Origin of the sequence: Butyricimonas sp. RTP31003st1_G1_RTP31003_210430, from assembly GCF_040920905.1 — a bacterium.
GTDB classification, from domain to species: domain Bacteria; phylum Bacteroidota; class Bacteroidia; order Bacteroidales; family Marinifilaceae; genus Butyricimonas; species Butyricimonas paravirosa.
Map to the genome: position 1 here is coordinate 1 of NZ_JBCOSQ010000045.1, position 43292 is coordinate 43292.

General features: G+C 45.5%; 34 protein-coding genes. 2 read left to right on the top strand and 32 right to left on the bottom strand.

All coding sequences use genetic code 11. The features are described from left to right. Nucleotides 1-216: 216 nt before the first annotated feature. The 12 genes from AB5542_RS13960 to AB5542_RS14015 form a co-directional block, all read right to left on the bottom strand. Nucleotides 217-2853 (bottom strand): zinc-dependent metalloprotease, encoded by a 2637-nt coding sequence (locus AB5542_RS13960; protein ID WP_270542712.1) that lies wholly within the window; start codon nucleotides 2851-2853, stop codon nucleotides 217-219. Nucleotides 2854-3022: 169 nt separating this feature from the next. Continuing rightward, nucleotides 3023-4303 (bottom strand): hypothetical protein, encoded by a 1281-nt coding sequence (locus AB5542_RS13965; RefSeq protein WP_118305055.1) that lies wholly within the window; start codon nucleotides 4301-4303, stop codon nucleotides 3023-3025. Nucleotides 4304-4322: 19 nt separating this feature from the next. Beyond that, nucleotides 4323-4526, bottom strand: coding sequence for a hypothetical protein (locus AB5542_RS13970; protein ID WP_087419863.1), 204 nt, complete (start codon nucleotides 4524-4526; stop codon nucleotides 4323-4325). 16 nt (nucleotides 4527-4542) lie between these two features. Continuing rightward, complete coding sequence (locus AB5542_RS13975) at nucleotides 4543-5916, bottom strand: RagB/SusD family nutrient uptake outer membrane protein (RefSeq protein WP_279038932.1); 1374 nt, start codon at nucleotides 5914-5916, stop codon at nucleotides 4543-4545. Nucleotides 5917-5947: 31 nt separating this feature from the next. Next, nucleotides 5948-9601 (bottom strand): SusC/RagA family TonB-linked outer membrane protein, encoded by a 3654-nt coding sequence (locus AB5542_RS13980; protein WP_279038930.1) that lies wholly within the window; start codon nucleotides 9599-9601, stop codon nucleotides 5948-5950. Nucleotides 9602-9797: 196 nt separating this feature from the next. Continuing rightward, on the bottom strand, nucleotides 9798-10988 hold the full coding sequence (locus tag AB5542_RS13985; protein ID WP_279038928.1) for a FecR family protein: 1191 nt from the start codon (nucleotides 10986-10988) through the stop codon (nucleotides 9798-9800). Nucleotides 10989-11055: 67 nt separating this feature from the next. Next, complete coding sequence (locus AB5542_RS13990; protein ID WP_279038927.1) at nucleotides 11056-11589, bottom strand: RNA polymerase sigma factor; 534 nt, start codon at nucleotides 11587-11589, stop codon at nucleotides 11056-11058. A 119-nt stretch (nucleotides 11590-11708) separates the two neighbouring features. Continuing rightward, the gene (locus AB5542_RS13995; protein ID WP_087419859.1) at nucleotides 11709-12371 is read right to left on the bottom strand and encodes an HD domain-containing protein; all 663 of its coding nucleotides are present in this window, start codon (nucleotides 12369-12371) and stop codon (nucleotides 11709-11711) included. Between the two features lie 13 nt (nucleotides 12372-12384). Further along, complete coding sequence (locus tag AB5542_RS14000; RefSeq protein ID WP_279038926.1) at nucleotides 12385-12747, bottom strand: arsenate reductase family protein; 363 nt, start codon at nucleotides 12745-12747, stop codon at nucleotides 12385-12387. Next, nucleotides 12747-13907 carry a nicotinate phosphoribosyltransferase gene (gene pncB / locus AB5542_RS14005; protein ID WP_279038923.1) on the bottom strand — a complete coding sequence of 387 codons (1161 nt, stop codon included), beginning with the start codon at nucleotides 13905-13907 and terminating at the stop codon, nucleotides 12747-12749. The genes AB5542_RS14000 and pncB overlap by 1 nt, the downstream gene beginning before the upstream one ends. Before the next feature lie 12 nt (nucleotides 13908-13919). Continuing rightward, entirely contained in the window at nucleotides 13920-14702 is a 783-nt protein-coding gene (locus AB5542_RS14010; protein ID WP_087419856.1) for an isochorismatase family protein, read from the bottom strand. A 4-nt stretch (nucleotides 14703-14706) separates the two neighbouring features. Beyond that, a complete protein-coding gene (locus AB5542_RS14015; RefSeq protein WP_279038921.1) occupies nucleotides 14707-15303 on the bottom strand; it encodes a uracil-DNA glycosylase family protein in 597 nt (198 codons plus the stop codon). A 225-nt stretch (nucleotides 15304-15528) separates the two neighbouring features. Between AB5542_RS14015 and AB5542_RS14020 the strand changes: the two genes are divergently transcribed. Further along, nucleotides 15529-16932, top strand: a complete 1404-nt coding sequence (locus AB5542_RS14020) for an ATP-binding protein (protein WP_368243133.1) — start codon at nucleotides 15529-15531, stop codon at nucleotides 16930-16932. 11 nt (nucleotides 16933-16943) lie between these two features. On the opposite strand, the gene AB5542_RS14025 is transcribed toward AB5542_RS14020, so the two are convergent. The 10 genes from AB5542_RS14025 to AB5542_RS14070 form a co-directional block, all read right to left on the bottom strand. After that, a complete protein-coding gene (locus AB5542_RS14025; RefSeq protein ID WP_368243134.1) occupies nucleotides 16944-17636 on the bottom strand; it encodes an SIMPL domain-containing protein in 693 nt (230 codons plus the stop codon). 20 nt (nucleotides 17637-17656) lie between these two features. Continuing rightward, nucleotides 17657-18232, bottom strand: coding sequence for a flavin reductase family protein (locus AB5542_RS14030; protein ID WP_279038917.1), 576 nt, complete (start codon nucleotides 18230-18232; stop codon nucleotides 17657-17659). A 120-nt stretch (nucleotides 18233-18352) separates the two neighbouring features. Next, complete coding sequence (locus tag AB5542_RS14035) at nucleotides 18353-19582, bottom strand: IPT/TIG domain-containing protein (RefSeq protein ID WP_279038915.1); 1230 nt, start codon at nucleotides 19580-19582, stop codon at nucleotides 18353-18355. Nucleotides 19583-19674: 92 nt separating this feature from the next. After that, nucleotides 19675-20949, bottom strand: a complete 1275-nt coding sequence (locus tag AB5542_RS14040; RefSeq protein ID WP_279038913.1) for a thioredoxin family protein — start codon at nucleotides 20947-20949, stop codon at nucleotides 19675-19677. A 14-nt stretch (nucleotides 20950-20963) separates the two neighbouring features. After that, on the bottom strand, nucleotides 20964-21389 hold the full coding sequence (locus AB5542_RS14045) for a hypothetical protein (protein WP_229128182.1): 426 nt from the start codon (nucleotides 21387-21389) through the stop codon (nucleotides 20964-20966). A gap of 4 nt (nucleotides 21390-21393) precedes the next feature. Continuing rightward, nucleotides 21394-22086 carry a hypothetical protein gene (locus tag AB5542_RS14050; protein ID WP_279038911.1) on the bottom strand — a complete coding sequence of 231 codons (693 nt, stop codon included), beginning with the start codon at nucleotides 22084-22086 and terminating at the stop codon, nucleotides 21394-21396. Between the two features lie 3 nt (nucleotides 22087-22089). Further along, nucleotides 22090-23607: a RagB/SusD family nutrient uptake outer membrane protein gene (locus AB5542_RS14055; RefSeq protein WP_270542724.1), complete on the bottom strand. Its 1518-nt coding sequence runs from the start codon at nucleotides 23605-23607 to the stop codon at nucleotides 22090-22092. 12 nt (nucleotides 23608-23619) lie between these two features. Then, on the bottom strand, nucleotides 23620-27099 hold the full coding sequence (locus AB5542_RS14060) for a SusC/RagA family TonB-linked outer membrane protein (RefSeq protein ID WP_270542725.1): 3480 nt from the start codon (nucleotides 27097-27099) through the stop codon (nucleotides 23620-23622). Between the two features lie 95 nt (nucleotides 27100-27194). Further along, nucleotides 27195-28364 carry a FecR family protein gene (locus tag AB5542_RS14065; RefSeq protein WP_288215292.1) on the bottom strand — a complete coding sequence of 390 codons (1170 nt, stop codon included), beginning with the start codon at nucleotides 28362-28364 and terminating at the stop codon, nucleotides 27195-27197. 68 nt (nucleotides 28365-28432) lie between these two features. Further along, nucleotides 28433-28987 (bottom strand): RNA polymerase sigma-70 factor, encoded by a 555-nt coding sequence (locus AB5542_RS14070; RefSeq protein WP_279038908.1) that lies wholly within the window; start codon nucleotides 28985-28987, stop codon nucleotides 28433-28435. 541 nt (nucleotides 28988-29528) lie between these two features. Here AB5542_RS14070 and AB5542_RS14075 point away from each other — a divergent pair. Then, on the top strand, nucleotides 29529-30455 hold the full coding sequence (locus AB5542_RS14075) for an Rpn family recombination-promoting nuclease/putative transposase (protein ID WP_279038907.1): 927 nt from the start codon (nucleotides 29529-29531) through the stop codon (nucleotides 30453-30455). A 94-nt stretch (nucleotides 30456-30549) separates the two neighbouring features. Here the strand turns inward: AB5542_RS14075 and AB5542_RS14080 are convergent, their stop codons facing one another. The 10 genes from AB5542_RS14080 to AB5542_RS14125 all read right to left on the bottom strand — a co-directional run bounded on the left by AB5542_RS14080 (nucleotide 30550) and on the right by AB5542_RS14125 (nucleotide 43037). Continuing rightward, the gene (locus tag AB5542_RS14080) at nucleotides 30550-31155 is read right to left on the bottom strand and encodes a TlpA family protein disulfide reductase (RefSeq protein WP_279038906.1); all 606 of its coding nucleotides are present in this window, start codon (nucleotides 31153-31155) and stop codon (nucleotides 30550-30552) included. 22 nt (nucleotides 31156-31177) lie between these two features. Beyond that, nucleotides 31178-32887 carry a hypothetical protein gene (locus AB5542_RS14085; protein WP_279038904.1) on the bottom strand — a complete coding sequence of 570 codons (1710 nt, stop codon included), beginning with the start codon at nucleotides 32885-32887 and terminating at the stop codon, nucleotides 31178-31180. Between the two features lie 21 nt (nucleotides 32888-32908). Then, nucleotides 32909-33472: a TlpA family protein disulfide reductase gene (locus AB5542_RS14090; RefSeq protein ID WP_279038903.1), complete on the bottom strand. Its 564-nt coding sequence runs from the start codon at nucleotides 33470-33472 to the stop codon at nucleotides 32909-32911. 1 nt (nucleotide 33473) lies between these two features. Next, nucleotides 33474-34025, bottom strand: coding sequence for a TlpA family protein disulfide reductase (locus tag AB5542_RS14095; protein ID WP_279038901.1), 552 nt, complete (start codon nucleotides 34023-34025; stop codon nucleotides 33474-33476). 42 nt (nucleotides 34026-34067) lie between these two features. Continuing rightward, nucleotides 34068-35555 (bottom strand): hypothetical protein, encoded by a 1488-nt coding sequence (locus AB5542_RS14100; protein ID WP_279038899.1) that lies wholly within the window; start codon nucleotides 35553-35555, stop codon nucleotides 34068-34070. Between the two features lie 18 nt (nucleotides 35556-35573). Beyond that, entirely contained in the window at nucleotides 35574-36359 is a 786-nt protein-coding gene (locus AB5542_RS14105) for a DUF4843 domain-containing protein (protein WP_279038896.1), read from the bottom strand. A 12-nt stretch (nucleotides 36360-36371) separates the two neighbouring features. Then, nucleotides 36372-37796 carry a RagB/SusD family nutrient uptake outer membrane protein gene (locus AB5542_RS14110; RefSeq protein WP_279038895.1) on the bottom strand — a complete coding sequence of 475 codons (1425 nt, stop codon included), beginning with the start codon at nucleotides 37794-37796 and terminating at the stop codon, nucleotides 36372-36374. Nucleotides 37797-37822: 26 nt separating this feature from the next. After that, a complete protein-coding gene (locus tag AB5542_RS14115; protein ID WP_279038893.1) occupies nucleotides 37823-41059 on the bottom strand; it encodes a SusC/RagA family TonB-linked outer membrane protein in 3237 nt (1078 codons plus the stop codon). A 162-nt stretch (nucleotides 41060-41221) separates the two neighbouring features. Further along, nucleotides 41222-42391, bottom strand: a complete 1170-nt coding sequence (locus tag AB5542_RS14120; protein ID WP_279038890.1) for a FecR family protein — start codon at nucleotides 42389-42391, stop codon at nucleotides 41222-41224. Nucleotides 42392-42467: 76 nt separating this feature from the next. Then, the gene (locus AB5542_RS14125) at nucleotides 42468-43037 is read right to left on the bottom strand and encodes an RNA polymerase sigma factor (protein WP_279038887.1); all 570 of its coding nucleotides are present in this window, start codon (nucleotides 43035-43037) and stop codon (nucleotides 42468-42470) included. Nucleotides 43038-43292 lie beyond the last annotated feature (255 nt).

A 43292-nucleotide genomic window follows, 5' to 3' on the forward strand; every position in this document is an offset into this window, starting at 1 on the left:
TCTATAAACAGAGGAGGAGCTGGTGACTCTTCCCGAAGACAGGGAGTATTTCAGCTCTCCCTCTGTTTATAGAGGGAAATCGGCGAGTAAGCAAGAACAGACAGAGAGTTTACTCGTTGTCTGTCGAGCGAGAGCCGATTCGAGACTGCTTGCAGGCTCAATACCCCAAAGGGGGGAGGGAGTTTTGAAAAATGACTTATCGGACAGTCCCGTTCATCATTTACTATCCTTCAAAGACTTATTCAACTTCATCAACAACGATTGATAGTGAATTTTCGTGTCACCTGTCGCCCCCGCAATCTTGGAATTCAAAAGCCGTTGAGCCTTCAAAGCCATATCCTGCAAGTACACTTTAGAATTATCTATCTCTCCGGTATTCACTTTCCGCACGAAACCATAGCCATAACCGAATTCATTTAACGCCATCTGTTGTGCCACGTAACCGGGGCCACGTTCTTGCTCCACTTGCCGGAACTGATCAAGATATTTGTTAATCAATCCGGTTTCATCCAACCCGTAGGCCGCAATCTCTTCCACGGAAGGCATATAAGCCGCATCCGTCAGCATCCGCAACGCTCCCCCTCCGGCATCTTTCAACGAACTGGCGGAAACATCCACGATAAATTGTTGCAGCATCTTGTCGGCATCCGTCAAAGCCCGTCCTTTCACCGTGTTTTCAAATGCACCATTATACAAGTCTGTCAGGAATTCCTGAATCGTGTATGGATTAGACGCGAGATGAGATGACAATATGATATTTCCGGTCAAACGTTCCAACTGGTCCAGTATTCTTTTTTGCAGTACCGGAGTCATGTCCACTCCCATGGCGAAATTCTTTTTCAAATCCGTCTTGCTCAACCAATCCGAAGACTTGAACTCTTTCAGTATCCACGCCAAAGAAGCCCGTTGTTTTTCCTTTGAAACCGGCTCATGACGCTGTCCCTTCGTTCCGTCTTTCACTTCCGTCAAGTAGATACCTCCCACGTTATACATCACGTTCATGATATAACGATAGTATTGATTCGCCAACTGTTTGTAAAGCTCTTCCCGGTGCGTAAAATCCGCATCGTCATTTACCCATTCTCCGAGATTAGACAAGATATATTTCAAATTCTTTATCCCGTACTCCCCGGCTTTCATCGGATCATCCCCCAAGTCCTCTTCAATAGCACTCGGATCATAACGGGAATAAATCTGTTGCCTTCCATAACGATAGCGAGGGTCTCCGGCTTTCTCGTCCACCCAACTTTCAAGAATAGCTTGTTCTTCCCATTCATCATTCACCTGTGGTAAGGGCTGATAGTTCCATTTTACTAGGAAACAATCATATACACCCAAATCCGGCGGGGTCAAACGTACGCCCTTGTCTCCGGGTTGAGCCACGTAATTAAAACGAGCGTAATCCATGATACAGGGTGTTGTCCCATACGTGTTGGTAAAAGATGCGGAACGTAACGAATCCACCGGATAAGCGGCAGAGGCCGACATATTGTGCATGAAACCGAGGCAATGTCCCACCTCATGAGCCACCACGTAAGCGATGGATTCTTTCACGATGTCATCCGGCATCTTCTTTGCCCGCACGGACGGGTCGATTTGTGCCGTCTGCACGAAACGCCAGTTATTAATCAAACGAATCACGTCGTTATAGACCAAAACAGAGGCATTAACAATTTCTCCGGTCGTCGGGTCCACCCACGACGGTCCCATCGCATTTGCCGTCGAAGAAGGTAAATAACGAATACAGGAATATTTCAGGTTATCCGGATCAAATTCGGGATCATCCTTCGGGAAATCACGTACCTGCACGGCATTCTTAAACCCAATCTTCTCAAAAGCCTCATTCCACCGTAGCGTACCCTCTTTTATCGGTTGTTTCCACAATTCCGGAAAAGCATCATCAATATAAAACACGATCGGTTTCACGGGTTCCACAAGTTCCCCTCGCTGAAAAGCCGCCATATCTTTAGGCTCCATACGCCAACGGTTGGCCAGCGTGTAATCCAGGATCCCATCCCTCTCCGTGGAGACGTGTTGTTTACTCGTGATAAAAATACCTACCCGTGAATCGGAAATCCGGGGACGCATCTTCTCTTCCGGTAATAACAATAGAGAACGGGTCACCGTGGCCGTCAACGGCATATTATCCAAGAACGAGAACGACATGAATTTCAACGATACTTTATAAGATAACATGGACTTCACGCTCAAATTATCATCAAACGCCTTGACTTCCCCTAAAGCAACACCATCTTTGTTAAAGACAGAATTCAACTGGATCAATCCCATGATCGTCGTCGGAAGAAAGGCAAATTCTTTCATATCCGTCGTGAATATCGGTGTCACATCAATCACCACGGCCGTACTGTCCGGCGTGTAAGCTGCAATCTTGTACGAGTACAACACGGCATCCGCAAAGTTCTTGTCAATAGCCTTTTTCAGAGAAGGTTCTTTCGGATTCGAGGTCACGAAAGCATTTACCTCATTCAGGTAAATAGTACTGTCGATCTTCGTGAAACGCACGTGTAACGGGTCATTTTGCTTGTAACCCACGTCACAGAAATCATTACTGGAAGTCGAGGTCAACGTGGACGCGAATAACATTTCCCGTCCCAGATATTTCACCGGAATCTCAAAATACAATTTCCCATCCACCTTGTGCAAGGTAATGAAATTACTCTTCACCGTCTCGCACGACTTTTTCTGAAATAATTTGTCATAAGCACTCTTCTTCTCCGCCACCTTAGCCGTCACGGCATTTTTACCTTTCTTCTTCCGCCCGGCTGCCTCGGCATCCCGCGAACAAGGTAGCACGAAAAGTGCCACGAACAATACTAGCATCCATTTTTTCATACTTTTCAATTTTATATTAAGACATTAAAAGAGGTTCTAAAGTTTGTAAGGTTTATAAGGTTCATAAAGTAACAGGCGGCCTTCGATAACCAGAACAGCCATGAACAAAACTTTCCGTAGAGAGTTCATAAACTTTATAAGCCTTACAAACTTTATGAACCTTATAAACTTACTCTTCGACTTTCGTGAAGTGGAACACCAACGGGTAAAGATCCTTCATCGGGAACTCGTCCGGTTCACCCCATCCGGGATGCAGCTGGTCGTAGTATGATCTCGTCAGGAAGTCCGTCGGTTCATAATCCACGATTCGCAATTCCAACGTGGTATTTTTGTTCAATAATCTCACTCCCACGAAAACCCTGCGTTCGTCAATGCTCGTTGCAGAATAATTCACGTTCGCCTTGCTCAAATACAAGGTAATCACGTCCCGAGACGGCATTCCGGTTTGTTCATATAGCCTCCAAGGACCTTCCTCCCCGAACTCGGCCTCACAATTCCGCAGATACTTCAACAGATCACCCTGTACTTGATCCACGTTTAACGTATTACTTGCTCCGGCAATAAATTGAATCACATCGGTGGACCTATTGTCTAATGGAAGATTATCACAATCATTCGGGTCAACGTACCCGGCCATACGACGAATAAAACTCTCGCTCGTGATCTCGCTGAATGCCCATTTCCCAACTAACGCTTTAAAAGTCGTGGGGCCGGAAACCGTGATTGTCGTGGCCGCATTATTTCCTCGTTCAAACAAGCCCCCTTCCTGCATACGGAAAATCACTTTATCTTTTCCTTCTTCATTTTTCAAGAAACGGAGCGTGACATCGGCCGTAGATTTATAGTTCCCAACCATCACTAACTCCTGTTTCCCTCCAACAATCTCATAATGTTCCCCTAATACCGCGGTTGATGCCGGATCGATCTCAAAAGGAACACGAACCTCGTCATTCCGGGTATAATACATCTTTCCATTTACCATTAATCCCATTTTGACAATCACCTCGTTTTTCAGATCATATTTAGAATCCTCAAAAGAACACGAGAAAACATCTTTCGTCTCAACAGGAATCATCGCTACCCGGTTATTCCAAAGTTGGAAACCGTTCACCTCTTTCAATGCCAAACGAATTTCCCGTCGGGTAGTCACGTTTTCCTTCGGCGTAATCCAGATCGTGTCAATCGTTTTCCCCGGTTCAAGCGTGAAAGCATCCGTCTCGATAGTGTAATCCTCATCCAATATAGCCGATCCCGAAATATCAAAAGGAACTCTAACAGACTCTGTCACGGGAACGGAAGAAATAACCTCCACGGCAAGAGGTGCCGCCGCTTTCAAAATATAGATCGGACGCCCAAAACTTAACGTCGGAGCGTTATTATCATCATCCGAACAAGCTGTTAGGAAACAGGTCGCCAGCATCAGTACATATATAAATAATATCTTTCGCATAACTCGCTATTTTATCATGTTAATCACCATAGGCTTCATTATAGGCATCTCTTTTAGCCTGCACCATATCACTCTCCGCATTCGTCAACTTCGGTGGAGAGGGTAACCGGAATTCATTGTTAACATCCGTCACGCGAGGCGGCATATCCTTCACGTTCTCGCTACATCCCATCAAGGAAAAAACAAGTACTATAATCGCGATTATATATTTTATTGTCTTCATATCTGTCTCGTTTTAATTAATACACATCATAACCGGGATTTTGTTCCAGCGCCGGATTCAACGCTATATCCGATTTGGGTAACGGGAAGGTATACAAGAATTTTTGCGTCTCGTATTTCACCCCGGCATATCCCCACCAGAATTCAGGACATCCATTGCGTTTCAATTCAAACCAACGGTCGCCATTCTCCATATAGAACTCTTTTCTTCGTTCATTCAATATAGCGGCCAATAAAGGAGTTAAAGCCTTACCCGTGGCATCTGTTTGTATCAGAGCATTCTGATCTACAACCGGTAACGAACTCTCCGTATAATCCGTGTAAGGCGAAATCCGGTGCGAGCGAATGAGGTTCAGATAATAAAGGGCATCTTTCGTGTTATTCAAATGTGCATAACTCTCGGCCATGATCAGGCACATTTCCGCACTTCGGATCACAGACCGTAGTGCCTTGCGATTCAATAACTTTTTAGTAAAGAATAGATCAAACCGAATATCATTTTCCTTTTCCGTGAATAAATCAATCAACCCTTGTGACACCGGACGTCCTTGCACGTAACCGAATTCCAAATCCGTGTAACCCAAATGTTTTTTAATCCCCGAACGTAAAAGTTCATTCCCTTTCTGGTCAACTTCACTCTGCATCATGGCCACGTATTCTTCCCCTTTCACCAAAGGATACACGTCCAGCACTTCTTTGGCCGTGGCGGTGGCCAGTTCCCATTCCTGTGTCCAGAAATAGGTCCGAGCCAAGTAAAATTTCATCACGTTTACATCAAAACGATACTGTTTATCGGCCTGATTCATCTTGATTGCAGTGGTCAAATCATTGATAATAAAATCAATCGTCTCCTGCATTGTCGAACGAGCCGGTTTACCTTCCATGTCAAAGGTCACCACTAATGGAACCCCATTCATCGTGGAAACCTTCGCCTTATCGTAAGGTTCACAATAAGCCCGCATCAGATTATAGTAACAAATCCCCCGCAACGCGTAAGCAATAGCCATCGTCTTTTTCCCTAATTCAGAAGTCTGATCCTCCAGATTATCAAGGATAATATTACAATCCTTGATGACGGAATAAAGCGTTCCATAACGGGTAGTCATACTATTGATGTCCGTCCCCACGTACAAAGGCACCCGATCCGTCGTGTTCAAATCTCCATCAAGATTATCGGAATACCCTTCATAGGAAACCGTGGTCGTGTAAGCCCCTAAAATCGCAAAATCATTTCCTTCATCTATACTCCGCAAATGATTATGGATCAACGCAGAAAACTCCTCGGCTGTTTCCGGGATCACCTGTCCCTTATCCTTCACGTCCAAATATTCCGTACAGGACGTAAAAGCGAAAAACAGCGCTAAACCTATATATAAACTTACCTTTTTCATAAATCTATTTTCTATCATTTAACTTGCATACTTAAAAACCCACGTTTATACCCCAATTAATAGAACGAGTCAGTGGGTAAATTGCTCCCGAAGTTTCTGGGTCTATCCCCGAATAGTTCGTGAACGTGAAGAAATTATTAAACGTGAGAGATACCGACACAGAGGAAAGGCGCATATACCGCGTCCAGTCCTGAGGCAAATTATAGGACAAGGTAATATCCCGTATTCTTAAGAAAGAAACATTCTCCAAATAAGTTCCGTCCGTAATGTTTTGCCTGGTCACGTTATACTCGTCAAGCGAAAGACGTTGCCCCAAATAGTCAACAACACGGGGATATTTCACACCGGTATCACCTTCTTTTTTCCAACGATTGACCATGTCCTTTCTAACATTCAAGTGATTCCTGTACAGGTCACTATAAGCCGTTTGTGGCTTTTCACCCGTGATATAAGAAGTCACAACGCTATAACTGGCCGGGGAATTTATCTTGTTGATAATCTTCGCTCCCGAAGAGATATAAGCCCCCGCACTCAACCGGAAATTACGATAACGGGCCTCCAGGCTAAAACCACCTGTCACCGGAGCGATGGAAGTCCCCCGATAGTAACGGTAATTATCGGCTACCTGTAAATCCGAGCCTTGATATATTTGTGCATCCGGGCGCAACTCGTAAGTGTAAACTCCATCCCGCGGGTCAATTCCCGTGTAACGTCCGGTAAACACGGCCTCCAACGGGTAACCTTCGTATGTTCCGTCCGTCATGATCCCCTCCCCGTCTCGTTTGAATTTAGTCAGTTTATTCCGATTCAATGCTATATTTCCTCCTAGAGTCAAACCGTACATTCTCCTGTCCAGTACTTTCACTCGTAAAGTTCCTTCCAAACCTTTATTCACGACAGTCGACGTGTTATAAGGCTGATTAATGAAACCAGTCGTGGAAAGCATATTCACGCTTGAAACTAAATCAGTACTTTTCCTGTAATATCCTTCAACCAACCCGGTAACCCGGTCATTAAACAAACCGAAATCAAGGGCCAGTTTCATATCTCTCGTCTTCTCCCATCGCACCTTAGGATTAGGAGCCGCACTTACCGTTCCCGTACGTAAACCTTCCCAGTAATTTGTCGAATAACCAAGCACCAACTCTTTATTCACGGATTTCACGATATTTCCGGTGTATCCCATGGCTGCCCGCAAACTTAAACGACTGATCACCGGGGAAAGCGAATACATGAAAGACTCTCTGTCAATATGCCACAACAATCCCAAAGACCACGTCGGGTTAAACTGTTCGTCACTACCAAAATTATTGGACCCATCCGTCCTAAAGGTCAAACTCATCAGATAACGCTCCATGAACCCGTAATCCAGCGAGGCATAAAACGATGCGAAACGGTTCTCCGTGGTAGCTTCCCTAGACAACAAATCAATCAACTCGGCATAACGATTCACGTCATTTACCGATGGATTAGGTGGAAGAGGAATAGATGAATTTCCCGTAACATGGTCATACCCATATCGTTTTTGAGAAGTAGCTACCGTTTTATCTCCCCGTAACTCGGCTCCTGCCAGCAATGAAAGCCGATGACTGCCAAATATATCATCGTAAGTGAAAAATCCACGGGCACTATAACTATCGGCGTTAGACTCCGACCGTTCGATATTCCCGTAAGGAATCAATTCCCGGTTATTATCATCAAAATAAAGATGATCTTCAAAAGCCGCGTAGGAATCCTGTTTTTTAATATCCACCATGCGATTATTCGTGTAGGTGTACGAGGCCAGACCATCAAATCGAATCTTATCCGTAAACTGATATTTCAGATTTACCCGTACCACTACATTCGACTGGTCGGCATCCCCCGATGTTTCCCGCATCTCCCGCAGGATATTAAAACCATTGGCCGGCACAATCGGTATATTGGCACCCACCCCGTCACTCAAAGATCCCAAAAGGAAATAAGTCATATCAGCACGATAGCTGCCATCCTCGTTATAAGGTTTTTCGTAAGGATTAGCAAAATAAGCATACTGAAAAGGATTCACATTCATGGAGGCCCCTCTGGATTTTTGTTTAGCCAAATCAATCCCGAAATCCAAGTCTATCCGTTTCGTCGGTTTCGTGTTCACCTTGGTATTAATACTATACCGCTCGTAATCGGTCTCCTTTACCAAACCATTATTCTGATTATATCCTAACGAAACATAGTAAGTAACATCCTCGGAACCTCCCGAAAAAGAAATATTATGCGACATGGAAAATGAATTACGGAAAATCACATCAAACCAATCCGTCGAACTCTTCTTTAATTCCGTGATATAAGCATCCTGTTCGGCTGTTGTCATCGTCTCGAAATCATCATGTGTCCAAAGCGTGTTGTTCTTTCCTAACTTACCAGCCCGTAACATCCCGACAAGCCCCACGATAGCAACATGGTCTTTTCTGTTATTTTCGATATTGTTAGCGTAAGCATCTGCCGAAAACTCATCCCATAATTCTTGCTCCCAAGCCAGTTTTTCCGATGAATTCATCAGTTTTGCATCTCGTTGAGGTTTTAACCCCATGGAAAAATTAGCGGCATAATTAACGGTCATCTTTCCCGGTTTCCCTTTCTTCGTGGTGATAACGATAACTCCCCCGGCAGCACGGGAACCGTAAATAGCGGCAGCAGAAGCATCCTTCAGGATCGTCACATTCGCAATGTCATTCGGGTTAATTCCCGCTACTCCCCGGACAAAAATATCATTCAGCCCCCCGGAATTAATACGGTTACTGGAGATCTTCGGAACATCTTGCTGCAAAGGTACCCCGTCAACCACCCACAAAGGCTCGGCATCACCACTCAGCGTGTTCGTTCCCCGAATTCTCACCTTAGCAGACTCTCCGGGACGCCCGGAAACCGCCATCACACTCACTCCAGCAACCTGTCCTTGTAATAACATATCCACCGTGGGAATGGCCTTATTCGTAAAAGCCTCTTCTCCAATCGTGGCCGTCGATCCTGTCGAACGATCTTTCGTTGTTTGTCCATATCCCGTAATGATCACCTCCTCCAACTGGTCAACTTTCTCTTTCATCACCACACGCAACGGTTTATTCACGTCCGTCACCTTCACCTCTTGCGTTTCCATCCCCACGAACGAAAATAGCAGGAATATCTCCTTCTGTTCGGGAATCGTCATCTGAAAACTCCCGGAAACATCTGTCGTAACTCCCACATAAGTACCTTTCAACAGGACAGTTACTCCCGCTATCGGCACTGAATCCTTATCCACCACGATCCCCTTCAAGGTCACCTTTTTCACCTCTTGCTTGGCCGGACGATCCGGACGTATAATCACCACGTGATCCTCGATCTCGTAAGAAAATCCTGTTCCTTTCAGGCACTTGTCCAAAACCTCCCGGATAGATGCATCTTTCACATCCAGAGACTTCACCCGTACATTTTGAATGTCATCCAGATTATATACAAACGTGTAATCACTACTTTTCCGTATTTGGGAAAAGATATTGGTCAGACTAATATCATTCCCTTTCAACGTTAATTTTAACTCTTGCGAGTAAACACTTGCCGATAAAGCAGTGTTTTGCAAGAACAAGCACACGCATAGCAACTTCACGATTAACAATTTTCTCCACAGCTTAAATCTCCTCAAGCTGTTGGGGTTGTCATTTTTTTTCATACTTTTGCTTTTAGGTTTCACATTTCATTTAATGATGAGCTTAGTAGGCAGGTAATGGGGCTACATTACCTGCTTGCATCATTTTAAAGTTACATTACAATTTTTCGAATTCGATTATGCTAGTAAATTTTTGACAAAAGTAACCTTTGAAATCTGTTCTCTAAATCCCCTATTATAGGGATTTTCTTTCCAAGGTTCACTCTAGCAAATCGTAGGTTTCCAACCATTTATGAATATAAATACTTTTTCCTTGAATTAGAAACTTTACTTTTTGTGTCTTTTCAATTTTAGTTAGTAAATCCTGAATATTATTATAGCGTCTCATTTCAACCGAATATCTCAGCTGTTTCAATGCCTCATCATTAAAAATTATATTAACATCATACCATTGTGACAAACGCTCGGCAATCGTCTCCAAAGCCGCATTTTCGAAATAAAACACACCATCTTTCCATAACGTGAAATTCCTTGCATCCACCTCTCTCATCAAAATCTTCCCGGTCGCCGTGATCACCTCGGCCTGTCGGTCCGGTACCATAAGTACCGATTCATCCTTATACGTCAAGCAAACTTCACCCTCGACAAGAGTCGTAATCGTACGTCCCCGGTAAGTCATCACGTTAAAACTCGTTCCCAACACTTTTATATCCGCCCCGTTCGCCAACACGTGAAAAGGTTTCCCCTCATCCTTTGCTACTTCAAAATAAGCCTCCCCTTCAATCTCCACGCTTCGCCTATCCCCGACAAACGTAACAGGAAAGCGCAACTCGGAATCGGAATTCAACCACACTTTCGTCCCATCCGACAATTCCAGCATATACTCTCCCCCGCGAGGTACAACCAACGTGTTGTACTCCTCCACCTTCGGGGTACTCGTTTCTTCTTCTATTGCCCGGTAAACAATTTTCTTTCCCGTCGCAACTACTTTTACCCCGGGTAAATCCAATTTCATATCTTCTTTTTGTTCCAATTTCAAGAATCTTCCGTCAGCCATAATTAACTGGGCTCTTCCTGTCCCCGGAACAATTTCCACGTTGTCAGCAATCGTGACTTCCGAGGATTTCCACTCGGAAGACACGAAATACCCGCACACCAATAAAGGCATCACCATAATAGCCGCACACCGGCCTATTCTTCTCCAAACAACATATTTTCTGAAATGAACACGCTCAAATTTCCGCCACTCATTCTTTACTGTTTGTTTTTCTTTCTCCCTACGCTCGTTTTCCGTCATGATATATGTCCGGATCTCATCATATTCTTTTACATGAGCAGGGCTTTCTACACGCCATTGCTCCAACCGGACTTGATTCTCTTTCGTAATCACCCCGGCAAACTCTTCCGCGATCAAATGAGCAATTTTAAAACGTCTTCTTAGCAAATTCATACGATTTAAATTTAGCGTTTATTAAGAAGACGATTGAGAAAAAAAAGTGGGTGAGTGTAAAAATAAATTATTTATCGACTAAAACGAACAAAATCATCAAAAGATCCTTCGACAGCAAGGTTCTTAACGTCACGTAAGCACTCTTTTTCAATGATTTAATTGTATTCACGGAAACACCTAACCGTTCTGCCACTTCCGTGTTGTTAAATCCTTTCAAGTTCAATAAAATAATCGAACGAGTCTGTGAAGGTAGCTTATCAATAGCATCGTACAATATTCGGGACACCTCCTGTTGAGTAACCTCTTTCAAAAAATCATATTCTTCGGGATCTTCCTCGTTTACCCGATTCTGGTACTGATTTTCTATCTTTTGATGCTTACAATGATCCAGATAGATACGACGGGCTACGGTGTACAAGAAAGCTTTGGCATTCTCTTCCGTCTCAAACTCTCCCCGATGCTCGAACACCCTCACGAATGCTTCCTGCGTGAAATCTCTCGACAATTCACGCTCGCCCGTGTAGCGTTGCATCAACGTGTAAACGGGAATAAAAAAAGTCTCGAAGAAAGCCTTAAACTCTTTATGCGATACGATAGCCATAATGAAAAGCATTGTTCTTTCGCAAATATAAACATTTTATAATAATATTCCACACGACCACAATTGCTTATTCCACTCCTTCGCACGCAAAAAGTTTTGAAAAATATCACAAGGTTTATTTACAACAACCTTTGACCATTAATCACCAGTTCAAAACTGATATTCAAAAACTCGGCAGCCTTTCGGCTCAACATCATCCGCCCCAAAAAGATTTCGAAATAATCCATCACAGCCGAAATAGAAGTATCAATCTTCAAATCCAAAATAATAGCCGAATGATCTTCATTAAAATAAATCTTGGATTCTTCCACGGCATAATTCACCCGGTCATGAATATCAAAACTCGCAAAATCCTGATTACGCACCCGACTTCTCCGCACATCCGTTTTGTCAGCCAAAATCAAGGCAGCAGCTATCGGATTCACGGCAGCAGCCGTACTCTCGTCATGATTACCGATAGCACTGATGACCATTGCAATCTCCGCCGGGTCCATCCCCATCCGGTCCAGCAATCGGAATGCCATTACCGCACCACTCTGTGCATGGTCAATCCGGTTCACGATATTGCCAATATCGTGCATATACCCGGCAATCTTGGCCAGTTCGGCCGTTCGCTTCGGGTAATTCAAAGTTAATAAAATCATCTCCGCCATCGTCGCCGCTTTCACCACGTGGGGGAATGAATGTTCTGTATATCCTAAAGCGGACAAGGCCTTGTCGGCCTCCGTGATATAACACTTTATACTCTCGTCATTCCGTATATCCTCGTACGTAACTAACATAAAAAACTATCTATTATTTTAACAATACCTTTTCCCACTCTTCTGGCTTGAATCCCACCAACACGAAATCCTCCCCGATAACCAAGGGACGTTTTACCAACTTCCCGTCAGACGCCAATAACTCCAATTGTTCCTCCTCGCTCATCCCGTCCAGTTTCTCTCTCAACTGCATGGATTTATACAACAACCCGCTCGTGTTAAAGAACTTCCGCAACGGTAAAACACTTCTCTCGAACCATATTTTCAACTCCTCCCGTGTCGGACGTTCTTCCACGATATGCCGATCCGTGTAATCCACCTTTTGCTCGTCTAACCACTTTTTCGCCTTCCGGCAAGTACCACACGCCGGGTACTCCAAAAATAAATATTCTTTCATCATTTTAATCTTAACATTCTCAAACATAAATCGACCTCGTCCGGGTAACCCGTATGTTTTCCCTCTACATCCGACAATTTCACGGCAGGCAAAAACACCTCGCTCCCTTTCGGACGACATTCAAATAACTTGATTACCATATTTAATGGTGTGACCCCCACATCATTCGTGAGATACGTTCCGATCCCGTACACGTCATGCAGACGTCCGTTCACGAAAGCCTTGATCTTCTTCACTCCCTCCAGATCCAACGCATCACTGTACACGATCGTCTTACTTTTCGGGTCCACCCGATGTTTCCGGTAATGCTCCAATGCTTTCTCCGTGAATTCAAAAGGATCACCACTATCCCAACGTAAACCATCAAACAACTTGGCATACTTCGTGTCAAAACTATTAAAGAAATTATCGGAAGTATACGTGTCTGCCAAGGCTATACCCAAATAACCGTCATAAACATCCACCCAATTTTCCAACGCCAAGGCATTCGCCGACCGATAACCGAAATGCGCCCCGTGATACATGAACCATTCGTGGGGATGAGTCCCCATCGGAATTAAGTCATATTTCATGGCAAAATAAACATTACTTGTCCCGTTCAACAAGCCCTTCATATTCTCTTTCAATATGCCGATCACCCGATCCTGCACGTCAAAGGAGTATCTTCTCCGGGTTCCGAATTCGGAAATTTCCGCTTTTATATCCGCAAAGGCTCTTGCTTTCTCCGTTGCATTTCGTTCCAAATCACGGGCAACCTGTCCCGTCATCCGGAAATATAATTCGGAGATCATCGCCATTAAAGGAACTTCCCACAACACGGTCCGGTACCACAAACCTCGAATTTCCACGTCTAGCTTTCCTCCCTCCTGACTCACTTTCACCTCGGCAGGATTAAAACGAAAACCTTTCAAAAGATCGAAAAACACCGAATCAAAATAATAACATTTTGCTCGCATAAACTTCTCGTTTTCCTTTGAAAGTACCACTCCCGCCATAGCCTCCACCTCTTTTTTCAAAGCATCAGCAAAACCGGGAGGGAAACTCGTATTTCCCCTGTTCACGAAACGATAAACCACTTCCGAATCCGGAAACTTCTTTTGTATGGCATTCATTGCCGTGAACTTATACAAATCATTATCCAAAAAATCATGGATGATCATATTACCCCCTTTTTATGAAAACAATAATGATTCCGACGTCTCAAAACGAGCCCCCATCCGGGCGGCCTTCTCGTAAATTGGAATAGCTAAATCCTCGCATCCCGAAATATTACCCATACAATCTTCCAGTATCACCAGTCGCTGAACTACCTCAGGATAATCAAACAACTGCCTCAACGTGTTTGCCACACAGTGACTTTTTGCCTCTCCGGCCAACCAGATCACGTCATACGACTCTAGCTCGTCCTTCAGTTTCATATTAAACTTTGTATCAGCAGCATAATCCAAAGGAATATTTGCCCGAAAAGCACCGAAAAACTCGGTTGAAGGATTCAAGCCCTTCTCCACCACCTCGTAATACTTTCCTTCTCTGGCCCAGCACGTCACGGCCTCCATCAACACGGGGGTTATGGCTGCCCCTTCACTCCCGTACAGACAATGTTCCGGCCAAATCATATGCTTATATTCCTCGTTTTCAATCAATCGACGTAAATAATCAATTACCTCTTCTCTATCCCCGAAAGGAATCCACTCTCCCGACAATACCTCCCACCATGAAATAGTTGTAAAAGGAGCCGGATGCTCTCCCCGCTTGTTCTTCCAATAGAACGGATGAGCGATGTCCATCACGTGATGTTCATCTGCCGTGAGAATAATCTTATCAATAACAGTCATTTTCTCCTTGATCAACCGACTTAACCTCTCCACGTCTTTCTCTGCCCCCGGCACGTAAAGCGAACCCGAAGGCAAACAAAAATCGTTTTGCATATCCACTACCAACAATACTGTCTTCATCTTCTTACAACATTCCTAAATCATGAAACATCACCCGATATTCTGCCGCTTTATCCTCTAAAGGCTTCGGGTAAGCCCGTGAAGACGAAGGCATCCGGTACAACCGTAAAGCCCTCCCTTTATATCCAAAATCACTGAAACCTCCCACTTTAGGAGCCTCAGCCCCGACCAAGGCCAGCAAAGTATCTGTTGCCTTCTGTCCCGTGGTTACAATCGCCTTACATTCGGGAATTCGTTTCAGCACGGCATCCAAATCCACGGGAGTAACAATCTCCAAAAACTGATCGGACGCATTTCCCCGTTGACGAATCACCTCCATCGCCGTGTCAAACAAGGCAACCCCGGTTTCTTCCAAAAAAGCGACTAACCGTTCCCGGCTAAAGGCTTTCTTCCCCTTTTCTAAAAAATAATCTTTATCCCCGAAAAACAACACCCCATATATCCTCCACATATCATTTTGCAGATTCGGGTAATAAAACTCCATAGACCACCTCGCTCTTGGCGGTGGAAAACTTCCCAGCATCAACAACTTGGCATTTGCCGGCAAGAACGGCTCTAACGGATGCTTTTCTACTTCTATATGTTGATTCTTTATCTCCATTACCAACTTCTACGTTTTCTACAACATTTTTGTTAAAAAATGCCTTTCCTCTTTTATATTTTCTACAAAGGTAAAAGAGATTATGAATTTCACAACTCATCACGGAAACAATTATTCCGAGCATTTATTAATGAATTCAATTCATGTATCTCTCCATTTCTATCAATTTTATAACCAACCTCTTAAAATTTAATCTACCTTTGTAAAGTACCAATAAGAAGGAATATGTGTATCAAAAAGCTAATTGGAGAAACCTCTGAATATGAGAAAAAAGAAATGCTTGAAATCAAAAAGCCCAAAAGTTGGCTAAAAAGTGTTTCAGCCTTTGCTAACGGTATCGGTGGAACACTCATATTTGGTATCTCTGATAGCGATACGATTATAGGACTTTCTGATGCAAAGAGGGATGCTGAAATAATTAGTGAACAAATAAAAACAAAGTTAGACCCGATCCCCGAAGTAAATCTACGTTTCCATGCAACTGAAGATGGAAAAGAACTGATAATCCTTCAAGTTGCACAAGGCAAAGAAACGCCTTACTACTACATAGGTGATGGTAATAGACAAACATTTATCAGAATTGGTAATGAAAGTGTTCCGGCAGATCGTTCCTCTATGAAACGATTGGTATTGAAAGGATGCGGAAGTTCTTTCGATAGCATGTTATCACAATATAAATTTCAAAACATGTCTTTCTCAAAAGTACGTTCGGTATATAAACAACGAACAAGTATTGATTTTGAAGATTCCGACTATGCCTCTTGGGGTATCATCGATGAACATGGTGAACTCACTAATGCAGGAGCCTTACTTGCCGATGAAAGTCCGATTAAACATTCTCGAATATTTTGTACCCGCTGGAACGGATTAGATAAAGCTCCTGGCCTCATGGAGGCTATAGATGATAACGAACTTACCGGAGGATTAGTCAACCTATTGCAACAAGCAACTGACTTTGTCAATAAAAACTCCCGAAAAGCATGGATGAAAACGAGTGATGGAAGAATAGAAATGCCAGATTATCCAGAACGCGCAACCCTTGAAACGATCGTAAATGCCTTAATTCATCGAGATTATTTAGAATATGGCAGTGAAGTACATATAGATATGTTTGATGATAGGATGGAAATCTATTCTCCGGGAGGTATGCCTGACGGGACAAAAGTTCAAGAAATTGATTTACTAACGATTCCATCCAAACGCCGTAATCCTATCATTGCAGACATCTTCAATCGCTTAAAATACATGGATAGACGAGGGAGTGGATTCAAAAAAATAATTGAAGATTATAAAACATACGAAAGTTTTAGCAATGGACTCGTTCCACAATTTAAATCTGAAACAAATTCTTTCTTTATCACGCTTTGGAATTTAAATTATCCAGCAACAAAAGATGTCACAAAAGATGTCACAAAAGATGTCACAAAAGATGTCACAAAAGATGTCACAAAAGAACAAAAACAAGTTATTTTACTGATAAAAGAGAACCCGATAATAACAACAAATCAAATAGCCAATCAACTAAACCTATCACAACGTCAAATACTAAGACACATCAAAGAATTAACAACTCTTGGAATCATCAAGCGTGAAGGAGGTCGCAAAACCGGGTTCTGGGTTATCAAATAAATATCAAGACACTATTTATACCACAACTTAAACCGTACCAAAACAGTCCCCTGTAACTTGATCTTCTCAAAATCCACTCCGGCATCGGCACTTCCCCGACCAGCATCAAGAGCCACGTTCGACATATATTGGGCAGCCATCCCTCCCCAATGCTCTTCCCTGATATAAATAGCCTCTTTTATACTCTGACCGATCGCCGCGGCTAAGCCCATTGCTTTTTCCTTTGCCACCTCTATCGCATCCTCCTTAACCTCCCGACGCAATTTCTCAATCTGTGAATGATCCACCCGTTCCACTTCGGCCTCCACGCCACCCATCTGTTCCAATCCCGCAAAAACACGATCTAGCGTATTAACATCATGCAACAACAAAACGTACTCTTTTCTCAACTTCATAGCCCCGCTTTTCAATTTATAGCGATTACCAGCCATATTCCTCACGGCTAAATCCTTCTTCACATCAATCCCTACTTTTTGCAACGTTTGGAACAACTTTTTCTCCTGTTGCTCCAACTCCGTCTTCCCCCTCTGATCCTTTTCCCTCAATATGATTTTCACGTAAATTTCATCCGGAACCACTTCCATCATGGCCGTCCCTGTTACCTCGATATAAGGCTGATCCAAAAAATCGTTTTCTTTACTTTGAGCCATCCCCAAAGCCAATGTTCCTAAAAATAACACGAGCAACAAAACCGTCTTTTTCATCATGCGGTAATTTTAAATGATTATTTCTTTTTCCTTTTCTTCTCCACAGACCACCCGAATTTACCAATTTTTTCTCCCAACTCAAAATATCCACCATGCAGATATACCAAAGGATCAGCATTCGCCAACTCAAACCTCCCGCTATCCTTATCCAGATAACGATCGTCCGCCTGCACGTTCACCACGTCAGCAATGAACACGTGATGTGACCCCAAAGGAATGATCTCCTTCACCCGGCACTCGATCGACACCGGAGACTCCTCAATAATCGGGGCCTTCACCACCTCAGCCTTTCCCGGAGTCAACTTCATCTCTTCAAATTTATTATAATCCTTCCCGGAACGTACCCCACACCAATCCGTGGCATACGCCATATCCTTCGTGGTCAAGTTTATCACGAACTCCCCGTTCTTCTGAATAATCGGGTACGAATATCGTTCCGGCCGCACCGAAATATAACACATCGGTGGATTCGTACACAACGTTCCCACCCATGCCACCGTCAGCACGTTATATTCACTCGGTTCACACCCGCAACTCACCAACACGGCAGGTAAAGGATAAATCATATTTCCCGGTTTCCAGTTATGTTTCATGTCAATCTATTTTATGCAGGCAAAGATAAAGGAAAAGATCAGCTAAAAAAAGACCGGGTTCTCACAAACCCGGCCCATTCACTACTCACTCATACACAAAACAAGTAGCATGGATGAACCTTATTTCTTTATATATACCAAAGCGACACAACCGCTTCCCATCCAAGGATCAAGCACTTTATTCGTTTTCGGGTCAAACGGCAAAATTCCATCACCGTCCTCTCCAAACATTCCGTAAATCAAACCTGTTGTAGGATCGTACACCTGATCGGTGAAATAATCATCTATGGTTGCAACAACCGGATTATTATAATCAATACCTGTCCACTCATATTCTTCTTCAAATTCATGTACCGTGGCTTGAGCGGTAACATCTTCACCTTCATTATTCCTAAACACATAATAGTTCCCATCCGTCTTAACAAAGTAGTAAGATTTCTTCACCTCCCTCGCTGGTCCAGTGATATTATAATAATCATCACCCAACTCACCAGTCATAGGCATATGATACACTTCATTTCCCATATCAAGGCGTAAACTAACAAATATATTTTCTTCTCCATACAAAAATGTGCCACTAGTTGAATAAATTCGTATATACTCTATTCCTAATTGATCGGAGTAAGTATTCACAAGTTCTGCATTTCCATCACGTCCAACAGAATACAAGTTAATATCATAACTTTCCGTGTCATAAGTCAAAGCGTATAACTTTTCCCCATCCGTGGCAATAGAGAAACAACGTCCCGCATCTGCCCAAGCAATCTTTCCACCTTTACCCGCTTTTACATCATAATAACGCAATTCATAGGTACTCTTATCATCCACGAACGTTATAGCTTTGTAGTACACCACGCCATGATTATCCGCAACGATACCATCAAAGTCACTATCCAAAGTAAACACAGCCTTCCCTCTCCTTTGTGCAGTAACATCAATCGGACATACAGAAGTCGTTGTCTCGTCGGCAAACACACCATACAAAGTTGCCTCGACGTCGGGAACTTCAGCAAAAGTTATATCTCCCAACTCGTATGATTTCCCACCTTGCAACAAAATAACTTTACATTTACCGTCCACATCCGCCGATACCTTAAAAGTTATCCCGGCATCAGTAACTTCCACGATCGTGGCATCAATAGCCTCGGCAGCTCCTTCCGGTTTCACCTGTATCTTACAATCTTGGGCGAACCCCTTACCCGCGATAGTCACATTATCCCCGGCAACAGGATTTACCGTCGGCAGTTGTAAATCCGTAATCGGCATCTCGGGCTCCTCCGGATTATCCTTATCATCGGAACAAGCAATAAAACTCGCCAACAAACAAAATAATAACATTAATCTTTTCATAGTCTTTCATTTTTTTCACCTTGTACCCCAAAAGGTTCTGTTAGTGTTAATATTGACAAAGAGGTAGGGTCTGAATAAACCTCTTTCTATAATTATTCTTCTAACTTCCTGACATACTCCTGCACTGCCGCCGACAAACCGGGATTATTAAATTGCAGGGAAATCACGTAAGCTTGGTCATAACATTTCTTCGCATCCTCCTTGCTCCCCGAAGCCTTATAACAATCGCCTAACATTAACAAACAACGCATCTGCGTTTCCGGCTGCAACTTGCTTTTCAGAGCTTCGTTCAACCAACTGATTCCCTGACGAGCCACTTCCGGCGTGATCTTTTCCCCTAGCACCTCGTACAGCGACTCCAACGCCCCGATATAATCTTGGGAACGAATACCCTCACCCAAACCCGCGAAATATTTCTCCATGTACAAACAGTACTTTTCGACATCTTTCTTGTTGTACAAATAATACTCCGCATCCAACAGCAACTTTAAACCGGAATACACGTCCATCTCTCCAAAATTCATTACAGAATCGTACACCACCTTCAAATCCCCCCGCACACGTTCCAACTCCATCTCGTAACTTGTATCTCCTTTTTTCGCCAACTCCTCCATCCGTGAATAACTCAACATAAACAGAAAATTGGAAACCTCGTTTCGATCAATTACCCGTGTATAATCATCAAAATGTGACAACACAAATTCAAACACCTCATCTTTCTTCTCCATCCCCGTATGATACATAGAGAAAATCTTCAAATCATTCGCCGTGATACAATCTTCCAACCGCATTTGTTTCCGGTAATCGGCATACAACTTCTCGATCCGATACTCCCATTTGTCATGATCTTGACCGGACAAGCGAGCGATATATTCCGGGCCCTCCAACAAGATCTCCTGCATCAGTAATTGATTCTTTTTATCCTTCTTTAATTTCTCGTAAAGCTGGTCCACGGGCAACACTTCTTTCAACGCCAACTTGGCAAAACGAAGAAAACCGTTCTTGTCAGTAGCTCCCAATTGCCGCCCCAGCACGTTGCCTTCCGTATCCAAAATCAACATATTCGGATATGCAGCAACTCCGTATCGTTTCACCTCCGGTAAGAAAGCCTTATCCTCAGCATTAATCTGGTAATTAACAAAATACTTGTTAAAATATTCCCCAACCTCATCATCCGGGAATATATTCTTGGACATCAGTTGACAAGGTCCGCACCAAGTGGTGTAAAAATCGACAAACACTTTTTTATTCTCGGCCCTCGCCTGTTTCAAAGCATCCTGAAAAGAGCCTTTGAAAAAACGAATCCCCTCACCTCTTGTCCCGATAGTAAAAACGCATATAATCATTAATAACACAATCTTTCTCATAGCCATTTATTTTACTATTCCACGATAAAAGTGAACACGTCCGGGATTACCTCGGAATATCCTTCATTCGATACCCTCACCGAAACCAAGTAATGCCCCACGGGCACACTTACTTTTAAAGGAAATTCCATCCTTCCGCCTCCCCGGATTTTCAGAAAACTCTTAAACATGGCAGCGTCACCGTCCACGGACGTCACGTCCACGATCTCGAACAGAAGGGGAGCCGTACCATCAACCCCTTGACATTTCGGGGACACCCATGGGGCATTGTTCATCTTCCGGTAAGCATCTTTCAACGGGTCCAATTCCTTGCGAATAATCATCGTGTCAGGAACGTACTGTGCATTACCCATCTCCAAGTACCCCGGCGTGGGGTTGTGACATCCCCACCAAACCAATATCAACCCGATCAAAACAAAATACTTTTTCATCTCTCCCATACTATTAATGATTAACTATTGCCCAATATTTATCCCTGTACATCTCTCCCAAATTATAACTGTACGGTAACGAATGTACCATCCCGTTCGTCGGCCTCACACCAATTGTTGCCGTACCAATTTCCTTGATCTTCTGCCCATCGTTATCAACCGATGCCATATTCACGATAACCGGTCCCATCTCGGGAATATGCATGTAGGGTTCCTGTATCGTCCACAACCACACCCGATTACCCCAACGAGTGGTAAAAACATCACCCCCGCCATCTATCTTTCCTTCCTCATTATAAGTAACTCTCGCAATATCATCACGGGAAACAATCCCTTCTATCACGTGACTCAACACGATTTTCCGGCATATCTCGACCGGTACCCGTTGTATACTTTGGTAACCATGAACCACGTATTCTTTATCCGTGTTTCCCACTCCACCAACCTTATCCCAGACAAACCATTTGCGAATAGTGATATTCGTGGGGCCCAGAAAAGTGAAATCCTCCTTTTCGAACATCTCCCGTAACCCCGCACGATCAATAATCTTCACGATAGAATCCCAATCATAATGATTACTTTGTAAATATTCATACATATTACCCCGGAACTCCTCCCCGCAAACACCCGTATCGATATAGTCGTATTTTGTACCGCAAGCCATAAACACACCTGCCACGACCAGTATAAACAATATCTTTCTCATAACTTATTTCATTTTTGACGCCCAAAACGCATTCTGGATCATTAAATCATTTTGTGAAAAGGCAGTCTGCGGCACAGGCATATAAAGCGCCCCGTCTTTCACGTCATCCACTGACAACTCGCTAAAATTACCCTGCAATTCCGTTTTCCAATACCCATTACGAACCACGTCATAATAACGGTGTCCCTCGTATAATAACTCCTTCTCCCGCTCCCTGAAAATATCATATTTCAAATCCCCGCTATCGTTCTTTGCGGGCCACATCTCGGCTCCCGCCCTCTGGCGAATCACGTTCAAATCAGCCTCCGCTCCCGTCCGGTCATCCATCTTCACCCGGCACTCCGCACGCAACAAGTACATATCCGCCAACCGGAAAATAACCCGATTCACATCCATCCCACTAAGCCAAACTTCCCCTGCAACCGATGAACCATAACGAGCATACCGCCATTTATAGAGATAAGCTAATCCCGCCTCTTGCCATTCCGGATCATCCAACTTATAGAAATAAGCCTCTCGACGGGCATCCCCTACCGGGAACAAGGAATTCACACCCGCTATCGTTATTCCCAAATCCTTACTTTTAATCTTCATCTTTTCCTCCGTCTTCACTACTGGAGCTCCAATCATGGAATAAGCGGGTAAAAAAGTAAAATAAGAACTGATATCCTGATAATTGATTTCCAACTCGAAAATACTTTCCGCACTTTTCCTGTGCATCACCTCGGAACAAACCTCTTCCGGGTTTGCCGCGAGAGTATAAACACCCACCTCATCACGATACTTTTCCTCTATCAACTTGCTCGCCCACTTCTCCGATTCTTTCAAATCTTCCTGACCACCAACCACGTGGGCTTTCCACGCGTACAAGTGAGCCAACAGGGCGGCAGCACTTCCCTTGCACCCGTATTGCTTTGAAGTCAACGCTTTGTTATTCGAATTTTTCAGATTACCGTACTTGGGTAACATATCGTACGCCTGCAATGCAGCATGAATAGCCGTGTCCAAAACGACAGAGGCCGGACTTTTAGCGTATTTATCAATGTAATTGCTCCCCTTCGTGATAACGGCATCTCCCCACATCCGTACGAGATAAAAATAACACAGGGCCTTCACGAATTCTCCCTGACCACAATAAAAACGAACTCGTTCGGGAGCCACATCCTTGGCTTTCTTGTAATTATCAAAAAATAAATCCACGATAGCAAGCGTGTTATAATAAGCTCTCCATTGCTGTTGAGTGGAATGATTCAAAAAATAATCGGTATTCAATCCGCGTATTTTATTCATTTCAGACCCTTGTTTCACGACATCAACCCGGAGTCCAATAAGCTCTTGTTTGGTAACCATGGCCAAGGCCGTCCTCAAATTCCCGTGCATTTGTGTCACCAACGCTTCCAAATCCTGTTCCGTCGCAAAATAATGTTCAAACGTCACCCCGTTCTTCGGTTCCAGATCGAGAAGTGATTCGCAAGACGTGCATAACAGCAAGACCAGTACACTATATAAAAATCTTTTCATAATCAACCTCTTTTAAAAATTTACAGTCAAACCAAAAGTCCATTTCCGCGCCAGAGGATACGTACGGCCATCATCAAACCCTGTCCCGATATTCGTCACCTCGGGATCAAGTCCCGAATAATTTGACAACAGGAACAAATCCTCCCCTGTCACGAAAACTCGGATGCCATCCAACCACAACTTCTTCATGATCCGTTTCGGAAGATTATACCCTATCGTTAATTGTTTCAACCTGCAATAATGCACGTTTTCCAGGGCAGCCGTCGTTTGCCCGGTGATATTGATCAACGTGGAATTACCATATAAACCAAGTGTCTGGTACTTACTCCCGTCACCGGCATACTGCCAGAAATCGGACAACGACACATTCGAAAAAACAGGATAAACCCCCAACCTTCCCTGAAGAGTACTATACTTGAACGAATTCACCATCTTACGCCCAAGCGTGTAAGTCAACAAAACATTCACGTCAAAATTCTTCCACCTGATCTCGTTGACCAATCCTCCGTAAGCCTGTGGCAACGTGGTCCCGGCATAAACCAAATCATCATCCGTGAGTTGTCCGTCACCATTAATATCCGCAATCCTACGCATTCCCTTCGTGAAAAAATACTCTTCGTCTCCCTCCGGTGACAACATTTGCTTTTTACCGGACTGGTCGAACACGTATGGGACATCGGCATCACTCTCGATCATTCCCAAATCCTTGAAAAGATAGATCCCGCTCAACGGTTTACCAATCACCTTCTCTTGAAAATCCCTCCCCGAGTAACTCTTTCGGAAACGATTCCAATTCCGGGATACATTGAACCGTGTACGCCATTTCACTTCCGTGTCCCTCAGTATATCGATTTTTGCATCCAACTCCAACCCCTCGTTTGAAATTGCCATGGTATTTCGCCACTGTACCCCATTAAACCCGTACATGTCTCCGGGCAACACCTCTTTATTTATCAAAGCACGCGTGTACTTGTAATAATAATCTATGGTTAGGTTCAGACGGTAATTAAAAAAATCCATATCCAACCCGAAATCATATTGGTCCGACTCTTCCCATTTCAGCTTCCGGTTTATCACCCCCTCGGGTTGCATCCCCTGTACCCCGTCAAAGATCGTTCCCGGGGACATTAGCCCTTGTGCCAAATACGGGACCGCAAACTGGCTACCGGAACGTCCCCAGCTTGCCCGCACTTTTCCGTAATTCAACCACCATGCCCACTTCATGAAACGCTCGGTTGAAAAGGCCCACCCGACCGCCACGGACGGAAAGGTAGCCCAACGTACATCCGCACCGAACAGCGAAGACCCGTCCCGCCTCACCGTGACTTCCAACAAATACTTCTTGTCATAATTGTAAGCCAATCGACCGAAATAACTCACCATGGCCGTTTCCGAAAAACTGGAACTATAATCTTTCATCGCACGATAGTCATCGACCTTCGGATCGTAAACCAAATCCGGGAACCCACTCCCGACATACTCAATCCGGTCACTCGGCCCGCGTAACCCGTGACCGCCATTACTCCAACTTTTACTACCATCATACGCCAACCCGAACAACAAGTCAAAATTATGTACCTCGTCAAGCGAGAACACGTAACTTAACAAATTCTCGTTGGACAACAACATATCCCGGGCAATATCTCCCGATGATTTACTTTCATTATAACCACTCGCATCCAAATAACTGGGAGTAAATTGATTCTGGTTCGCCTGCGTGTAATCCAACGCCAAGGAAGTCGTGATCGACAATCCTTTTAAAATCTCGTACCCCAATTGCAAGTTAGCTCTTAAACGATAAGAAGTGTTATTTTCAACCTGTCCATTTAGCATCTGCAACATTTTCTTCTCTACCGCTCCACCCTTCAAAAGTAACGAAGAGGTATAATTAGGATCAACCGTGAATCCCTCGTATTTAAAGGCATCTCCCGATGTCGCCCCCCGACTTCTGTCCGTGTATGCCAAATAGAAACGACTATCCACGGTCAACTTCTTCACGGGATTGAAAGAAAGATTCGTCAACAAATTCACGCGTGAAAAGTCACTTCCCGGCATAATCCCCGTTTCCTTGTAATATCCAGCCCCAACCATATACGTCATCCTCTCCGTACCGCCACTCGCCTGAATATTGGCATTCAGAATCTTTCCCGTGCGAAAAATATACTTGTACCAATTCGTGGAATTATTGAAAAAAGGATTCAAAGAATCTTGAATTATATTTTTAGCTTCCAACCCCAAGCCACGATCCCAAAATGCATCATATATCGCCTCGTTATTAGCAGCCTCCTCGTATGAAGTCGGGTATTTGTAATATCCCTTCCCCTTCACCTCGTAGGCTCCTTTTTGTGCCCGCATGACGGCTATGTGATAAAGGCGTTCCGCCCGCCCACCCAACTGTGTCGGGGCCTCCGGCAACACGGACGCCGAATAGGACAGGTTCACGGAAAACTTTCCCTCACCTGCACGTCCTTTTTTCGTGGTAATCAAAATCACCCCGTTCGCAGCACGTGAACCGTAAATGGCTGCCGAAGCGGCATCCTTCAACACTTCCACCGACTCAATCGTCGAGGGATCAATTTCCGCTATCGTGTTCGTTCCCGTCACCGGGGAAGTAAACGAATGAACGGGAACCCCGTCTATCACGTATAACGGAGAACCATCACCACCGCCCGCTTCATCCAACCACAAGGAATTATACCCGCGTACCGCCACGTTCGTACCCCCGCCACCGGGAGAACCCGACTGGATATTCACCCCGACTCCCGACATTCGTCCTTGTAGCAAAGTTTCCAAACTCGCCGCCGGAATCTCTTTTATATCATCCGCCTTGATCGACGACACGGAAGTTATCAACTCCCGTTTCTTTCTCGACCCGTAAGCAATAACGGTCACTTGATCCAAGTCGGAAACCTCTTCTTCCAATTTCACGATCATATCTTTATCGGGAGTAATGGCTACTTTCTTTGCCTTAAAACCGATAAACGAGAAAACCAAATTCCCCTTGGGCTTGTCAACCACAAGTGTAAAAGCCCCGTCAACAGCCGTAGCGGTCCCTATCGAAGTGCTATCCAAACGTACCGTCACGCCAATCATAGGTTCTCCTTTCACGTCCACCACCACACCTTTTAATACATATTTTTTAACCGTACTATCGGCTTGTTTAGGCCTGATAACCACCATAATTCCATCTACCCTGTAAGTAAATGGCATATCCTTCAATACTATATCTAATATTTCCAGTACTTTTTTATTCTTCACATCCACACTCACCTTTTTCCCCTTCACGTCATCGTAATTGAACATGAATTTGTACACATCTGCCTTCTCCAACTCTTTGAACACGGAAGATAACTCTTGATTCACGAACTTAAAAGAAACTTTATTCTCCTGCGAGAAACCGGAAAAACCCAGTAATATAAAAAACACCCACAATACCATCCCACGCCACCTTTGTCCCGGTCTTAAACAAAACAATTTTCGCTTTCTTTTCATGATTTTATCTATTTTAGTATTTCAAATATGACATACAATATCCTGTTTGAGAAAATATTTTTCTCAAAACCCCTATATTTCAAAACATTAATTTTCTATCTACAAACTACTATACAATTACCCTGATCCTCTATCTTCAATTTTTTCATCTCATTCAAATGCTCCAGAACTTTCCGGAATGTATCTTTCCGATCCGCCCAAAACTGAAAACGTAACTCTTTCAATTCTAAATCTTCATAAATTACCGTGAAATTATACCAGCGTCCCAATTCTGTCAAAATATCCTCCAACCGCTCGTTATCATAGTAAAAGTACCCTTCTTTCCAAGAAATAAACTTCATCACATCCACTTTCGACACCCTCACTTTCCCCTGACTATACAAGGCGTTTTCGTTCGGTTTCAGTAATATCTCCCTTGAATCTTCCGGAACTTTCACGGCCACCCGCCCGTTCACCAAAGTAACATTCACCTTGTCTGTCAGGTAAGCCTGCACGTTAAACTCCGTTCCCAGAACACGGGTTTGCAAACCCCGTGTTTTCACGATAAACGGACGCTTTTCATCCCGAACCACTTGAAAATAAGCCTCCCCGGACAATTCCACCACCCGCCTCTCATCCTCGAAAGTAACCGGATAACGAAACTCCGTTTCCGAATTTAACCACACTTTCGTCCCGTCATCCAGAATCACGAAATATTCCCCGCCACGAGGCACTTTCAGCGTGTGTAACTCTTCCGATTTCCCCATTAATTGCCGCGGTGTATAAACCAGTCCTCCCAAAGAATCCGTGGACAACACTTTAAACGTTTGTGGCAAACGTTGCATCAACAAAGCCTCATTCTCCCGGTTCAAACGAATCTCCTCCCCATCATTTAAAACAAGCGTTACCCCTCCATGCTCAACATCCTCCCCTCCCGGTACCACCATCACCAAAGGCACCTCCTCTTTCGGAGACGAATGGTTCCACAGCCAGCTCACCGAAATAAGCACCCCGATACAAGCCGTCATCGCTGCAATCCGGTAAACCCATAACATCCTCTTCCGAGAAAGTCTCCGACTCAATTTTGCCCATTCCAAGTTCACGTCAGGTCGTTGTCTGTCAACAGCCCTCAAACTTCCCTCCCGCACCCGACGCAATTCTTCCAAAAGTCGACGATGTCTTTCATCCCGCAACCACACCCGCATCTCCTCATCATCGATCATTTCCGGATGATTCAGCACTCGAACGGCAAAGTCAATATCTACATAGTTATACTTTCGTTCCATTTTACCCTATTCATATATCCTATACACGTAGACCCCGGTAAAATGGGTAATGCCGAAAACCACTTTTTTTATCTTTTTTCAGCTCTTTTTTTCATGCACAAGAAAAATAGAATAAAATCCTCTCCCGAAAACTGTTCTCTTAACAATCGTAATGCTTTCATTACATGAGCTTTCACCGTATTCACTGTGATCCCGAATTCAACCCCGACCTCCTGGTATTTTTTCCCTTCCAAAAAACACATTTTAAACACATTTCTAGTCTGGGCAGGTAATTCTTCCACGGCATGATGTATGCGTTCTATCAACAATTCGTACTCCTGCAGTTCCCTCTCATCAAACGCCTCCGGTTGCTCCTTCATGTACGCCACGAAACGTTCCGTCGTCTTCTGATGCCTCAACTCGTCCAAACAAGCATTACGAACGAGCCGATATACAAAAGGAACCAGAGAACTGGAAAATTCCAACCGATCCCGTCCCGCCCACACGGCCTCAAACGCATTACTCACCACATCTCTAGCAAGTTCGCTATCATTCAGAAAACTAAGGGCATAATAATACAACCGGGCATAATTTTCCCGGAACAATTGTTCGAAATAACGTTTTTTATCCAATATAGTAAACATATGCCCACGTTAAACGTTGGCAAATATAGGGCAAAAAATAAAAATATGAAACTATACCAAAATAATAACATTCAAATATTTCATTCCCGTATCCTGCCAATCCGACATCCGAAACCGCCAACTCGTCTCTTCGTGTCACTGACAGGCCGTTTGGCACACCCTTTGTTAATCCAGCCCGTGAATAGGACCAGCTATTTTTTAATAACCGATCTCTACTCATTTAATCACTTAAATTATAGGAGATTTTATCATGGGTGCAGCCGGAAACAAAAAACCGAAGAAAAGCAAGAACAAAAAAGATGTTCCGTCTTATTTAGTCGAAGAAACGATACACGAAACACCTCTAAAAAACAAAAAGCACAAATAAAATATGCTTACGGGAAAACAGAAGAGGGGATCTTGGGATTTTCCCTCTTCTTTGCTATAATTACGCCCCAAGTTTCGCGATAGCTCCATCAAAAAAATTATCACTCGCCCGTGACCTTTCGTGTCACAATTATGCGTATATTTGTCATATATTCAAATAAAATACTTATCTGCCATGGCACGAGAAAATTATGTACGATTCGACTGGGCAACCAAACGATTGTTAAGACAAAAATCAAACTTCGTGATTCTCGAGGGATTCCTCTCCACGTTACTGGGAGAACGTATCAAAATTGATCGTATGCTGGAAAGCGAGGGCAACCAGCAACATGCTGAAGATAAATTCAACAGGGTCGACATGCTGGCTGAAAACAGTAAAGGTGAACTCGTTATTATCGAAGTACAGAACAACCGGGAGCTGGACTATTTTCATCGTATGTTGTATGGAGTATCAAAGGCTATTACCGAATACATCACGAAAGGAGAACCCTACTCGCAAGTTAAAAAAGTATACTCCATAAACATCGTGTACTTTGACCTAGGACAAGGGGAAGACTACGTATATCACGGGAACACTTCTTTCGAAGGAATTCATAAACATGATACACTTAAACTATCTTTACGACAACGAGAACAGTTCATCAGAGAGAATGCCGGAGATCTTTTTCCTGAATACTACGTGCTACGTGTTAACGAATTTGATAAACTGGCTAAAACTCCCCTTGACGAATGGATAGCTTTCTTGAAAACAGGTGAAATTGCCGACAACACAAAGACTAGCGGATTATCCGAAGCCCGAGAATTACTACGTCTTGACAATCTTAGTCCCAAAGAACGTGCCAGTTATGAAGCACATTTGAGCGCCCTACAATATCAACGCAGCGTGATCCAATCCGGCTGGATTGAAGGAAAAGCAGAAGGATGGGCGGAAGGAAAAGCAGAAGGAAAGGTAGAAGGGAAGGTAGAAGGGAAGGCGGAGGGATTAGCTGAAGGAGAAAAAAAGAAGGCTTTGACGATAGCGAAACAAGCAAAAGAAATGGGTATGTCCATCGAAAATATTCTTTTACTAACAGGATTAAAAAAAGAAGAACTCCCATTTTAAAGTAAGAAATGACTTTTTGAACATCCCTTCTATTGTTCTGAACGATCCTTGCACCTTCTTCTTATTCCCCTATATCATCAAAAAGTTTATAACACTACAATCCCTTTAAGGAAAGTAGCACCTTTTCCGTTTCCGGGTTCGAAGGATACGTCATCGTCGCATTCACTATTTTCCCTTCCTTATCCAGCAGGACAAAACGAGGAATAGCTGTGATCCCGTATGCCTTCCGGAAAGCCAGTTCTTCCCCCATGTACAACTGCACCCCGCCCATCTTTTTCTCTTTCACCATCTTTTCCCAAACAGAACGATCCTTATCGCAAGACAAACTCACGAAAACGATCTTTTTCTTCGCCAACTTCTTTTCCAGCTGTTGCAAATAAGGAATCTCCTTGCAGCAAGGCCCGCACCATGTGGCCCACACATCGATAAACACGTACTTCCCCTTGAAATCCTTCAGGGAACACACCTTCCCTTTCACGTCCGTACATTGGAAATCCGGTGATACGCTACCCGGTACCCGTTCCGTGGCGACCGTTTTTTCGGCATCTCGCTGCTGGTTTGACAGAGCCTCCATCAAAGCCTTGAGTACCGCAGCCTTATCCAGTTGCGTCGAATCCTTCTTTTCATTCACCTCCTGTGCGCACAACCACAACGGACAGCAAAGCAGGCATATCAAACTAAATAGCCATCTATTTCTCATCATTTCTATTTTATATCATTCATTATTTCACGGAAAGTACCACCCGGTACGTCTGGTTCGGTTCGAAATAACAATCGTGGATAAAGATAAAATTCTCGTTCACCTCGACCGTCCCCTCGAAATCCAACTTCTTCGCCAACTTGGGTTGTTGTAATCGTTCCGGGAAAAAGTACGAGAACGGCAAGCGCCCCAGCGTGGCAGCATTAAACGGGGTTGACTTTTCCTTGTAATAATTACCCGTCATCTGTCGCCGGTCAAACTGATCATCTGTCCGGATCGTCAAGATATATTTACTCCCTTTCCGTTTTGTCGTCACCTGATAATGCGAGGTTTCCGGCGTCTCCTTCAGCCGCACGTCCCACTTCGGATCGCCGTAATACACGAACACGTCCCGATCATACAAATACCCCATCTGGTTCAAGGTCACCATCTCCTGCCCGACTGCCCCCGTAACCGTTGCGAGATTATCCCGGTAATCCCGGTTCACATCGTCCGTTTCCGGGTAATCCACTTCCAAAAACTTCGGGTTCCAATCATTCAGACGGCTCAAAATAAACTGCGTGTTCAAAAATACCGCCTCCGCGAAAGTATAACGTCCGGCATTCGTCACCCACATCTTCCAAGTCCCCCATCCGGCCTGCCCGTGCCACTCCGGCACGCAATAGCCCGCCAGCGCACTCACGTTTCCGTCCTTCATCCAAGCCGTCACCAAATTATCCGTCTTGTCAAACATCGCTCCCCCGTAATTTCCGGTTGCCAAGTACACCCGGCGACTCTCTCCCCGGGGCAAGAACTCCGGTTTACGGGTAAAATCCATGCACAACCGCCCCTCTTTCGCCCGCACGGCAACATTCTGATCCTTATGAATCTTTAAATAATCAATACCATAAGAACACGTCAACAGGAACTCCGGGTCCAGTTGCCCGTACAAATCCAAGAACTTGTACAACACGGAATCCAACCCGACCTCATGTTGTACCAACGTGTCCTCTCTCTGCGTCTTCTCGCTCCACGCCGTCATGGGTTTCACCTCCATCTTCTCGCGTCCCGCCTGTATCCGCTCGTTCAGTTCCTTCTCCAAGCGGGTAAGAGAATCCTCCACCACCTGGTGAGTCCTTATCTTTTCCATAATCACCTCGTTCACCTGTTTCAACTTCTCCACGACAACCGGGTCAGCTTTCGCCATAGCCTCTTCCACCTGTTTCCAGAGATTCATCGTTACATCCTGACTAATCACGGCACACCGATCAAAACACGAGGTAAACTCCATCTCCGGTGCCGTACTCAAAGCCTTCCCGATACTCATCGGGGTTCGCGCATCATCGATCACCCGTAAGGCGCTCTCCGCATCATATCCCGTGATAACTCCCCACAAGAAAGCCTCGAAAATATCACTCCCTGCCGCACGACTCAACCGGTGCATATCCCGAATATATTCCCGGGTCACGTTCTCCGGTTTCTCCACCACGGCCACGTACCGGGGATGAGCCTTTTTCAAGGTCTCCAGCGTCTCCCCCGGCAACTTGTCAAACCGGATCACCAGCGCGTCATGCAACGTCCGTAACGTCTCCACCACCGGATTCCACGTCGCGTCATCCTGCACCGCACGGCTCACTAATATCACATACTCCTTCTCTTCCCCTTTCACCGCTTGCCCGGCAAAACCGGGTACAGCGAACAGACACGTGAACAACAAAAGCACGCATCCGAATAAATTATATCTTTTTCTCATTCTGCCTTAATTATAATATTTTTAAATTCCTTCCAACCCGCGCAAATCCATCTCCGTCCGCGCCCAAGCGGGCATACCGAAATCGCCATCCACGATTCGCCCCTTCTTGTCCAGTAAAATAAAACGAGGTATAGCCACTACTCCGAAATCCGCCAGCAAGGGAGTATCCTCCCCCTCCGGGCAAATCCACTGGGGCACCCGGCTCTTCTCCGCTTTTACCTTTCTCACCCACGCCTCCCGGTGTTTATCCACGGAAATACTCACGAACACGATCTTCTTGTTATGGAGCTTATCCTCCAACTCTTCGAAATAAGGCGTCTGCTCCACGCATGAACCGCACCACGTTGCCCAAATATCGATATACACGTACTTACCCCGGAAACTTTTCAGCGAAACCCGTTTCCCGTTGACGTCCTTGAAAACATAATTCGGCATCATGTCTCCCTTTTTCAGTAACACGACCTCCCGTCCGTCCGTCTTCCTCGCCATCGTGTCCCGCTGCCCGACAGGAGTGGCTCCCGCCATCATCCCCATCACCATCAGGGCAACCGAGAAAATCACCTTTATCAACACGTTACCCTTCATATCAGATACCTTTTAGCGCGTTCAACGTTTTCTCTGTCTCCGGGTCCGAAGGCCTCGTCATGTTCGGGTTCACCACCCGCCCTTTCTTATCCAGCAGGATAAAACGAGGAATCGCCTTCACCCCGTAAGCATCTTGGAAACGACGGTTACAATCAAAATTCAACTGCACCCCTTCCATCTTGTTCTTTCGAAGATACCCCAACCACTCATCCACATCCTCGTCACAGGAAATACTCACGAAAACGATCTTCTTCCCCTTGAACAACTTCTCCAGCCGTTGCAAGTGAGGAATCTGTCCCACGCAGGGAGAACACCACGTCGCCCAGAGATCAACATACACGTACTTCCCCTTGAAATCCTTCAACGAAACCAGCCGACGATTACTATCCACCGCCATGAACTCCGGCGAGGCATCGCCCGGTTTCAACTTCCCGACCGGAACCTTTCCCTCGTCACTCGTTGCCACGGGAATCCGTTTTTCCCCGCTTGCCGCGGGTGCCGACCAGTAACCGACACCCACCAACAGGCAAGTCAATATTAAAAACATTCTCATACACGTCATTTTTAATTATTTACATCCACACGAACACCCGGATCACGACTTCTTGTACAATATCTTGATCGGCCTATCGGCAACCCCCTTGTACTCCTTCACCACCTTCATTTTCTCCACGTCATACACCAACACGCTCCCCTTCAATTCGGTCTCGGCCGAAGGATTCCACACGCCCAAGTACAAATACGCCTCGTCCGAACTGGAACTCAAGCACGTGATCTCCCCTTCCACCGTGATCATCGGTTTCGTCGGCAGAGGTTCTATATCCACCCCGTTCGTCTGTTTCCATTGATAAAGCCCAGCGCCTTGATTATAAAAACACACGTGATACGCCGCATTTTCCACCATCTGAGACTCGTCGCTCAAGGTCAACTCTCCCATGACAGCATATTCAAGTTCTTGCGTGGCAACTTTATCATCTTTAAAAGGACTCTTCCCGTACATACTCTTCGTATCAGGGAATTTCGTGATTTTCACCTTACCGTTCTCCCGGTTCGTCGCCACTGTCCACAATCCGGCCAAATCCTTCGTCACCAACATATTATTAATATGATAACCATCAAAATAATCTCCACTATCGAATTTACTGATCAGCATCGTCATATACCACATGAAATAATCAACACGAGAGTGTGTATTATCCACGAAATAATAACAAGCCTCGTTATTCACGTAACAACGATCATACACCCCGGCATCCGGGAACGCCTCTTTATCCTCGTAAGTAAACATCGAGTTTAAATCAAAAAAACAAAAATCCCCTTTTTCCGATAACAACACGAACTTCGTGACATCCGCGTAACCTTGCGGGACATCGTAAGCAGCCACGGCCACCGGGTGCATCCACGCCACATCGTGCTTTATATCCAACACGCTCTGCAAATCAAACGTCCGGTTGTCCGCCACGTACATCACTTGACTCTCCCGGCAAGAAATTAACAATTTCTGTCTCGCTTTCACCACGTCCGTCGGGTCATTAAAAGGAAATTCCGGGTTAACAGCCTCGAAAGCGTGTAGCTTGAACTCGAACCCGGTTCCCGTCACCACATCCCGTTCATTCTTCGCCCGCAAGAAAGAAGTCCTCCCTTTTTTCTGCTCATCCGCGCTCAACACCAGCAATCCCTCGTTAAAAGGAGTTTGCACCAACACCGTGAAAAAGTGCATCTCGTTCACGTCCCCGTTCGTCACCCTCAGGCGCACTTGGAACTCGCCCAACTTCGGGAACGTGTATTCCAGAACCGGCTCAGTCGAAACGAACTTCAAAGAGTCACCTTTCGCGTCCTCCCCGGCACCTACCATATAACGAACCCTCCACTCGTACGCCAGCTCTTTTCCCGCTATGGTTTGCGACACCTCGGGCTTAATCGCCTGAACGGACCCGTAATCATTATAAATAGTATCTTCTTCCGTCTCGATCGTGATATACGACAACGGGATATGCGCGCCTTTCGAATTATCATCAATACAGGCACTCATGCCTGCCAGTACGCAACCCAAAATCAATCCATATTTTATCATTCTATTCATACGTCTTCGATTTTAACATTAAAACATAGGTTCAGGCATTTTCACTTCCGGGTCCGGATTCTCTTGGAAATAATCATACAAGGGGCGAAGGAGATACTTGCTCATCGGTATTTTCTCCACGCTCCAGTGTCGCATAAAGTAAAAACGAGAAAGCTCTGAACCGTACGTCTTTTCCCACCGGTTATAAAGCGTCGGGTTCGTCTCTTCCACCTTATGATAGAACTTCTTAAACATAAAATAGAGCTGTTCACTGTAAGGTCCCAGATAAGTTGTTCCTCCCCAAATCCACAAACCGGGCATTTCCACGGGAACCGTCTTTATAATCAAATGACACATCAAACCACCTTGCTCCACGGGTACCACGTCGAAATCCTCCGAACTCACCAGCCGGAACGCGAGTGTCACCGGTTGATTCCTCAATTCCGGATCCCGGTTATACAGGATAACGTGCATCTGCGCCTTCACCGTGTCCGCCGGGAAAATCTGGTTTTCAGACAATTTATAGTGAACGCCTTCCACGGCTGTCGTGTTCGTGTCAATAATCTCGATCTTGTACGAACGTTCGCTTCCCCGGGGCAATCCCATCACTTGCACATAAATCTTGTAATCCATCGTGTCCACCGGATCTCCCGCCGTGAAAGAACAATAACTCGTATCCGGCCAGACAAAGTATAAAGCATCCCTCATTTGAGTATCATACTTCAGGTAATCATGCTCGCAGCTCAAGCAACACCAAGCCATGCCGCACACGACGGCACACCCCTTGAGCCAATTCGTTATTCCATTCATTTTCATAAAATTCATCATTACTCTTTGTTAATCCATATACCGATAGTCAAACTCGTCATCCGGAATAGTAATCGTGTACAGGGCATCCGTACCCGACACCGTCTCGCTCGTTCCGGGAATATACAAATCCCTGTTCTGCCGTTTCATGTTATACCATTCATACCCTTCCCCGAAGAACTCGCGGAAACGCTCCTCGTTAATATCGCTCAAGGTCACGCTCTTCCCTCTTTCTTTCAAAGACCCCCTTCCACGGGCCACTCCCACCTGATCAAAATAAGTGGTTGCTTTCGCCGGGTCCTTTTCCACCAACGCCTCCGCCGCGATCAAATACATCTCCGGGATCCGGATCAGGCTAAAACCGGGAGTACCATTGTAAGGAGATTCTATCGGGGAATAATAATGAGACTCGTCAAAAAATTTCAGGAAACACAACTGTCCCAGCGGGTTAATCTTTTTATCCCGGAACCAGTACTGCCGTGCATCATTAAAATCTCCCTCCGTTCTATAATAATTCATGATGTCCTTCCGGGGAAACAAATAATGAAGAGTGTAAAAATCATCTTCCAACGCCGACAGGGGATCCCGTTGTTCTATCCCCCAGATCGTCTCCTTCCCGGAAACGACACAGGCCAACAAATTCTGAACCTCCGTCATCGCCGCCATCTCGTACTTGTTCGTGGCAATCACCTCTTCCGCGTAAATCCGGGCACTATCCAATTCCCCGATCATCCAGTACACGCGGGCCAGCGTGGCACGGGCAGCCTCCAAGTTAAAATGCAGGTTACGCTGTTTCATAAACTCGTCCTTCTCCTCGCGTTCAATCTTCCCGGTAGCCACCAGTAAACGTTCCGACTCCTTCAGGTCAGTCAGAACATTCCGGTACACCTCCTTCACCGTGCTAAACGGGGTCACTTGGGCCACCCATTGTTTCACGTAAGGAATGCCGCGTTCATCCGGTTGCGACGTGTAGTGAGGGGCAAACAAGCGAACCAAATCAAAATGCAGGAAAGCCCTCATGCCCAACGCCTCTCCCAGGTAACAATCATAATACTTAAAACTGCCCTTCCCCTTGGCCTCCAGGTTGGAAATAATATTATTCACGAACCCTATAGCCTCGTACATGCTTCTCCACGCGACACCATACTCTTCGCGGGCATACGTCATACTGTGCTTGTAATTCCTTATTTCACTCAGCGCGCTCCCCTCGCTACCGGCATCCAAATCACTGTAATACGATTGCGCCAGCACCTCCGGCAAGTAATATCGCATCTCACGCCCGTACAACCCGTCAGCTCCCAGCTTGGCGTAAGCCCCGTATATGGCATCCTCGCAACCTTCGGCCGTACTGAACAACTCGACATCCTTAATATCCGACTTCGGTTTCACGGTCAGGAAATCATCACATCCCCATGCCATGACCATCATCATCCCGATAAATATATATTTTCTCATCATCCTGTATTTAAAATTAAACATCATCAGAAAGTAGGACTAATCGTGAAATTGAAACCTCTCATGTAAGGATAACTCGTTCCCCTCTCGTACTTCACGGTCGATATACGTCCTATATCCGAGAGCTGTACTCCCAGCACCAGTTTCTTCAACCCGATTCGTTTCACCCAGTCCGGGTTCACGTCATACATCACGCCGATAGAAGTAATATCCACCTCGTTCTTCTTCTCCACGAACCGTTCCGAATGCGAGAAACCGTACGTGCGGTCTATCTTCGCGTAATCCACGAGATCCCCCGCTTTCATCCATCTTTTCGTGAAAGCCCTCTTGTCCACGTTAGATTTAGCGTCTATATTTTCAATCTTCGACGCCCTCGTGCTATTGTAGATATACCCCCCGAACGTGAACGACAACGCTATGCTCAAAGAAACCCGCTTGTAACTGAACGTCGTGGAAAAACTCCCCTCGAATTTAGGAGTTGCACTCCCTAGCGCCACCTTATCCTGCGGGTCATACTGAAACGTGCGGGAACCATCCTTTTTCAGGAAAATCTCCTCTCCCGTGGCGGGATCGATACCCAGCGAGCGAACGGCATAAATAGCGTCATCCGGTTCCCCCTCCTCCAACTGTATCTTCGGTGCCACCAGCATCGTCGAATCCCGGTTCGCGTCACTTTGTCGTTTCAGCGCATTACTGATCTTCTGGACCTTATTCTTCGAGTGACTGCTATTCAAGTTCACGCGCCAGAAAATATCATTTGTTCGCACGGGTACAGCCGAAACCGACCACTCGTACCCCCGGTTCACTTTCTCGCCCAAATTTGACTTCGTGGTCGTGATCCCCGAAGACGGGGGCATCGAAATATCCAGCAACATATCTTTCGTCTTCTGGCTATAGACCTCGAACGTGACATCCAACCGTTCATTCAGGAAAGAAGCATTCAATCCCAGATTCAACTGCAACTGGCGTTCAGCCTTCAACAGATCGTTACCCATGGAAATAGGCTGGGCACCAATCGTACCGGCATACGAATTTTCAATCTTGTACTGGTAAATCGTGTAAGGCTTTATATCCGAGAAATTCCCGTTCCCCACGTACCCCACGCTTCCTTTCAGCCGCAACAGGTTCACCCAGCTATCCTTCAGAAAATTCTCGTTATGAATATTCCACCCGATTCCCGCGCTCCAGTAGGAAGAGTACATATCTTTCGTCCCGTAATTCGAATTTCCCGACGAGCGGAACGACGCATCCGCGAAATAACGATTCTTCACCACCAAGTTAATATTCCCGAACACGCCCGCCGTCGTGTTTATACTCTCGCTCCCGCTGGGAGAGGTTTCCGGGTAACGAGCGGCAAACCCGATGTCATTCAGATCGGGTTTCAGGAAACCGATTCCCGAAAAACTAAAACTATTGGACTTTCTCTTGCTCAACGTACCTCCCACGTTAAGCGTCAACAACGAAGACCCCTCCTCGTTCAAGCCCAAGTTATAACTTACCGTCGATTGCAAATCCCAGTTATCCCCGTTGGAACCACTCACCTCGTAACTTCCTTTCTGCTCCGGGTCGCTCACCCCGATCCACGTGGTAGATTCCGGGGAGTCAAACTCCTCGTGATGCGAATCATTCCACGTGTAATTAAACGTTCCCGACACGTAAAGCCCTTTCAGAATATCCCACCGGAAAGTCAAGCTATTGGAAAAACTCTTGCTCATATCCTTCCCGAAACTATTCGTCGTCGCGTCATACAAGGGATTCCGTTTATCCCACGACAACTGTTTATTCCACGCCCCCTCCTCGTCCTTCGGCGTGTCGTACGGGTTCAACACCACGAAATCCGAGAAATTACCGTAAGGCGAAGTCTTGCCGTCCGTCTTCGTCCAGTCCGAACGAAAACTCAACGTCAACCGATCCTCGAAACGATAAGAAAAATAGAAAGCGATCCCGTAATTCTGCCGGAAATCCCCCTTCATCACCCCGCGGGTATCGCTGTAGCGAATCGTCGCGCTATAATCCAAACCGCCACCTCTCCCCGTCATGCTCAACGAATTATCAAACGACCAACTGTTACGTAAAGGCTTCGAAATCCAATCCGTGTTCACGCCCGCTTTCACCCGTTCCAGTTTAGCGTAATAATCGGCATCTTTCTCCCCGATAGGCGAACTATACAACCCGGACAACCTTTCCAGTTCCAGTTTCTGCTCTGCGTTACAATAATTAAACGACGATACGTCCGGGAACTGCACGTTCGGCACGAAATTATAACGCACCTTCAACTTGCTATCCGTCACACGTTTCCGGGTAACCACGATCACCCCGTTCGATGCCTTATCCCCGTAAATCGCCGTGGCGGAAGCATCTTTCAATATATCCACCCGGTCAATATCAAACATATCCAAATCGTACAACTGCTCCAGCGAAATCTCCACCCCGTCCAGCATGATCAGGGGGCGGTTCAGCCCCAGTTCCCCGCTAGCGGAAATCGACGACGTACCCCGGATAATAATCTCCGGCACGTGATTCGGGTTCGACCCCTGCTCGTTATTCTCCATGATACGCATCCCCGGTGTCAACACGGAAAGCGCCTGCAATAGGTTCGTCGAAGACACCCGCATAATATCCTCCGACTTGATCGTCGTCACCGACCCCGTGTAACTATTCCGGTTCTGCGTGAACAACCCGTTCACCACCACCTCGTCCATCTCGTTCACCTCTTCCTCCATTTTCACCGTCAGCGCTTTCGTGTCCTTCACCGCCACCTCACGAGTCTTCATTCCCACGAAACTAAACACCAGCACGTTATCCTTCGCCTCCGGGATCGTCATCTTGAACTTCCCGTCCACGTCCGTCGTCACCCCGGTCGTGGTTCCCTTCAGCACGACCGTCACGCCCGGCATGGGCTCCCCCTTCTCGTCCTGCACTACCCCGGTCACCGTTATCATCTCGCGCACGGAATCCCTCGCCCCCGCCCGTGCCGGCCGGACCACCACGTACTCCGGCGTGATCACGAACTCCAAGTTTGTCCCCTTCAGGATCATCCGGTACAACTCCTCCAACGTGAAACTCTCGCGATCAAGTTTCACCACCCGGTTCATGTTCAACTCGTTATTACTATACAGCGTAAATTTCCCCGTCTGGGTCTCCACCTGCTTGAAGATAGATTCCAGCGTCTGTGTTCGCTCCTTCAACTTGACGGATTGGGCCAAACTGGTAGCCGACACCTGACACACGATCCCGATAGATAATAAAAATACTAACCGCATAACGTGTAACATTTTTTTACATGGTATTTCCTCACGACAATACCTTAGTAATCGTTTTTTTTTCATATTTTTGTGATTCAAGTTATTACTATTATGCCCTTCTGCCCGGAAGAGCATAAAACAACAATCATTGAAACGAGAGGTATTCGCGTACCGCTCGTTTTATTTTTCCGTGATAATCACGGTATTCTCTTTCAAAGTAAATTTCACCCGGGTGACACTCTCGATCAAATGGATAAAATCTCTAAAATCCGCGTCCTTCCGGATCGCACCCGTGAAGCGATATTTCTTGCAACTCTCGTTAGCGAAGAAAAAATTCACGTCATACCAGCGCTGCAACTTCACCGTGAACTCGTCCAGCGGCATATCCCGGAACCGGAAAACACCCTCCTGCCAAGAAACGTACAACCCCGTGTCAACCTTCTTCACCTCCACCCGCGCGTCTTTCTTCTGCATCTCGAACTGCTCCCCCGGATGTAGCGGGTACACCCGGTCCCCGTACAACACCTCCACCTTCCCCCGCACCAGCGTGGTCTGCTCGAAAGCATCATCATCATAACTACACACGTTGAAAGCCGTTCCCAGCACCCGGACCGCCGATTGCCCGGTACGCACGATAAAGGGATGCTCCGCGTCCCTCGTCACGTCAAAATAAGCCTCTCCCCGCAACTCCACCACGCGATCTTTCCCCGTGAAACTCGTCGGGAACTTCAACTCGCTCCCCGCGTTAATCCACACGCCGGTTCCATCGCTCAACACCACCCGGTACTCCCCCCCGGCAGGCACCCGGATTGTCCCGTACTCCACCACCGCCGAGTCCCGCTCCTGCACGAACAGGGTATGCGTCGTGTCATTAGCAAGCACGTTCCCGCGCTTCGTCACGATCTCCCGCCCCCGCGCGTCCTGCAAAAACACCCGGTCACCTCCCGGCAACTCCAACTCGGCCCGGAACGTCCCCGGCCTCACCTCCGCCACGCTCACCCCGGACGTCTCCTCCCGTTCCCCCGGTTGCCCGATCCACAAGCCACCCATCGCGCAAGCCACCAGAACGGCCGCCGCGACACTCCAACGGGCGAACATCCTCCGCCTGTACCAACCGGGGTGTTTCCCGGTTTTGCGGTCCACCCGCTTCCACGCGTCTATCCTGTCCAGTTGTCGGAACCTGTCCATCTCCATTCCCCTCCCGGCATACCTTTTCAACCTTTCCACTTCCGCCCCCCATTCCGGGTGATCCTCGATACAAGCCTCCAAGCGACATCGTTCCTCCCCGGACAAATCACCCGTGCTGGATCTCAATATCATTTCAATAATGTCTTCCGGTAATTCAATCATAACATCTGCATCTTTATAACCGAGACAGGAAAAAAATGAAATCGGGTGACAAGATTTTATTTTTATTTTCAAAAAATCACGACAACGAGGACAAAAAAAGTATAAAACAAGCATGAGCCTTCTCGCTCAAGTTAGACCGTAGCGTAGCCAAGGCCCTGGAAAGAGTCTTTTTCACCGTGTTCAAGGAAATATTCAATTCATTGGCAACCTCCTGGTAATGTTTCCCGTTCAAAACGACCGCCACGAATATTTCCCGGGTACGGACAGGCAAACAATCGATCTCGCGATAGATTTCATCCATACGAGCGTTCCACTCCGCCTCGTCCAACATCTCAGAATCCGGAATATCCGACAAGAAATCAGTCGATTCCAGTTTCACAGGAGCATTTTTTTCTAAAAGATTCAAGCAATGATTATGCACCGACTGGTACAGGTAAGAACGCAAATTATGATCCACCATCTCAAAACTACTTTTCTCCCAGAACTTGATAAACACCTCCTCGACGATATCCTCCGCCTCGGTCCTAATACCTATCAGCCGAGCCGCATACATCACCAATGGCCTGTAAAATTGTTGGAAAAGGATCTCCAATCCTCGTTTATCCCCTTGTTTCAAATACGCCAATATCTCATCAGTCTGTTTCATGAACCACACAATTTGTAGCCAAAGGTATTAATTTTATCTTTCGGCCCAAAACATTCAAGGAAAATACACAATCACGACGGAACCTATCTTGGCAAAATACAAACTTACACCATGGTCGAAAGTACGTTATAAAAAAAATCATTAATTCAATGGTTTTACTTCTTACGAAACAAAAATATACATCATCTCAAACATTTAATCCCCTATTCTATAAAATATATGACATTTTACATGAATTTTTATCGTATTTTTAAT

Coding starts and splice junctions, on each gene's coding strand:
- AB5542_RS14010 (WP_087419856.1), bottom strand. CDS start 14,702: ATGAAGACAGTATTGTTGGTAGTGGATATGCAAAACGATTTTTGTTTG.
- AB5542_RS14080 (WP_279038906.1), bottom strand. CDS start 31,155: ATGAGAAATAGATGGCTATTTAGTTTGATATGCCTGCTTTGCTGTCCG.
- AB5542_RS14045 (WP_229128182.1), bottom strand. CDS start 21,389: ATGGGAGAGATGAAAAAGTATTTTGTTTTGATCGGGTTGATATTGGTT.
- AB5542_RS14115 (WP_279038893.1), bottom strand. CDS start 41,059: ATGCGGTTAGTATTTTTATTATCTATCGGGATCGTGTGTCAGGTGTCG.
- AB5542_RS14110 (WP_279038895.1), bottom strand. CDS start 37,796: ATGAGAAAATATATATTTATCGGGATGATGATGGTCATGGCATGGGGA.
- AB5542_RS14100 (WP_279038899.1), bottom strand. CDS start 35,555: ATGAATAGAATGATAAAATATGGATTGATTTTGGGTTGCGTACTGGCA.
- AB5542_RS14030 (WP_279038917.1), bottom strand. CDS start 18,232: ATGAAACATAACTGGAAACCGGGAAATATGATTTATCCTTTACCTGCC.
- AB5542_RS14015 (WP_279038921.1), bottom strand. CDS start 15,303: ATGGAGATAAAGAATCAACATATAGAAGTAGAAAAGCATCCGTTAGAG.
- AB5542_RS14095 (WP_279038901.1), bottom strand. CDS start 34,025: ATGAGAATGTTTTTAATATTGACTTGCCTGTTGGTGGGTGTCGGTTAC.
- pncB (WP_279038923.1), bottom strand. CDS start 13,907: ATGATCATCCATGATTTTTTGGATAATGATTTGTATAAGTTCACGGCA.
- AB5542_RS14120 (WP_279038890.1), bottom strand. CDS start 42,391: ATGATTGAATTACCGGAAGACATTATTGAAATGATATTGAGATCCAGC.
- AB5542_RS14055 (WP_270542724.1), bottom strand. CDS start 23,607: ATGAAAAGATTTTTATATAGTGTACTGGTCTTGCTGTTATGCACGTCT.
- AB5542_RS14035 (WP_279038915.1), bottom strand. CDS start 19,582: ATGAAAAGATTAATGTTATTATTTTGTTTGTTGGCGAGTTTTATTGCT.
- AB5542_RS14065 (WP_288215292.1), bottom strand. CDS start 28,364: ATGGAACGAAAGTATAACTATGTAGATATTGACTTTGCCGTTCGAGTG.
- AB5542_RS13985 (WP_279038928.1), bottom strand. CDS start 10,988: ATGAATTTGCTAAGAAGACGTTTTAAAATTGCTCATTTGATCGCGGAA.
- AB5542_RS13995 (WP_087419859.1), bottom strand. CDS start 12,371: ATGTTAGTTACGTACGAGGATATACGGAATGACGAGAGTATAAAGTGT.
- AB5542_RS14125 (WP_279038887.1), bottom strand. CDS start 43,037: ATGAAACAGACTGATGAGATATTGGCGTATTTGAAACAAGGGGATAAA.
- AB5542_RS13970 (WP_087419863.1), bottom strand. CDS start 4,526: ATGAAGACAATAAAATATATAATCGCGATTATAGTACTTGTTTTTTCC.
- AB5542_RS13980 (WP_279038930.1), bottom strand. CDS start 9,601: ATGAAAAAAAATGACAACCCCAACAGCTTGAGGAGATTTAAGCTGTGG.
- AB5542_RS14040 (WP_279038913.1), bottom strand. CDS start 20,949: ATGAGAAAGATTGTGTTATTAATGATTATATGCGTTTTTACTATCGGG.
- AB5542_RS13965 (WP_118305055.1), bottom strand. CDS start 4,303: ATGCGAAAGATATTATTTATATATGTACTGATGCTGGCGACCTGTTTC.
- AB5542_RS14070 (WP_279038908.1), bottom strand. CDS start 28,987: ATGTTTACTATATTGGATAAAAAACGTTATTTCGAACAATTGTTCCGG.
- AB5542_RS13960 (WP_270542712.1), bottom strand. CDS start 2,853: ATGAAAAAATGGATGCTAGTATTGTTCGTGGCACTTTTCGTGCTACCT.
- AB5542_RS14075 (WP_279038907.1), top strand. CDS start 29,529: ATGGCACGAGAAAATTATGTACGATTCGACTGGGCAACCAAACGATTG.
- AB5542_RS14020 (WP_368243133.1), top strand. CDS start 15,529: ATGTGTATCAAAAAGCTAATTGGAGAAACCTCTGAATATGAGAAAAAA.
- AB5542_RS13990 (WP_279038927.1), bottom strand. CDS start 11,589: ATGGCTATCGTATCGCATAAAGAGTTTAAGGCTTTCTTCGAGACTTTT.
- AB5542_RS14060 (WP_270542725.1), bottom strand. CDS start 27,099: ATGAAAAGAAAGCGAAAATTGTTTTGTTTAAGACCGGGACAAAGGTGG.
- AB5542_RS14105 (WP_279038896.1), bottom strand. CDS start 36,359: ATGAATTTTATGAAAATGAATGGAATAACGAATTGGCTCAAGGGGTGT.
- AB5542_RS14090 (WP_279038903.1), bottom strand. CDS start 33,472: ATGAAGGGTAACGTGTTGATAAAGGTGATTTTCTCGGTTGCCCTGATG.
- AB5542_RS14000 (WP_279038926.1), bottom strand. CDS start 12,747: ATGAAAGAATATTTATTTTTGGAGTACCCGGCGTGTGGTACTTGCCGG.
- AB5542_RS13975 (WP_279038932.1), bottom strand. CDS start 5,916: ATGAAAAAGGTAAGTTTATATATAGGTTTAGCGCTGTTTTTCGCTTTT.
- AB5542_RS14085 (WP_279038904.1), bottom strand. CDS start 32,887: ATGAGAAAAAGATATAATTTATTCGGATGCGTGCTTTTGTTGTTCACG.
- AB5542_RS14050 (WP_279038911.1), bottom strand. CDS start 22,086: ATGAGAAAGATATTGTTTATACTGGTCGTGGCAGGTGTGTTTATGGCT.
- AB5542_RS14025 (WP_368243134.1), bottom strand. CDS start 17,636: ATGAAAAAGACGGTTTTGTTGCTCGTGTTATTTTTAGGAACATTGGCT.